Source organism: Dyella sp. (assembly GCF_036568765.1).
In the GTDB taxonomy this organism is placed as follows: domain Bacteria; phylum Pseudomonadota; class Gammaproteobacteria; order Xanthomonadales; family Rhodanobacteraceae; genus GSA-30.
The window spans coordinates 1-42,283 of sequence record NZ_DATCRY010000029.1 but is presented as its reverse complement, the minus strand read 5'-3'; the positions used below and the strand labels follow the sequence as shown (position 1 = coordinate 42,283).

Here is a 42,283-nt window from a genome sequence, read left to right as displayed (position 1 = left end):
CCGCCTGCAGCGATGATCGGCACGAGATTGGCCCCTTGGAGCGGAGCGGCGGGATGCGTCTTGGACAGGTTACGGCGCGCGCGTTCGATCTGGGCGGTATCCGCTCCGGCGATACCCAACAGGGTCGGCAGGATATCGATGTGACTGGTGAGCGCATCGATCGGTACGGGCGCTTCCCGGTTGGCGTTGTAGTTCTTCGAACTTACCAGGAACGGTACATGCAGCGCCTCTTGATACGCACCGTGCCACTTCTCGATCAGCATGCCGTGCGATGCGCCATATTCGCCGTGGTCTGAGGCGAACACAACGACGGTGTCGTCGCGCAGTCCCACTTCTTCCAGTGTCTGCAACACTCGCAGAATATGCCGGTCGACCATGGCGATCATATAGGCGTAGTACTGCAGGAAACCGGTTGCCGCTCCATCGGCATCCTCCTGCAATTGGAAGGGGATGGGAATGGCAAGTGTCGCCTTGATGGCGTTTTCCAACTGGGTCGCGGCATCCCCGCCCTGGGATTGGGCGACGCTCAGACCCGTCTTCGCCGCCAAGCCCAGGGCTACTTTGTAGGAATAGTCGTATTGGGCGCGCGGTTTGTTGTTGGTCAGCAGGTTTTCATTCTGCGTGGGCGAAGCAGTGGCGCACTCTTGCGGCAGGCCGTGCGGGTTCATCGGAATGCGAAACGTACCATCCTTGGGTGCCGCGCTGAAGGTGCCGGGCAATGGAATCGGCACCGACATGCCGGGACCGAACATCGGTTGTTCCAGATTTTCCTCGGGCGGAAACTGTGGATCCAGGGCGCGCGGCAAGGTTGGGTAAGTAGCAATGTCATGCGGGTTGGTGAACGAGCACACCGCAAAGAAGGGCTTGGGTGTGGGCACAGTCGGGCTATCGGGCGCCTTTGCGTTCACCGTGCCGCTGTTGCGCGCATACGGCACGCCGAGCGCACGATTGCGCAGAAAGGCGCAGGCCAGATCGGCGAACTGATAGTCGCGATAAGCCCCCATGTTATTGGTCAGTGAGCCATGCGGCTCGGGCCAGGACAGTTCCCAGTCTCCGAAGCCGAACCCCTCGAGCGTGTGCTCCGGCGGATCGCTCACATGCCACTTGCCGAAATAGTGCGTGCTGTAGCCGATTTCCCGGAAATAATCGCCTACCGTTGGAGCGCCATGGGCCTTGAGCCAGGGGAAGTTTTGCGCGTCGCCGCTTTTGAATAAGCCATCGGTCTGCGTTACGCCAGTGCGCGGGCCGTACTGGCCGGTCATGATGCTGGCGCGACTCGGAATACAGGCCGATTCGGCGATGGTGTGATCGGTAAAGACCGTCGCGTATTCACGCAGTTTACAAAAGCCAGGGTAGTACTTGGCCCATTCATTGGCCGTCGGATCGATATTGCCGATAAAGTTTAGCACTTGCTTGATCCCATCTGCAAAACCCGCCGAGCCATAACCGGCGCTCGGGTAGTAAAGCTGATCGACCATGATCATCAGGATATTCGGACGCGATTTCCGCTCGCTTGAAATCTGCTGCCATGGTCCCTGGCTTGTGCTTGTCTCGCCTTGCATGTCCCTTCCTTTATCGTTGATCTGGAAATCCAGGGTGGCTGGTCTTTAGAGAACCTCAGATCTTTATGTGCAGCCGTCCCGGCGCACGCGCGGACTCAGTGCCTTGGCTCGCGTAAAGGCACTGGGTCCCGGCTTTCGCTGGGACGATGGAAAGGAGGGCTATTGGAGGTTCCTTCCCATGGTTACTCCTGCTTGCGAACGCACTTTGGCTGCCTATGTGAAAAGTGAACCCAAGTTAGGCAGGCATGCCGGTATTTGGCGCCGTTTGGGCTTGGGGCATGTCGACGCCCGCCGTTGGATCGGTGGCCACTACGGTGTGCTCAATATCCTTGCAATCGACGCCATGTCCCGCTGCCCAGCGGACGAGATTCTTCGGGCGATACGACGGCATCTTGCGCCATCGCTCGAAGACCGACGCGTCGATCGTTTCATTGATCGTGGTTGTCACTTTGCCTTCCTTTTCGGAAGGCGCGGCGCCGATCGTGCGGTAGTAAGGAATGAAGAAGTGGAAGAGCCGGTACAGGCCGAAGGCCATTTCCTTGAACGAGTTGTGGATCGGCGATTGGATTTCTTCGCTGTCGAGCAGAATGCTGCCCTTGAAGGTCAGTCCGTGCTTCGCGGCCTTCTGCATCAGCCAGTTCAATGGAAGCTGGGCCAACATGCCGTTCTCGTAGCCGCCGCCGACGTCGGCATGCGCGCCGACAAACCAGCGCTGCTCCACTTGATCCAGCGGTCGGGGCGGCGGTGTATCGTCGGCGTGATTTTTTTCGACGGTTTTCGTCCATAAAGTGGGCGCGAAGGCCTTGCGGTGCTCGTCGATCGCGATGGCATGGAAGGCGCGTGTATTGTTGATGCGCAGGTCCGTTTCCAGGAAGCCATAGTTGGAGCGGCTGATGATGGGGATATTGCCGAAAGGCACACCCAACGCACCGACGGTATCCCAGACACCCTGGAACCAGATCGGAATGGCCATGGAATACTTTTTAACCAGCTTGTCTTCCTGGCTGAGCGAGGCATCGGGCAGGTTGGCGAGTTTCCGAATGGTGTGCGCCCGATCGCCGCGCTTGTAGCGCGCGTACAGTTGTGTGATGGAAACGGGCGAGCCGGGTTTCAGCAGGCCGCATTTGGAGATCAGGCCGGCAAGGCTACGGGCCGTAAATGCGCCGCGGCTGAAACCGAAGATGAAGATGCGATCGCCCTGGTCGTAGTGTTCCATGAGCCACATGTAGGCGCGAATGACTTCGTCGTCCAGGCCGTACCCGAACATGCCGCCCCTGATACGTTCACCGAACTTGGTGCCTACGCCTTGGCTGTAGTACGAGATTTGCTCGTCACTGGTATCGCAGAGCGATTTCATGCGCCAGACATTGGTATTGCTTCTTACTGTATTCCAGGTGCCATCCAGGAACAACGCAATGCGCTTCATAGATCCTCCCCCCGAGGATGTTTGCCAGGCGTGCCGAAGCAACGGCGGTCGGTGTGCGGCGCGCCGGATAAGGTGGCAATAATGCCCGAGGGTGTCAATATTAATTTGACTGAAATGTGCTATTAAATGGAAATGCCATTTAATTCAATGAATTAATCATATTTTGTTAGTGACTGCGATTTTCTGGTGATTTTCACTCAACCAAGTTGTTCGAATGCGCCGATACTTATCTCGGCGCTCGCCAAGCCCTCGAGCTGCCGATCCAGGGCATCGTATTCGGTGGCAAAATTCCGCTTGAATGCCTGAAATGCGGCCAGGGATGTCCAGTGGTCGACGGTCAGATAGCGGCCGTCCTGGTCATGGCAGCGCATCAGTTCGATGCCAAGAAAGTCGACTGAAGCATGCTCGAATAGCTGTGCCCAGGGCCCCGTAGGGCTATACGCGGCTTCGAATTCACGTTGGCGTGTTGTGGCAACGTGGAACTCCCAGATAATACTGCAACTCACGGGAAGTACCTCCTCAGTAACTAAGAGAAGTCATGCGCACGGTGTTATTACCCTTACAGTGCGTCCAGGGGCAGCTTCAGATACCGCGTGCCGTTGTCCTCCGGCTCGGGCAGGCGCCCGCCACGCATATTGACCTGCACCGAGGGAAACAGCAGGCGCGGTGCTGGTAGTGTGGCGTCGCGTGCCTGGCGCATGGCGACAAAGTCGGCTTCGGCGATACCTTCGCGCACGTGAATATTGCCATATCGTTCGGCACCGATGGTGGTTTCCCAGGCATAGCTCTCACGGCTGGGGGTCTTGTAGTCGTGGCAAAGGAAGACCCGGGTCGCGTCGGGGAGGGCAAACAGGCGTTGGATGGAGCGGTAAAGTGCTGCAGCGTCGCCACCGGGGAAGTCGCAGCGCGCGGTGCCATAGTCGGGCATAAACAGCGTATCGCCGACGAATACGGCATCGCCGATCACGTAAGCCATACAGGCCGGCGTGTGCCCGGGGACATACAGCGCTATCGCGGGCAAGGCACCGATGCGGAAGCCATCTCCATCGCCGAACAAGCGGTCGAACTGGCTGCCGTCACGGGCGAAGTGCGTATCGGCATTGAAGATGCGACCGAAACTTTCTTGAACGCGTGTCACCTCCCGCCCAATGGCGGTCTATCCGCCAAGTTGCCGTTGCAACCATGGCGCGGCAGTGAGGTGATCGGCATGAACATGTGTTTCAAGCACCCACATTACTTGCAGCCCATGCGCATTCACATAGTGGGCAAGCCGCTCCGCCGAAGCGTGGCCGATGCGGCCGCTGGGCATGTCGAAATCCAGCACGCTATCGATGATGGCGCATGCGTTGCCGCCAGGTGCACGGACGATATGGCTGACCGTGGAGGTTGCGTCATCGAAGAAGCTGACGATGTCGGGCCGAAGGGCATGGTCGCGCAGGCCGCTTTCCACCTGGGAGATGGCAGAGGCCAGGGCCGTGTCGGCGCTCGTATCGATGGTCATGACAGGCCTCGGCAGGTAATTTTCCTCATTTATGTACCAGAAGCGGAGGTAAGAGGGGGCGCTTTTCCTGAGCGGCAGGGCTCGCGACTTTTTCCCCGCTGCGGCAAACTGTCTGGTGGGGCTCGTGTGCCTGCTCAGCCTGGTGGCGTTGGTGCCGATGGTGGTGCGTTTCGCCCTGACCAACCCGTCCAGGCACGAGGCCTTCCTGGTCTACTCGCTGGCGTTTGCCGTGCTTTATGTCGGCATGGCCGTGCTGTGGGCTTACGTTGCCTTTGTCGCCAAGCTGGTGCATGACGTATCGACTGTCGAAGCCAGGAAGTTCCTGTTCGAGCTCTGCTTCGTTGTGGCGGTGTTTGCGGCGGCGGTGTTGTGGCAGTCGGGCTCGATGGTGGCCGCGATCGCCTGTGTCGTGTTGGCTTTGCCGTTGCGTTGGATTGCATGGCGTTAGTGGCGGTACGGCGCAACAAGCAAGAGCCCTCTCACCGCAGCCTCTCTCCCCCAGGCGAAGGCAGGCCCCCGATCCTCCCCCTGTAAACAAGGGAGAGGGAAGGTTGCGCAAGTGCGAAACACTGAAGCTCGCCGCAATCGGCTCCCTCTCTCCTGGCTTCGCCGGGGCCGGGGTGAGGGGGGGCTTGCTCTACCGCGCGGTATGCGCAAGCGGCAAGGCAACTTGCGTTTCAATATCCAGCGCGACAAACAACCGATGCGCTTCTTCGGCCGAACAATGCTCGTCCGCCGGCCAATGCATCAATAGTTCGGGCATCGCCTCGTTGCCGAGCAGCGGGATATCCGTCGCATCGAAACCTATCTTGGCCAAGCCTCGTTGCGACGATGCATTGCTTACATAGACCTTGGCGTAGCAAGCGCGCACGCCCCAATGCTCGCGCGCGAAATTCAGCAGCACCCGACCTGCACGCGGGCCAAAGCCATAGCCGCGAAACTCGTTGCCCAACCAATAGTGAAAAAAGCCAAGATCCTCGTAGACGCCCAGGCCCACACAGCCAATAAATCCCCATTGCCGATGCCAGATACCCAGCAGTGCCTGGTCGCCGCCGCCCCATGTTTCGTCGAGCCAGGCATGCCATTGTTCGGTATCGGCGAATGACGGCAGATTGCACAACATAGCGATGTCGGGATCGACGTATTGCCAGCGGAAGTCGTCGACGTGATGATGGCCCAACGGCTGCAGGCGGAGCTCTTCGTCGCAAGGCATCGCGCCGCCTAGCGGAGGGGCATGGCACCACTGGGACCAATCTTGATGAAGGTGCCGGGCTTCGGGCTGCTCCGGGGCACTAAGCAATATGTGCCGCAGGAGGTCGCCGGCAAATTCGTGTTCGCCCATACGCCATAAGGCGCGTGCGGTATCGAGGCGCACGGTGGTATCGGCTTCGCCGAGCGCATGCATGGCCCAGCCTAGTTGTGCGACGACGGGCAAGTCGGCATACGCGCATGCGTGTTCGAACAACTGGTGACGCCACGACTTGCGATCGGGCAAATCCAAAAGTGCGTCGCCACCGTCGGCCAGTGTTTCGCGCAGCCATACCATGGCGTCGATGCGCAGATAGGGAGCGCCATCGGTACCTTCGGAAACTGCGTCCTGCGCGGTCATGTCCCTTTTCCCCCTGTGTGTCCAGGGACAGTGTGCCTCCGGCACCTTGTGAACGCGAGAGGTTCTTACCGGGAGGGTTGGTAGCATGAGGTGAGGCCTGGACGCGCCGGGCAGGCCACCGCTGCGAAGCCTCCGTTCTCACGGACGTCGAGGCTCAGACTGTCGCCTGCGGCCAGCTCCCGCGTGCTGTGCACCACGTCCGTCCGGTTCTCGCCAGGACCGTCCTGCAGAATATCCACCAGCCAGCGTTGGCCGCCGAGCGCAGCTAGCGGCACGGTAAACCGATGTGCCGGGCCGGCGGCGATGGCGCCGATAAACCAGAGGTTGCCACTGCGGCGAGCGATGGCGATGTCCTGACCCGGTGTGCCGGCCAGCCAGCGCGTATCGTCCCAGACGGTGGGAATGCGATCCAGCAGAGCCAGGGCTTGCGGCCGCTTTTCGTAGGCTTGCGGCGAGTCGGCAAAACTGGTCCAGGCCGATTCGAAGACGATCGGCAGCGCTGTCTCGTGTGCGATGCTCGCTTGCTTCGGGCCGTCGTCGAAGGCGACCGGGGTGAAATCCATGGAACCGACGACATTGCGTGTATATGGCTGGATGGTATTGCCGGCAACAGGCGGATCGTTTTCGGTGCCGCGAACGCCTTCCATGCTCATGATGTGTGGCCAAGTGCGCGCCAGTCCATGCGGAATCGTCGAGCCATGCAGGTCGATCATCAGGTGCAGGCGCGCGGTATCGGCCAGGATCGCGTCGTACCAGCGGTAACGCGCCTGACTGTCGGAGTTCATGAAGTCGACCTTGATGCCCTTGACGCCCCAGGCCTTGACTTGGGCGAGCTTCTCGTCGCGCTTGGCCTGGGTATCGAGATCTTGCCATTTGAACCATAGCAGCAGGTCCACACGATGCTGTCGTGCATACGCGGCGACGGCGGGCAGCCATTCGGCCTTCCAGCCTTCGTCGATAAGCACGTAGGGCCAACCGTGCCGTGAGGCGAAATCGATGAAGGCTTTCTGCCGGTCCGGGTCGCCCGGGCTGTCGCGGTCGCTCAGCCATGACCATGCCACTTTGCCGGGACGTATCCAGGAGGTGTCGGTGAAACGCGCCGGGTCAGCCAGATCGTCGACCAGGGTCGATCCGGTGACAGTGGCGAGATTGCCGATGAAGAGCGTACGCCATGGCGTAGTCCCGTCGGTTTCCACGCGTGGATCGGCGAGGCGCAAGTCGTAAGTGGACGAGCCGGATTTGTGCTGGAGATGGCTGCCATCGTAGCGGCCATCGGCATTAGCTTCGGTGATCAGCACATACGTTTCGCCGATACGGAACAGCGACGGATAACCATAGTCGCCGTCGGCGGCCTGCGTAGAGGTGGTCTGTTCGCGTGGCTTTTCGTACCAGGGGTTATAAGGCAGCAGCCAGGCCGGCGCATCTGCGGGCAGCGCAAAGGCGGAAGCTTCGCCAGTCATTATCGGGTGCGCGCTGCCAGGCACTTCGTAGCGAAAAGCGATGCCGTCGGAGGCGACGCGCACCACGACAGCCAGTTGCCGCCCGTCACGGGTGGCAAGCAAATAACGGGTCTCATGCTGGCGGTAGTGACGATCGAGTCGCTTGCCCGTGGTCATGCGATAGCGCTCGTCGATGGTGCGCTGTGTGCGGGAAAGCATGTGCAGGTCCTGCACAAAGTCGCCCTCGGTCGTGCGAAGGCCGAGCGTGACATCCAGCAGGTGCTGTCCTTGTTTGTCTTGTATCGATAGTTTTGGCGTTCCTGTCGCCGGGTCGACCTGCAGCGTCGCTTGCGGAGTCGGTGCGTTGCTTGCCGTGGCGTGAGATGCCGCGGCAAAAGCTATCGCGCACAACAGCGAGCGCAATGTCGTACGGGGATTGGGCACGGACATGACATTCCCAAGGGCGGCCGGCGAATCGGTCCATCCTTTAGGATCGATCTAAATTAGTCAATTCCTACCTTTGGCACATCGTGTTCACGACGAGCCGGGTCGAGCGAAGGCTCAAAATCTGCTACGTTCCCGAATGGACACCATGGAAAGGAGGTCCTATGTCTGCCAACTTGTTTGAGAATTACCTGCCGGCAGTCGGCAATGCGCAGGGCGAAACCTTCGAAGACCTTTTAGGCCGCCCGGATGTGCGCATCGAGCGCATTGTTTCGACCGGTCAGGCCAGCCCCCCCGACTTCTGGTATTGCCAGCCGCAGGGAGAGTGGGTGGTGGTGTTGAGAGGTTCCGCGGGCCTCTGGATCGAGGGTGAAGAGGCTCCGCGCGTATTGCACCCGGGAGATTTTGTCGATCTTCCGCCGCAATGTCGCCATCGTGTCGAATGGACCGATCCTGACATGCCTACCGTATGGCTTGCTGTGCACTATGGGATGCTGGATCCCGCTCGATGAATACGTGCATGGCGCGCTCTCCGTAGACGGTCTTGCTGCACGTATAGCCGAGCGCTTGCATGTCGATACCGCTGAATAGATGTTCGCCCTCGCCCAGGAGCACGGGGCGAACAGCCAGATGCATATCGTCGATCAGGCCCGCGCGTAGATATTGCCGGACCGTATCGACGCCGCCGCCGATGCGGATGTTGCGTCCGCCAGCGGCTTCTTTGGCCTGCGCCAAGGCAGATTCGATGCCATCGGTAATGAAGTGGAAGACGGTGCCCCCGGCCATGTGCAGCGGTGCGCGTGGATGATGGGTCAGCACGAACACATCGGCGCGATACGGCGGCTCCTCGCCCCACCAGCCTTTCCAGTTGTCGTCCGGCCAGGGGCCGCGTACGGGGCCGAACATGTTGCGGCCAAGGATCCATGGGCCGATGTTGTCGAAGCCGAGCTTGGCAATATCGTTGTCGATCCCGGTTTCGCCGCCTTCCTGACCATGCATGCTGCGCCAGCTTTGGGTGTGAAAAAACCATTCCATCAGGGGCAAGGCGCGCATGCCGAGCGGGTTTTCCAGGCTCTGGTGAAGGCCGGCGCTGAAGCCGTCGAGGGAAAGAGCGAAGCTTCGGACGACGACTTTCGACATGGGAAATTCCTTGAGTTGGCGAGGACAATAGGGGGGAGTATCGCAGGTGTTCGCTGCCTCCTGGTCTCCTTTGCAAGCGGGGGAGAAGAAAGCATCGGCTGATCGACCACTCCCGCAGCTTGAAGGGAAGGTTGGGAAAAGAGAGCGTTGCCTCAGGCCACCTGTTCAAAACTTATGCATATGCATCTACAACTAACGTCAGTCACCCCTGAGTCCCCTGGCTTCGATGCCCTCCTCCAGGAGGCTGGCGACCAAGGCTTCCCATTTCTCGACCGTCTCCATACCGAGTGGCTGGATGGCACAAATCGCTTCGATCGTCCTGGGGAAGCGCTGCTTGGTGTTTACGAGGACGGTGTGCTTGTCGGTGTGGGCGGTATCAACCGCGACCCTTATGCTCAAACGGATGACATCGGTCGCCTGCGGCATGTCTACATATTGCGGCGAGCTCGCCGCCGTGGCGCAGCCACCGTCCTGGTCGAGCGCCTGCTTGCCGATGCGCGCGGTCGTTTTCTTGTCGTCCGCTTGCGGACCGACACCCTGGAAGCGGCACGCTTCTACAGCACGATCGGTTTCGTGCCGGTAACAGAGGAAAGCGCGACGCATGTCCGCCGCCTTGCTTGAATGTGGCTGTCACGCCCGATGCATATAGATGGACTTGTTTTTTTCATAGCCCGGTCATCGCTGCGGCAGTACAACAGCGCACGTGATCCGACTCGGACAGCGTCGAAAGGTACTTCGGCCGGGGTAGGGAGGCGGTAAGGAGGAAGATAAGGAAGCCTTCCTCCTGTCCGTGGCGTCATCAATGCAGATGGGTTTGACCGACTTTTGTCCGCTGCCGATGCGCGGCCTGTTTGGCGCGGTTGCCGCATTGGGCCATGCTGCACCAGCGGCGCACGTGGCCACGCGTATGGTCGGCGAATAGCAACGTGCAAGCCGGTCCCTCGCAGGCCTTCACGTGCGAGAAATCTTCCTCGCAAACCAATCGTGCCATCGCATCCACCACAGGAAGCAACAAAGCCTCCGGTGTGCTCCAGCGCCGCGATCGTTGCAGGATGAACTGTGGAGACGAGCCTTGCTCGTCGGCGACGATGCGATCGAACCCCTCGTCGCGTTCCAGCCATTGATTCAGCGGCTCCAACGCCGCCAGGTCGGCTTGTTGCAGTGGCCGTCCCTTGTGCTCGCGCACGAATCCCCGGAACCACTCGCGCAGATTGCGCGCCTTGGCGGCGACGAGGTCGACCTCATCAGGCATGGCACGCGCGCGCATCGCAGCGAGTACGTCCGAGGGCACTAGCCGCGCCTGCTCCAGCCAGCCCAGGAAGCCTTCGCCATCTTCGAGCCAGTCGACGGGTGTGTCGATCGGTGTGGCAACGGAATTGAGGAAATCCAGACCGAGCGAGTCGGCAAGAAAAAAAGCGGGCGCGGATTGGGACATGTGTGACCTCCTATAGGTGGACAGTAACCGTCTAAATGCCTATTGACAAGTTACTTTCCGTTGAATAACCTCTCCATGCATATCGGGGCGGTTACGTTGTATCTCAAGCCGAGGCCGCCGGGATCCTACGAGCAGACACAGCTAAAGAGAGGCTTTTATGGCAAGTCAGACGACGAATGTAGTGCTGGTCCATGGCGCGTGGGCGGATGAGTCCGGTTGGGAGAAGGTGGCTCGTCAGCTCCGGAGTAATGGGCTTAATGTGGTTACGGCGTCCCTGCCGCTTTCCTCCTTGGCCGATGACACAGCGGCGCTGGACAGGCAATTGGAAGATTTGAGCGGCCCTGTCGTGTTGGCAGGGCATGCCTATGCCGGCGCGGTGATCGGCACGATCCGCCATCCGCGCGTGCGTGCGCTGGTCTATATCGCCGGCTTGGCGCCTGCCGAGGGTGAAACGGTGGCCGACGTGTTTTATCGATATGAGCAGGACCCGCGTGCGCCGAGGCTGGCACCGGGTGCCGACGGCCTGATTCGCCTGCCTCCGGAAGCGATCGCCACCGCATTCACGCAGGACGCCACACCGGAGGAGCAGGCTGTGCTCGCGGCTGGCCAGGCACCTATTTCGCCGCTGTGCATCACCGTGCCGGTCGGTCGCCCGCGGTGGCTCGACGTGCCGGCGTGGTACCTGCTGGCCGAGCAAGACCGGATGATTCCGGCGAAGACGCAGCGCTTTATGGCCGAACGGATGCAGGCGCATATCCGCGCATTGCCTGTCGATCACTTGCCCAACGTTACCGCCCCCGCGGCGGTCACGGCACTGATTCTCGATGCCGTAGCGCAGACCGGCGGTTGACGCAGCGGCTTGCCATTCATGAATCCGGGCGGGAGAAGTGTCATGCGTGAGCGAAAGGTGACGGCAGACAGGTTGGCGGCGTTCTCGGATGCAGTGATCGCGGTGATCATCACGATCATGGTGCTGGAACTCAAGGCGCCGGAGTCGGCCAGTTTTGCGGCGTTACTGCCGTTGTGGCCCACGGCGATCGGTTATGCGGTGAGCTATTTGTTCATCGCCATTGTCTGGGTCAATCACCATCATCTGTTCGGATTCATAGATCGCGTAACCGCTCGGCTGATCTGGATCAATTTCGCGCACCTGTTCTTCGTGGCGTTAGTGCCGTTTGCTACTTCCTGGATGGCGCGCACACAACTGGCATCTGCGCCGGTAACGGTTTATGCCGCGATTTTCGTATGCGTGAACCTGGCTTACCGGTTCTTCGAGGGCGAGGTCATCGCTCAAGCGGACGATGCGGTGCTCTGCCTTCGGATGCGCCGCATGGCGCGCCGTCGTTCCTTGACGACCCTGCTCATGTTTATCGGCGCGATGATCGTTGCCTTGGTCGCCCCCTGGGTGGGATTCGCGACGATCTGCGCGGCTCTATTTCTTTACCTGCGCCCTGAAGTACCGGGTGCGCGCGCCTGACGCACCTTCTTTGCGGCATTCCTGCCGCCACCTGACCGATCTCAATAGGAGTACATATCATGTCCCATGTTCATTACCATGCTGTCGATGTCGATGGTTTCAAGGTGTTTTATCGCGAAGCGGGGCGTGTCGACGCGCCAGTGCTGCTGCTGTTGCACGGCTTCCCGACCTCGAGCCACATGTTCCGCGATCTGATTCCGCTGCTGAGCGGCCGTTTTCGCCTGATTGCGCCCGATCTGCCGGGCTTCGGCCAATCCGATATGCCGCCACGCGAGAAGTTCGAGTACAGCTTCGAGCGGATGACGGATGTGATCGATCGCTTTACCGAGGTGCTTGGGCTGGATCGTTTCGCACTGTATGTATTCGATTATGGCGCACCGACAGGCTTCCGCATCGCTACGCGGCATCCGGAACGCATTACGGCGATCGTTTCGCAAAATGGCAACGCTTATGAGGAAGGCTTGAGCGACGGTTGGAATCCGATTCGGGCGTACTGGAAGGATCCGTCGAAGGCCAATCGCGAAGCATTGCGTAGCATGCTGGCGCCTGAGACGACTTACTTCCAGTACACGCATGGCGTCGTCGACCCATCGAGCGTTTCTCCTGACGGTTACACGCTGGACGATCACTATCTGGCGCGCCCGGGTGCTGACGAGATCCAGTTGGATCTGTTTGGCGACTACAAGAGCAATATCGCGCTCTATCCGGAATTCCAGGCGTACTTCCGTACGCATCGCCCGCGCTTCCTGGCGATCTGGGGCAAGAACGATCCGTTCTTCCTGCCGCCGGGCGCTGAGGCGTTCAAGCGCGATATGCCGGATGCGCAGGTGCGTTTCGTCGACAGTGGCCACTTCGCGTTGGAAACACATGCGAAGGAAATTGCCGAAGCTATTGCCGCGTTTCTAGCCGACTGATCGGGAGAGCGATATGACTAAGTCGGTTGCGATAGTGACGGGTGCGAGCCAGGGAATCGGTCGTGCTGCCGCGGTGCGTTTGGCCAAGGACTTTTCATCGATCGTTCTCGTCGCGCGCAATCGCGACAAGCTCATGGAGACAGCTGCCAAGGTCAAGGAGCTCGGGGCCGAGCCGTTGATCGTAGATCTGGACTTGGCTGAGGCAGCATCGGCCCGGATCGTGGTGGAACGGACGCTGGCGGCGTTCGGCCGGGTCGATGCGTTGCTTAATATCGCCGGTGCCGTGCCGCAGATCGATTTGTTCGAGATGACGGACAAGCAGTGGGACGACGGCATGGCGCTCAAGCTACATGGTGCGCGTCGCCTGACCATCGAAGCATGGCAGGCATTGAAGGCGGCAGGCGGTGCGGTGGTGCTGACCTCGGGCAACTCGGCGATTTTCCCCAAGGCGCCGTATGCGGCAGTCGGTACGATCAATGCCGCGATCGTCGCATTGGCCAAGGCGTTCGCGGATCGGGGCATTGCCGACGGTGTGCAGGTCAATAGCGTCTTGCCGGGGCCGGTGATGACCGGCCGGCGGCGTTCGTACCTGGAACATTGGGCGCCGTTGCACCAGACAACGGTGGAGGAGGCGATGGAGCAATTTCCAAAGGACGTAGGAATTGCACGATATGGCGAGCCCGAAGAGATCGCGGAGTTGCTGGCATTCCTCGTGTCGCCGGCGGCGAGATGGATGACCGGCTCGATGTTGCGGATGGATGGCGGTGAGGTAAAGTCGATTTGACGACGGCTGGCGGATTTCGTGGCGAAGCCCCTCAACCCGGTCCTCTCCTCTGGCAGAGCCAGGGGAGAGGGCGCGTTGAAGCGAGTTTCAATCTCTTGCACTTATGCATGCCGCTGAAATCGCTCCCGCAGAATCATTTTGGCGTCCGTGCTTTGGCATCGCGTATCTGGTTGTAGACCTTGCGCGCTCCCTGAATCATGTCGAATGACGGCGATGTCAATGGTGCTCCGCTTGTACGGCTGCCAAAGACCAGGCCGCCATAGGTTGGCTTTCCCGGGCCGAAAACAATCGTGCCGCTCTGATTGCTGCGCTCGGACAGTGTGATGTTGTCCAGGTCTCCCAGATCCAGGCTGGTGACCTGTCGATTGAACAGGCCGGAGACGATCACGACTCGCTTGGTCGTCACGCCATAGTAAGTCTTGCTGCGTTGCAGACTCTCCACGAAGAATCGCCCGAAGAGCAGATGAATCGCCACCAGAAGGAACGGTGCGAACCAAAGCAGTTCGTGGAGCGAATCGCCGCGGGCATACGATCGATATCCGATGACGGCGATTATGCTGGTCCATACCAGACCGAAGGGGATGGCCGCGGCATCGGATGCGTGCAAGACAGGTCCTTGTCGTGGTGTGCCAGACCAGATCAATTGTTCGTTAGGGTCAAGTTCCATGCGGATGACTTGCGATGCTTCCATGTGCTGCTTGTCTCCTCTGACAGCGAATTATTTACCGGTTGGTACGAAAACGACTTTTTTCCCCGCATAGAGCGTGGTGACCAGGGTTTGACTCCGCGGCAGGAAGATCAATTCGCGCGGAAAGCCATCGAGCGGTATGGAAAAGCGTTTGGCGGAAGCGCTACTGCCGATCTCCCATCCAGCCAATCCAGCCTGCTCGCCGGCTTTCTGGAAACGATTCGAATCGGTTACCCAGACTTGTTGCCCGTCGCCACGGATAGCTAGGCCTACCGGGCTGGGACCTGCCGCATAACGATTCCAGTGACGATCCGTGCGACCGGGCTGCATATCCGCGGTGCTCAGACGCAACAAGGCGTTTTCGCCTCGCGCGGTGACCCAGACATCGCTGCCGTCGGGCGATACCGCCACCCGCACGGGATTGCAGCCTGCGCTGGCGAAGGCGATGGCGGCTTTGGCGGGATCGGTGGCAGCCTTGGCGGTGTCGATGCGGATGAGTAACCCGGGCGAGTGCTGACGTTGTTGTGCGCTTTCCGCGTCGCAACTGGCCGGTAGTTTCAATGCGGGTGGCGTGACTTCGCTCACCGAATAAAGCGCGTTGCCGTCCGGCGAAAACGCAAGGCCGACAGGCCCAAGGCCGGTAGGGACATGACCGATCAATGCATCGCCCTTGAAGTCATGTTCGCGGGCCTTGGCGAGATCGAACACGCCAAGGCGACGATTGCTCTCTTCGCTGACGAACAGAAGATGGCCATCGGCGGTGACTGCCGTTTCGATATAACCGGCGTCCCCGCCGTCGCTGAGCGTGCCGAGCAATGCGGTGCCGTCGCCACTTTCCAAACGCGCGGCATCCAGCACGCTCACGCCTGCCTCCGTGGCTACGGCAAGCAGTTTGCCATCGCTGCTGAGGCTTTCGCCGAAGGCTGCCGCATCGAGCGCCTGGACACGGACAAGTTTGAATGCACCGTTCTCGTTATGCAGCACGGCGATGCCGCCATGGCCTTTGTCGTAAGCGAGCGAAACGAATATCCAACAGGCATCGGCGGTGCTGGCCATGCCGAATGGCGCTGCGGGCATATCGACGGTGGCGGTGGTCGCTGGCTCTTTGCAGGGCGTCGCTTGAGCAAAAGCGGCGGGAGCCGACAACGGCAGCGCGATCAAGCAAAGCAAGGCGACCAGACGTGACATAGTGAAGCTTGAGATTGGCATCGTGTCTTCATCCTTGTAAATCAAGCGCAAGATCTTGCCGCCGTGCTCGCTATGCTCGGCGCACGAGAGTCTGTCAACGATAGCGGGGCATGCGGTTGACAGCTATAGGGTGGTTTGGTCTGTTTGGTGCTTGAAGGGGGCGGTACGGCATGCATACTTGGACAGGGGCATCGCGGTGAGCGATGGCGAGTGCCGGGCAAACCGGTGTCGGGTTATAGGTCATGGCATGGCGGCAACAGCTGACGATGCGACAAGTGGCAGTTATGTATTGCGCTATCGCTCATCGAGGGCGGAAGTCTGGCGCTGGTATTGGCGTAGCTGGAAAAGAAAATTCTGGAAACTGCATGCGTTATGGGCAGTCGTTATGGTATGGCCGCTGAGCCGTATGCTGTTTCCCATCGCTTCGCCAGCGCCCATGCTGCTGAGTCTTTTGATATCGATGACGCTGGTCGTATGCGTGATGGCTTGTGTGCCACAGGTGCTGTTCAAGCGCGGGGAGCGATTGCTGAAAGTCGACGCCCATGGCTGGTATTCGGAGATCGGCAATGCATCGGGCTCACGCTCATGGAGGGAGGTCGCGTCGATTCAAGGAAGCGGCGGTACAGTAGCCATTGTCGGTACAAATGGCCATGCGATGATCGTACCCCGTCGTGCCTTTAGCGATGCGGTGCATCAGGAACGATTTTTGAGCCATGTCCTTGCCTGGCATGCAGCAGCGGGAGTGAAGGTATTACCCGACGGCTTGATTTCTGCCAATAAGGTCGACTGAATATTCGTTTGTGGGTATGGGCAGCAACGCCATCGCCGAGTCTGACATCCCTGGACGCTACTCGGCGTCGTGGATCGTGCTCGACGCGAGTGGCTTCAGAGTTTCCCGAAGAACGAGGAAATATCGTAATAAATCGTCTTCTTCTCGCCGGAGGGCAGTTGATAGTCGATGGAGTCGTACCAGCGGCCATGGCCTTTGAGCAAGGCTTGCGATTTCTTCAGCGCGCCAGGCAAATGTGCCTTGGCCCAAGTCCCCTCGGCATTGACGCCCTCGGGTTCATTGACTGCCGTTATTACGACAGCGCGGTCCATGCTCGAACCATCGTCGCTGCTCCACGATGGGGCCGGTATGGCGCGTTCGGGCGTTGTCTGGCAGGCGGCAAGCAGCAGGGAGGCAAAGGCTGTAAGCGCAAGGCGACGAATCATGGCTTCCCCTTAAGCGTGAGGTTCGTTCGAGGCTTATCGCGGCAGCCTATCACGGCCGGGCAGCAAATCCCTTGAATTTACGCGATCCGTGCAGGCCTCGGGGTTTCGGTGCGGTGGTCGATCGCCAATAATAGGATCTTTGCCGCTCCCCCGATCTCCATGACATCTACCCGAGTACGCCTGTTCGCGGTTTTCGCGGCGGGCTATTTTGTTTCCTTCCTGTTTCGCGGGGTGAACCTGGGGTTTGCGCCGTTCCTGACGCGTGAACTCGGGTTTTCAGCCAGCGATCTGGGCACATTGACCAGCATGTATTTCCTGGGGTTTGCCGGCGCGCAGATTCCAGCGGGTGTACTGCTGGACCACTATGGCCCCCGCCGTGTCACGGCTTGCGTCATGCTGCTTGCAGCCGTCGGGATCTTCGTATTCGGCAGCGCCAGCACCTTGCCGATGATGATGGCTGGCCGACTATTGATCGGCGTCGGCGTTTCAGTGTGCCTTGGCGGTGCGTTCAAGGCTACGGCACAGTATTTCCCGGTGACCCAGCTGACCTTGGTCAATGGCTTGGTGATGGCTGTCGGAGGCCTGGGCGGCGTGGCAGTGGGTACGCCATTGACGTGGCTTCTATCGATGACGGACTGGCGCTCGATCTGCACGGCGCTGGCGATCTTGACTGCGATAGTGGCCGCGTCGATCTGGCTGTTCGCGCCGGTGGCGCGCGATGCACACAAGCAGCCGAGTGTACTGGAGCAGTTCAAAGGCACCTGGCATATCCTGAGCAGCCGTGGCTTCTGGAAGCTGGCGGCCTTTTCAGGTTTAAATCAAGGCGTGTTTTACGCGATGCAGTCGCTCTGGGTGGGCGCGTTCCTGCACGATGTATTGCCTCAAACGCCAGATACTTCGGCACGCGTTGCCACATTGGTGTCGGTGCTGGGGGCGGCGTTTATCGTGGGTAATATCGCCTTCGGTGCCTTGGCGCGCAGCCTGGAAAAGCGCGGCATTTCGGTTTACCTGTTTTCCGGCATCACCATGATGTTGTTCGTGGCGGTGCAAGCGGCCATTGCATGGGGCGTCCCATTACCGGAAGCGTTGCTGTGGTCGGCCTATGGTGCTCTGGGAGGTACGGGTATCCTCACGTATGCCGTGCTGGCGCATTACTTCCCGGTACACTTGATTGGCCGGGTCAATACGACGTTTACCCTGGTGATCTTCCTGGCTATCTTCCTGCTGCAGATCGGCATCGGGCGTGCCTTGGGGCATTGGCCAGCCGTCGATGGGCACTATCCGCTGGTGGCGCACCGTAGCGTCTGGCTCGTCTTGGTCGTGGCGCAGTTGGTAGCTGCGGTTTGGTATTTCATGCCGGGACTGCGCCATGCCCGGAAAGCGGTGGATTGATGGAACTTGCGATGACTGCCGAACTTTCTCTGGATTATTTTCCTGGTCGCGACGGCGCCCGGTTGGCTTACCGGGCGTTGGGGCAGGGGCGGCCGCTGGTGTTGATCCACGGCTATTTTTCCAACGCGATGGTCAATTGGGTGCGCTACGGCCACGCCGCGAAGCTGGCAGCGATAGGTTATCGCGTGATCATGCCTGACCTGCGCGCGCACGGCGACAGTGCCAAGCCGCACGACGTGGCGGCCTATCCGCCGGACGTGCTGGCCGACGATGGCTTTGCGTTGTTGGAGCATTTGCAATTGGACGACTATGACCTGGGCGGCTATTCGCTCGGTGCTCGTACGACCATGCGCATGCTCGCCCGTGGCGCGAGGCCGGCACGGGCGGTCTTGTCGGGCATGGGCCTCGAAGGGTTGGTGGCTACAGCCGGCCGCAGCGGCTTTTTCCAGCGTGTTCTGACCGAGCCGGGAACTTTCGAACGTGGCTCGCCGGAGTTCATGGCCGAGGCTTTTCTGAAGACGACAGGCGGCGATCCTGTGGCTTTATTGCGTGTGCTCGATACGTTTGTGGATACGCCGCTGGAGGCGATTCGCCGGATCGCGACGCCGACCCTGGTGCTGATCGGCAGCGAAGATCGCGATAACGGCTCGGCACGTGCCCTTGCCGATGCCATGCCACAGGCGCGCTATACCGAGATGCCGGGTACGCATATGAGCGCTGTCACGTTGCCGGCGCTTGGGGCTGCGATGGCAGAGTATCTGGGGTCAGCCAACGAGGCCTGATGTCTTCCAGACCTCTCACGCAGAGGCAGCGAGTGGAGAGGGATGAGCAGATGGAGAAAGCCGGTACAGATACCGGCTTTGCTCTTACTTCTCAACGGTTCACCCGCTTTTTAGTCCAGCTGAGACGCGGTACTAATGTAAGGGATCGGGAGCCACGCCTTCGTTGGTGATCTTCACCGGCACAATATGCCCTTGCGTATCGAAGCTCATCCGGTCGATGGCGACGACGCGATGGTTCGCCGCCGTTTCGCCCAGTGGGCGGCGGTGATAGACGATGTACCAGCGGTCGCCCTTTTCGACGTGAAAAACCGAATGATGGCCGGCACCGGTCGCTACGGCCGGATCCTGCTGCAGAATCTTGCCAATGCGCTTGAACGGACCCAGCGGCGAATCGGCGATGGCATACGCCACAGAGTAGTCCGGCCCGGTCCAGCCGCCTTCGGACCACATCAGGTAATACTTGCCGTCGCGCTTGAACATGCACGGCCCTTCGACATAGTTCTGCGGCGTGATTTCCTTGTATTGGCTTCCATCGGGCAGGGTGGCTACGCCGCTGAAGTCGTCCTTTAACCGGGCAATGTTTGCATGGCCCCAGCCGCCATAGATGATGTAGTAGGCGCCGTCGCTATCCTTGAACACGAACTGGTCGATCGGCTGGGCGCCATTGTGGAAAGCTCCGATCAGTGGCTTGCCCAGGAGATCGCGATACGGACCCTGTGGCTTGTCGGCCACGGCTACGCCGATGCCGCCCACTTCCTTGTCGTTCTGGATGTCGTTAGCCGCGAAGAAAAAGTAGTACTTGCCGTCTTTGGCCACGAGCGCTGGCGCCCACATGGCCTTTTTCGCCCACTGCACGTCCTTGGCGTCGAGCACATCGCGATGACGCGTCCAATGCACCAGGTCGGGCGAGGAGAACGCGTCGAAGTAGGTCTGCTCGGCATAGGCGGCCGATGTGGTGGGAAATATCCAGTACTGCCCTTCGAAAATGGCCGCTTCCGGATCGGCATACCAGCCGGAAAATACGGGATTGCCTGCCTGGGCCACGGTTGAGCCAGCCATCAAACCCGCCGCCAGAAGCCATTTGCCTATGTTACGCATGCCGTGCTCCGCCTTGCCCATAAACGTGGCACTGTGCCACGTTGCGGCGCTGCCGTCAGCGCATGGCGGTACCTGACGGATGGCGCTGCCCCAGACCGGGCGGCTTCCACCCGCTGCGCTTGAGCTGCTCTTCGTAGTTAGCCAGACGACAAGCGGGAAGCTGCTCGAACCCATTCACCTGCGTGGCCGTACCTTGATGACAGGCTGCGATCACGTGCTTGCGCAGGCTATCGTCGTAATAGAGATTCAGCGGATCGTAGCGTGCCGTGCGCAGGGCATCGGATTTGGACGAACAGCCCAGGATGCCAAGCGTGATGGCCACCGCCAGCATGCCCATTTCTATGGCAGACGGCGCGCGCAGGCGCAATCTTTGCCCGTCTTGGGCCATGGAGCGTTTCCCCCTGTAAGCTGGACGAACCATTCGGTACATTGATGCTACGCAATATCGCACGATGCCGGCGTATCCGCATGGCAGTCACCTTGCAGGGTTGAGAACTGGCTGGCAATCGACCTTGTGGCCGAGTCGCCGCGGGCATCAATGAAGTGGCAAACGCTCGATGCTATCGATACGGTCAGGATAGAACGCCAGATGATCCTTGATGGCGGCAACCGCCGGGTAGGGCGATTCATAGGTCCATACCGCGTCGATACCGCGCTCGCCGGCAGCCTGGATGCTGTAGTACGAGCAGTCACCTTTATAGGGGCAGTAGGTGGCGTGCTTGCTGCGACTCAATTGGGCCATGTCGACGTCTTTGCGGGGGATGTAAAGCACGGCCGGGTAGTGCGCTTCCTTGAGCGAAAGGGCCTCGCGAGTATCGGCAATGGCCTTGCCGCCGGCGCGCACCACTATGCGTTCGCCACTCGGGACGATGCCGATGGGATGATCGGGGCCGGGTGTAAGGATCGGGCGGGCTGCCATGGGAGGTCTCCGGACGAGGATATGCTTAAGGTGTGTGGTCGCGATCCGGTGTCATCAATGCCCGGATTTGCTCTCAAGCATTATGAGACGCTATAGCTTCGGAATATGGATGCGGCTGATCATCAATGAACCGGAGAGCACAAACATCAGTACCAGCGGGTGCAGGGTGAAACTGTTCACATAGAACGTGCCCAGCCAGAGATTGTCGCCGATTGCACCGCTTCTGGCCGCGATGAACAGTACTGCGACCAGAAGCAACGACGTGGGGATCGGAGTCCCTTCGAAATATTTCACCTTGTCGCCGCCGTCGGACAACGCTTCGGCGGTGACGTTGTAGCGCGCCAGGCGCGACACGCCACAGGCGACGAAGAACACCAGAGCGGCCTTGTCCGGGCCGCTTTGCATGCCGCAGCCATAGGCGATAGCCGCCGGCAACACGCCGAAGGAGATCACATCGGCGAGCGAGTCGAGCTCACGGCCCATCGCCGAGGATTTCTGGCGCCAGCGCGCGATGCGACCGTCGAGCACATCGAATACCAGGGCGACCACGGCCAAGGCGCAGGCCTGGTACATCCAATAAAGATTGCCGTCATCCAGATAAGACATGACGGAAAACAAGGCGCTCACGCCGCAAACGGCGTTGCCCAAGGTGAACCAGTCGGCGAGGTGAAACTCGCGGATCATCGAGAAGGGGGTTTTGGTCGCCATAGACTGGAGAGTAGCGCAAGGGTGGCGAGCGGCCCAAGAGTCGCTCGCCACGGAGGATCCCTGGCTCAGGGGCGTTGCCTTGAACCCGGTGGAAAGAGGAAAACGACGTTGTCCGCCTCGATGGTCTGTTCTTCCATCGGTGCGAACTCATCGCTTTCATAGCGCGGTGTCGTGGGCGCGAGTTGATCCTCGGCCTCAAGCTTGCCGATCAATTCGGTCAGGTAGACATCGGCTTCCTGCTCGGTGGCGAAGCTCTCGGCCGGTTCGACCGAGGTCCAGAACGGCAGGCGCCACTTGCGGTAGTGGGTCTTGCGCCAGATCGAAGCGACATACATGCCGTCGCTGCGGCGAAACAAGTAGGCAATGAGATCGGCCGCCGGCAGGTGACGTGCAAAGATGAGCGTGTCGCCGTAGTCGACATCCACCGACCAGATACCGCCGTGTTTCTCTTCCCAAAGCATCAAGCACTCGCCTTGTCGTGATGGGACGCGAATAGTAGGGGATTGGGCCTGCTCGATCCTAAACCGCCCGGCAATTCTAATCCGCGCCGCCTCTTGCAGTTTGCTCCATCGGAGGCAGGCATGGACCTTGCTTCCTCGGTTGGGAGCGGGGCTCCACCTCGCCGCCACAGGGGAAAATATGCTGTTGCCACAAGCGTTACGGGACGCTGGCGCGGTCCTGGCCGAGATTTGGCTCGAGCCGGCTCGGAACGGGCCGCGCCGGGTGCCCATTTTGGGCAAGAATGCCTGCCGAGTGTCATCTGGCTGTCTTGTGCCGTCCACCGACATCGATCGGCCGGCACACCCGTACGGTTCCGAGGTTCGCGATGTCCTTGCTTGAGACCAACCTGGCCGAAGACCCGGCCGTGTACAAGACATTGCTGGAATCGACCCGGGCGATCCCCTGGAAGATCGATTGGGCCACCATGCGCTTCGCCTACATTGGCCCCCAGATCGGCGAGTTGTTGGGCTGGGAACCCTCCAGTTGGGTGACCGTGGAGGACTGGGCCTCGCGTATCCACGAGGAGGATCGCCAGCGCGTGGTGGATTTCTGCGTTTCGCAATCGATCGCCGGTATCGACCATGAGGCCGATTATCGCGCATTGTCGCGTAGCGGCGAGTATGTCTGGATACGCGATGTGGTTCACGTGGTGCGCAACGAGGATGGCACTGTCGATTCGTTGATCGGCTTCATGTTCGACATCAGCGAGCGCAAGAAGACTGAAGAAGAGCTGGTGTTGTTGCAGAAGGAACTGGAGGAAATGTCCTTCAAGGACGGCCTGACTGGCGTAGCCAATCGGCGCCGCTTCGATTTCGTCATGGAGCTGGAATGGACCAACGCACGGCGTAACCGGCAACCCCTGTCGCTGATCATGCTCGATATCGATTATTTCAAGCAGTACAACGATCATTATGGTCACCTTCGCGGCGACCAGTGCCTGAAGGAAGTAGCTGCGATCCTGCTGCAGTCGGCCAGGCGTGCGCGCGATTTCCTGGCGCGATTCGGCGGCGAGGAGTTTGTGCTGATCCTGCCCGAGACCGATGGCAAGGCCGCGACCAAGGTCGCCGAGCGTTGTCGCGAGATGCTGGCGAACGCGCAGATTCCGCATGAGGAGTCGCTCATAGACCAGGTGCTGACGGCGAGCATTGGAGTCAGCACCGTCGTGCCGTGCCTCGGCGATGACATGCGGGCGTTCATTGAGACGGTCGATCGGCGTTTGTACAAAGCCAAGCAGAAAGGACGGGATCGGATCGTTGCCGGCGATTAAAGCAGCGTGCGAAAAAACCGGCTCTTCTACGAGTGACGTCGCGCAACTGGGTATTGGGCTAAACTTCGAGCTCGTTTCTCAGATGGATTGGATCATGCCGCAGCGCCCTTTCAAGCAGGTCGATGTCTTTACCCGCACGCCGTTCAAAGGCAATCCGCTGGCGGTAGTGCTGGATGGCGAGGGCTTGAGTGCGGAAGCCATGCAGGGCATCGCGCGCTGGACCAATCTTTCCGAGACCGCTTTTGTGTTTCCGTCGGCTGTGCCGGAGGCAGATTATTCGGTACGCATTTTTGCGACTGACAAAGAGTTCATGTTCGCCGGCCATCCGACCTTGGGCACCGCTCATGCTTTGCTTGAGGCGGGGTTGCAACCACGCACACCGGGGCGCCTGGTACAGCATTGCGGAGTGGGCCTTGTGACCATCGAGATCGGCGAAGACGGTTCGCTGGCTTTTCAGGCGCCCCCGGTGAATATCGATGCCTTTGACGAGTCCCTGCGACCGTTGCTGGCCAAGGCACTGCGCAGCGAGGCCTGGCATGTGCAGCTATTGCCGGCACAGGTGGAGATGGGCAATCGCTGGCTGGTCGTCGGCTTGACCGATGCGCAGGCATGCCTGGATGTGGTGCCTGATGCGGGTGCCATGCAGGAACTGCTCGAGCGAAGCTCGCTGCATGGCGTGGCGGTGTTTGGCTTCTATCGAGAGACTGGACCTGCGGATATCGAAGTGCGTACGTTTCTGGTCGAGCAGGGCGCCTTGGTGGAGGATCCTGTCACTGGCAGCGCGAACGGCTGCATCGCGTGGTTGCTGGAAGCACAAGGCATGATGGGCGAGGCTGTCGGTCGTGCGCGTTACATAGCGAGGCAAGGGACCCGGCTGCAGCGTCATGGTTTGTTGATGGTGACTTATCGCGGCCAGACTCCGTGGGTCGGTGGGCATAGCACGACGCTGATTCAGGGAGTGATTGCTGCGGATCGGCATTGAAGAGCCCCTCATCCGTGCCCTCTCCCCGGCGAAGCCAGGGTAGGGGAGAGGAAGCTTTCAGCGCGAAGTGCTCCGCTTCCGCGCCGCTTTCTTGCCCGGCGCCCGTTTGTTGCGAGCCCTTTGCCTGGTCGCAGCCTTTTTCGCGGGCGTACGCCGCTTGGATTTCAAGCTCTGCTGCAGCAACGCCATGAAGTCGACCACGTTGGTCGCGGCATTCTCATCGGCGGTGGACTCTTCCTCGACAGCCGGCGTCACCGCACCCTTGGCCTTGAGTCGCTTCTCGATGACTTTCTGCAGCTTAGAACGAAACTCATCCTTGTAGTCGTCCGCATTCCATTCGGCAGACATCGATTCGATCAGCGTTTCGGCCATGTCCATCTCCTTGGCCGAAATACGAAACTTTGACAGTTGCCCGGCGGGTAGGCGGTATTCGTCGATATCGACCAGCTCCTGCGGGTAACGCATCAACAACAAAAGCAGCGCATCGTCTTTGGGTTGCACCGCGCACAAGTATTGGCGCGTTCGAATAACGACCTTGGCAATGCCGATCTTGCCCGTGCGCTTGAGTATCTCGCGCAACAGCACATAGCCTTTTTCGGCCTTCTTGCCTGGCACGAGTATGTAAGGCTTTTCGAAGTATTCAGGTCCGATGGCCGTGGCATCGACGAAGGCTTCCACCTCGACCGACTCATGGCTTTCCGGTGCCGCCGAAGCGATGTCTTCCGGCTTCAGGACGACGTAACTGCCTTTTTTGTACTCGAAGGCTTTGACCACGTCTTTCCATGGCACCTCCTCGCCGGTCTCGGCATTGATGCGCTCATAACGCACCGGTGACTTGTTGCGGCTGTCGAGCATGCGGAAATGAAGATCTACCGCGCGCTGCCCGGGCATCAAGGCAACCGGTACGTTGAGCAAGCCGAACGACAGCGTGCCGGACCAGATGGGACGGGCCATGACAATACTCCATGCAGGAGACAGCGCGGGTAGCAAGCAAATCCTCCCGGCGGTGAAACATGCGTGACTGTGGCGAGAAAATGCCGCTAGTTGCACGCGGATGTCACAGGGGCATGCTTAGGCTTTTCGACAACACCGCAACGAATCGGCACGACTCATGAGCCTTCGAGACTATCGGCGGAAGCGCGATTTTGCGCAGACGCGCGAGCCGCGCGGGCAGCGGGCGCGGGCCAGCGAACAGGCCATGTTCGTCGTACAGCTGCATCACGCGCGGCGGCGCCATTTTGATTTTCGTCTACAAGTCGGCGGGGTACTCAAGAGCTGGGCCGTGCCGAAAGGGCCCAGCTTCGATCCCAAGGTCAAGCGCCTCGCGGTAGAGGTCGAGGACCATCCATTGGACTATGCGGGATTCGAGGGCGATATTCCTGAGGGGCATTATGGGGCAGGTCATGTCGATCGCTTCGATCATGGCCGATGGCAGCCGGATGGCAATCCCTCTGCACAGCTGAAAAAGGGCCACCTGAGCTTTCAGTTGTTCGGCCGCCGTCTCAAGGGGCACTGGCATTTGGTGCGTAGCCATCGGCAGGAACGCCAGCCCGCATGGTTTCTGATCAAGGGCGACGATGAGTTCGCCGGAAAGCTTGAAGCCGATGATTTGCTCAACGAACGTATGAAGGCATCGACGGCCAAAGCGGCAAAAAAGAGTACGAGCAAAAAGGCCGCGGCGCCGAAACGCGCTGTAGTCGATAAAGGACTGAAACCTTCGTCGAAGCGGCCGGTCAGGCCGAAGAGGCTCGATGCCGCCGCTTGGAACAAACGTGCGGCCGATTTAGACGGGGCGCGGAAGCAGTCTATCGATGGAAAGTTCTTCGCGCCACAGTTGACGCGGCTAGCGGAAAAGCCGCCGCAAGGCGATCAATGGCTTCATGAGATCAAGTGGGACGGCTATCGGCTGCTGACGGCAGTGGCATCGGGCAAGGTGAATCTGTGGTCGAGGAACGCTATCGAATGGAACGACCGTGTGCCTGAACTTCACGCGGCGCTCGCCGCTCTGGGGCTGCATTCGGTGCGTTTCGACGGCGAGTTGATCGCCCTGGACGAGCAGGGTCGCAGCGACTTTGGGTTGCTGCAGAAGACTTTGGCGGGCGAAGAGAGCGCCGATCTTCGCTATGTTTTATTCGATCTTCTTCACTTGGAAGGCTACGATCTCAGCCGAGTTCCTCTGGTCAAACGCAAGGAAGTGCTAGAAGCCCTGATCAAGGCGGCACACAGCGATCGCCTCTTGTATAGCACGCATGCGGCGGGCGATGGCGATGCGGTCTTCGCTATGGCTGTGCAGCGGAATCTGGAAGGCATCATTTCCAAACGCGCAGACGGCATGCATCATGCCGGTCGCAGCGATGATTGGAAAAAGATCAAGCGCCTATCCAGCGATGAGTTTGCCGTGGTCGGTTATACGGCAGCCCGTGGCAGCCGTGTCGGATTCGGCTCTTTGCTGCTGGCACGGCCGGCTGCCGATGGCGGTTGGAATTTCGCCGGGCGAGTCGGTACTGGTTTCAGCGATAGCCAGTTGCAGTCCCTGACGGAGTCTTTGAAAAAGCATCCTGCAAAGACCCCACCGGTGCACAAACAGACGATCGACCCCTTGTTGCGCGGCGCACATTGGGTGAGACCGCGAGCGGTCGCAGAAGTGTATTTCCGCGGCATTGGCAACCAAGGGTTGCTCAGGCAACCATCGTTGAAAGCTTTGCGGTTGGACAAGTTGCCCGAAGATCTGCGCAACGGCGACAACACGCTGCGTCGCCGAGGAGATAAAGCTATGGCAAAGACATCGGCGACGCCGCGAAAACGGGGCGTGCGTGGCACGGCGTCCGAGGCGGTCGAAGTGGCGGGAATCGCCATCACGCATCCGGATCGCGAGGTATATCCGGGCGAAGGTATCACCAAGCAGGACGTGGCCGATTACTACTATGCCGTGATGGCGCATTTCCTGCCAAACGTGAAGGGGCGTCCCGTGTCGGTCATTCGCTGCCCGGGCGGAATCGCCAAGCAATGTTTTTTCCAGAAGCATGCCATCGATGGCCTCAAACACACCCCGAGCGCGCGACTGAAAGAAGAGTCGGGCGGCACAGGCGATTATCTTTATCCGGATGCGGCCGAAGCGGTGATCGAGCTGGTGCAATTCGGGGCGATCGAATTCCATCCCTGGGGATCGACTGTAGACGACCCGGATCGTGCGACATCGATGATTTTCGACCTGGACCCTGGCCCTGAAGTGAGCTGGCCGGATGTGGTTCGAGGTGCGCGTTGCGTGCGCGATCTGCTAAGCAAAGTCGGTCTGACATCTTTTGTTCGTGTTACAGGAGGAAAAGGCCTGCATGTCGTCGTACCGTTGAAGCCGGCTTGCGACTGGGAAACAGTCAGACATGTTGCACGCAGTTTTGCCCAGACCGTGGCCCGAACTTATCCGGATCGCTTTATCGCCGTAGCAAGCAAAAACAAACGGCAGGGACTGATTTTCATCGATTACCTGCGCAACGGTCGCGGTGCGACTGCCGTAGCGTCCTATTCGCTGCGCGCTCGTCCCGGTGCACCCGTCGCAGTGCCTCTGCGTTGGGACGAACTCGGTAAGCTCAAGGGCGCGGCATCTTTCGATATACGCACAGTGCCCAAGCGATTGACGCGGCAGCGCAGCGACCCATGGGATGGTTTTACCAAGCTTCGGCAGGATCTGTCGAAACTTTCCTTGCCGGAGGACGACGAATGAAAACGCGCCACGTTTACAGCACGCCGAATATCGCGATCGCGCATGCAGCCATGGCGGCTGCTCGCAGGGTCGGCATCGAAGACAATGATATTTCCCTGATCGCACGTTCGGACATCGAGCTTGAGGCTGTGCCCGACGATCGCCGTGTAGTCGATGGTGACTTTTACCCCGCCGCAGTGCGCGGCGTCACACTCGGTGGTGCAGCCGGACTGCTTGCAGGGCTGCTTGCCGTAGTAGTGACCCCCATCGGACTGACGCTCGCTGGCGTTGCCGCGACAACGATTGCGGGTGCCGCCGTCGGCACCTGGGCCAGTGCACTGGCCGGATCGGCTGTACCCGATCCCGTGCGGCGTAAATTCGAAGGTGAGATCGAACAAGGACACATCCTGGTTGTGCTCGATGGTGAAAAGGACGTGTTGAATTTAGCCGACGGTCCGGTACGTGAATCGGGCGCAACAGCTCTGCCGTTTGACACCCCCACCGTGATGAGCTGAACGCACAACTTGGACACACCATTGACGACAGAAGCTGCAAGGTGAGGCTGCATCGAAGCAGTCCTTAACTCATCCCCAAAAGGAGACGCTGATGTCGCTCATTCTTCTGATCGTGCTGGTGGTCTTGCTCATCGGTGCCGTACCTGCCTGGCCGTACAGCCGTGGCTGGGGCTATTACCCGAGCGGTGGCCTTGGCTTGATTCTCATCATCGTTATTGTATTGCTGCTGCTGGGCATCATTTGATGATGGGTGTGTCCGGGTCGCCCGAGCGTTTGCAGACCGTCGCGATACTGGCTGCATCGGTTAACGATGCGGACATCATCGAAATGAGCCTGCGGACTGCCGGCATGCGTAACCCCATCGTCAGGCATGCAACGGTCGACGGCTTGATCGATGCACTCGCCCGAGTGGATGGGGCGGATACCATAGCAGTGGCGATCGTCGAAAGTGGCGCATGGACGCGCCTGCAAGCTTGGCGGGAGAGTCAACAGCAGACGTCGCTGGTGCCCGTGGCGATTGTTTTCGATGAGGCGAGCGATCTGGCTGCGTTTGCCGGCGATGGTCCAAAAGAAGCGGTGGGAATTTTGCGGCCATTCGCAGCCAAGTCGTTCATCCGCGTATTGGAACGGTTGAGTTGTCGTTGGCTGCTGACCGGTTCGATGGGCGAGTCTGCGGTGTAAGGCCCTTGGTTCATCAGGGCAGTTCGGTTTGCGCGTGTTCCACCGTCAACCGATTTTCGACCCCGGTGATGAGGCCATGGACACTCGCGCGCACAATGGCCTCGATGTCGTCCTTGCATTGCTGGTTATCGACAGTTCCAGTGAGCAGGACGACGCCATGGTCGACCACGATGTCGATGTCGCGTCCGCGCGATGCGGACGCGACATCGAGGCGTTCGCGAATCGTCTGTAACCAACGAGCAAGATCGCTATCGGTCGGCATGGTGCAAAGCTCGTGGCACCGGATCGCCGATGGGTGGCGGCTCGCCTTGACCAGGTAATGGCGGCACGGACGGCGGCGGTGCTTCCGGCGGAAGATCTGGCGGAATCTCCGGAGGAAGCTCAGGCTGCGGCGGTGCAGGAGCCGGACCCGGCTCGGGCGGCTGCGGCATAGGCGGTGCCGGTGGGTTCGGAGGCGGTATTTCGTTCGGGAGATGAGCAATCATGGCCCATCCTTGCTCACAATCTGTTGTGCCACTGTGCAGAAGGTGTGGAGTCGCAGCAATGATTATTTTCCCTTCACTCGCATGCGCGCAACCTCGGTCGGGAACGATGAGGACAAAACGATGAGCGACCACGACCGCAAAGATTCGCATCATGATCATGACAAGCATCCTCCTGGTAAGGAAACACCCGAAGAGCGCGAAGCGCGCAAACGCCGGGAAAGCAGCAATCAGGATCAGTCGCTGGAAGAGACCTTTCCGGCTAGCGATCCGGTGTCGCCGTTCATCCCGGCCAAACCGCGCGAGTAGTCAAAGCTCGTTTCAGCGGCTGCCAGCGATTGCCTTGGCGAGCATTAGCTGGTGCTGCAGCATCGGTAATCGGTTCTGTGCGAACTGCTTCACATCGGGGTCGAGACTGTCGCGTGCGGCCGCGCCGAATGCTGCCAATGCACGCTGGCGCGAATCGATGACATCGTCCACGTAGCCGCGGTCGAATGCCGGCCCATGCAAGCCTTGCAGTTGCGTGCGTTTCTGATTTGCTGCAGGCGGCGGCATGGCCGGTTGTGCATCCTGCTTGAGATTGGTGAGCCGGACCAGTTCGCGATCGATCTGCATGTGGTCGTCCAGAAGTTGCTGTGCCAGCTGGCGTACCGACGGCGAGCTGGCCTGTTTGAGTGCAACTTGCGCCAATAGCACTTCGGCAGCCCCCTCGTTGGCCGCCTGCTGGAGGAACGCGCGGTCACGGGCATGAACGCCGTGGGCCGGCATGTCAGAAGCGTGGTTCAATTGGGGGTGGGCCACCAGGGCCATGGGCCATGCGGTGGCCAGCGCGATCGCTAGCAAGGTCTTGGACAACGCAGCGCCTTGGCGCATGGCCACCTCCGTTGGAAGATGTTATTCGGGTCTTGAATGCGGCTCTTCCGGTGTGCGCTTGCGCCGGCCCCTACCGCCCTTGCGGCCGATTTCTGCCATATGTTCACGATTGGCGCTGACGGCCTCGCCGCCCTTATGCCCTGCAATACGTGCTTCGTGCGTGTCGAATTCGTGGGCGTGACCGCTCGCATGGGCCGCCAGACCGCCCCGGCGGGCGATCTGGGCGCGTTGCTCGGCGTTCAGCCGGGCGAAACCGCGTAAGGGCTTGCTGGAGATTTCTTCACGTTCATTCATTAGTTCGACTCCGTCGTTTTGGCTTTTTGAGACGTTTTGCGACAACGTTGCACGGCAACGTTAGACTGCGTCGATGACTACATCTGCCATCGTCTGGTTTCGCCGTGACCTTCGCCTGACCGATCATCCGGCCTTGCACGCGGCTGCGGCGTCGTACGCATCGGTGTTGCCGTTGTTTATCCACGCGCCGGATGAAGATGGGGACTGGGCGGCGGGAGCAGCCGGCCGCTGGTGGCTGCATCAATCGCTTGCATCGTTGCAGGCGGCCTTGCGGCGGCAACACGTTGACCTGCATATCGGTCGCGGCGAATCGCTTTCGGTCTTGCGTGAAATAATTCGCCGCACGGGCGCAACCGCGGTTTACTGGAACCGTTTATATGAACCGGCGTCGATTGCACGTGACTCGTACATCAAGAAAGCCTTGCGCGCCGATGGCATCGAGGTGCACAGCTTCAATGCGGCGTTGTGGTGGGAGCCTTGGGAGATTGCGACGCGCCAGGAACAGCCGTATCGCGTGTTTACGCCGTTCTGGCGCCAGGCAAGGACGTTGCTGCATCCGGAGAAGCCGCTAGAGGCGCCCGCATCGCTGCATACGGTACGGCTCGAAGGCAGCCTGGGGCTGCAGCAATTGGAGCTGTTGCCGCGCGTGGCTTGGGATTCAGGATTGCGTGAGGCTTGGACGCCGGGAGAGGCCGGTGCGCAGGCGATGCTGGAGCTGTTTTCCGACGATGCGCTGAATGGCTACGCCGAGGGCCGCGATCTGCCGGCACGCCACGGCACGTCGCGCTTGTCGCCGCATCTGCATTTCGGCGAAATTTCGCCGCGCCAGATCTATGCCAGCTTGCATGCGCAGGCGCAGCGTCGCGATACCCGGCGCCGTCCCGATCTGGAGCCTTTCTTGCGTGAGCTGGGCTGGCGCGAATTCGCCCACCATTTGCTGTATCACTTTCCGCGCACGCCGAAGGTCAATTTCAACCCGGCCTTCGACCGCTTCACTTGGGCCCGGCGCAGCCCGACGCAGTTGCGCCGCTGGCAGCAAGGACGTACCGGGATTCCACTGGTCGACGCGGGTATGCGCGAGCTATGGCATACGGGCTGGATGCACAACCGCGTGCGCATGATCGTAGCCAGCTTCCTGACCAAAAATCTTCGCCAGCACTGGCACCACGGCGCGCGCTGGTTCTGGGACACACTGGTGGACGCCGATCTGGCCAACAACACCCTGGGATGGCAATGGGTGGCCGGCTGCGGCGCGGATGCCGCGCCGTATTTCCGTGTGTTCAATCCAGTCAGCCAGGCCCGCAAATTCGACCCCGAAGGGCGCTATCTGCGCCGCTGGTTGCCGGAATTGGCCGCTGTTTCGGACGAAGCCTTGTTCGAGCCGTGGAAGGAGCCGGGATTGCTCAAGCGCACTGGCTATCCCGCGCCTATGGTGGACCTGGGCGCTTCGCGAGAGGCGGCATTGGGGGCATATCGGGCGATGCGGTGAAGCGGCGCCCGGTGCGCCGTTGATTCAGCCTTCCGGCAAGCCCGCTTTTTCCTGGCGCTTCAGCAACACCGCCAACACTGGCGGCGTGACCATCGCCGTCAACAGCGACATCGCCACGATGATGGCGTAGGTGCGGTCGTTGAACACCCCGGCGGCCAAGCCCAGGCTGGCGATGACCACGCCCACCTCGCCGCGCGGCACCATGCCGAAACCGACGATGGCCGCGCCGCGCTGCCCTAGCGACAACGCGCCGAGGTAGCCGCCCAGTAGTTTGGAGACGATCGCGATCGCGGTAACCACGGCAAGCATCCACAGTGCTTCGCCGCTGGCGAGCTGTTGCAGGTCGATCTTGCTGCCGGTGATGACGAAGAAGAACGGCGTAAGCAGGGCGAGCAGGGGCTGGGTCTGTTTTTCCAGGGTGTGTTGCTGGCGGGTTTCCGAGGCGATCATGCCGGCCAGGAACGCACCGATGATGGCGGCCAGGCCGAATAGCGTCGACACATAGGCCAGCCCCAGGCAGAGCGCCAGCACGATGAGCAGCGGCGATTGGGGGTTGCTCGGTCGGTCGAGCCAGGACGAGTTCCAGCGCATGATGCGCGCGCCACCGAAGCCGATGACCGCGATAAAACCGATCGCACCGGCCAGCACCATCAGCAGGTGCATGGGGTTGAAGCCGTCGCCGCCTTGCAGCGAGGTCACCACGCCAAGCAGCAGCATGGCCAGGATATCGTCGATAACCGCGGCGCCCAGGATCACTTTGCTCTCCGTGCGCTGGAGGACACCGAGCTCCTGCAGGACGCGCGCGGTAATGCCAGCGGAAGTGGCAACGAAGGCGGCGGCGACGAACAGCGACTTGCTCCAGTCGAAACCCGAGCCATGCGCCCACAGGCTGCCCATGCCGAACGGGACGATCACGCCGAGCAGGCCCACCAGAAAGGCCGACTTGCCCACGCGTTTCAAGTCTTCCAGCCGGGTTTCCAGGCCGACCGAGAACAGCAGAAGGACGACACCGATCTCGGCAAGTACGTCCAATGGGGTGCCGGGAAGGATTTCTTCGGGCTTGAGCCAGCCAAGTACGGATGGCCCGATGATGGCACCGGCGGCGATTTCGCCGACTACGCCGGGCAGTTTCAGCCGTTGAGCGATCTCGCCGCCGATCTGCGCGGCCAGAAAGACAATAAAGAGAGTCAGAAGGATGTCGGCTGCGTGCATCGCTTGTTCTTCGGTTCAGTCCATGAACCCACATCCTACCCGTTCTTGCTATGCCCTGCCTGCCGCGGCCGTGCCCCGGTCCTTCTTCAGGCGGGCGAAGATCAGGCTGCCGACGGCTGTCACTAACGCCATCAGGATCACCGTCCAGCGGAAGGCCGCGATGTAGGCCTCATGCGCGTGGCCGCCCAGGAAAGCGGCCATCAACAGCGATGCAAGCGCGATACCGAAGCTCATCGACAGGTATTGTGCGGTGGAGGCCATGGAGGAAGCCATCGAGGCGAATTTTACGTCCAGGTCCTGGTACACAAGAGTGTTCATGGCGGTGTACTGCAGGCCCATGAAGCCGCCGTAGAGGAACATCATCAGCGCGATCAGCCACATCGGCGATTCGCGGCCGAGCAGGGCGAAGGACGCCAGCAGCACCGCAACGATAAGGGTGTTCGATAGCAGCAGGCGGCGGTAGCCCAGGGCCATCAACAGCCGGTTGACAGCCCACTTGGCGCTGATCGAGCCCAGCGCTTGCGGGACCATCATCAGGCCGGCCAGCACCGGCGGCCAGCCGCAGCCCACCTGCAGGAACAGCACGACCAGCAGGAACATGCCAGACACACCCAGCCGGGTGAACAAATTACCGGCCAGCGCTACCCAGACGTTACGGATGCGCAGCAGTTTCAGGTCCTGTACCGGATACTCGGTACGCCGGCTGTGCCACACATAGGCATAGCCAAACAGCGCCGCCAGCACCGCGCTGAGGGCAATCAGCCGCCACTCTCCGGGTGTGCCGGTCAGTTCCGATGCGGTCAGGAGCATGGCCGAGGCGAGCGCGAACAGGAAGAAACCGAGCAGGTCGAAGCGGTGCGCATGGTCCAGGCGGTAATCGGGCATGAACTGGCGATTCATCCACCAGCCGATTGCGCCGACCGGCACGTTGATCAGGAAAATCATGCGCCAGGAGGCATATTGCGCCAATGCCCCGCCGAGTAAAGGGCCAAGCACGGAACCCAGCAGGCCTACTGTGGCGACCGTGCTCATGGCGCGCACGAAATCGCGTTTGTCGATGCTGCGCACGAGCACATAGCGACCGACCGGCATCAATGCCGCACCGCCGAGCCCTTGCAGCACGCGTGCGGCGACTAGTTGGGGCAAGCTCTGCGCGATGCCGCAAAGCAGGGAGCCGAATGTGAAGATCGCAATAGCCGAGGCGAAAACCTTGCGCGTGCCAAAGCGGTCGCATAACCAGGGACTGGCGGGAATGAAGATTGCCAGGGTCAGTACATAGCTGGTCAGGGCGGTGCGCATACCCAGCGGCGTGACATTCAGCGCCTCCGCCATCGCTGGCACCGCCGTGTTGACGATGGTCGAATCCAGCGCCTGCATGAAAAACGCGGCAGCAACCAGACCGATCAGGCCTTGCTGGCTGGCACTGGATGCTCGGCCCGGTGGAGTGGGAGACAGATGGGGCGGGGTACTGGCAGCAACCGCGGCGGGCGCGGACGCGGGGAGTTCCGCTGGGGCGGCGGTAGGCTCTGGCATGATTTGTCTATAATACCTGCTATGGCAGTTTGATTTTTTGCGAAAGCGCGCCCAAAGTCAGGCGTTTTTCATCTATCGCCAGCTTCCACCAAGGACGTGGAAGCGGATTGCCTCTGTGCTCTCTTCTTTAAAGGATTAAGAAACCATGACCACGTCCAAGCCGCCGATTGTGCTCTCCAGTCTCGATGTGAAGCGACTGGAAGCCATGCTCGACCATATGTCACCGGCCGAAGCCGAGCGCTACGAGGCGCTGGCGGCCGAACTGGCTCGCGCCGACGTGGTAGAACCGGCCGATATGCCGCCCGGCATCGTGACAATGAATTCGACGGTGCGTTTTGAAGATGAAAGCACCGGCGAATCGAGCACGGTCACGCTGGTTTACCCCGCGCATGCCGGAGCGCCTGGCACGGTATCGATCCTCGCGCCGGTCGGCAGCGCATTGCTTGGCCTGTCCAGGGGACAGCAGATCGACTGGCCGACGCCGGACGGCCGCAAACGCCGACTGCGCGTGCTGGATATTGAATACCAGCCCGAAGCGTCGGGGCACCTGCATCGCTGAGCTATCGGGCTGACTCTCAAAGACGTGAGCGAATAGGAGTGAGCTAGAGCAGAAGGACCACTTCTCTCCGCTCATTCCTTGGGCGGTCGTGCTGAAGCTCCCCAGGCTGCGCCAGGTTGCATTTTTCCGTCCCCCGCATGTGCCGAAGAACGCCAAGTCGCTACACTTTGGCGATATGAGGACGATTGCATGAGCCCCACCCAGCCCAAGACCCGCGCCGCCGAGCTGCGCACCCAGATCGAGCACGCCAATTATCGCTACCACGTGTTGGACGATCCGGAGATTCCGGATGCCGAATACGACGCATTGATGCGCGAACTGGAGGCGCTGGAAGAAGCCCATCCCGAACTGGCCACCCCCGATTCGCCCAGCCGGCGCGTCGGCGCCAGGGCGCAGGGCGGTTTCGCCGAAGTGCGCCACGCTATCCCCATGCTTTCCTTGAGCAACGCGTTCGAGCAGGAAGGCGGTACGCCACGCGAGCGTTTTCATGAAGTGGCGGAGTTCGAGCGGCGCATCGAGCAGGCGCTGGACCGGCGCCTGCCGGTGTTTTCAGTAGAGCCCAAGCTCGACGGTCTGGCCATCAGTCTGCGCTATGAAGATGGCATCTTTGTCCAGGGTGCGACCCGTGGCGATGGCGAAACTGGCGAGGACGTGACCGCCAACCTGCGCACCGTGCGCGCGATCCCCTTGCGCCTACGTGGCAAGGATTGGCCGCGTGTGCTCGAAGTGCGCGGCGAAGTGATCATGCTGCGCAGGGATTTCGAAGCGTTTAACGAGCGCGCTCGCAAGACGGGAGAAAAGCCGCTGGCCAATCCGCGCAATGGCGCCGCCGGTTCGCTGCGCCAGCACGATCCGGCCATCACGGCGCGGCGCAAACTGAGCTTCTTTGCCTATGCGGTGGGGCAAGTAGAGGGGTTCGACTTGCCCGAGACACATTCGCAAACGCTCAAGATGTTGCGTGACTGGGGTTTCCCGGTCTCGCCCGAAGTTGGCACCGCCAAAGGCTTCGAGGGGCTGATTGCATATTTCGAACGCATCGGTGCGAAGCGCGAAGCGTTGCCTTACGACATCGATGGTGTGGTTTACAAGCTGGACGACTACGCTGGCCAACGCGCGATGGGCTTTGTTTCGCGCGCACCGCGTTGGGCGATCGCGCACAAGTTCCCCGCGCAGGAGCAGAGCACCGAAGTCGTTTCGATCGATATCAATATCGGTCGCACTGGCGCGGCGACACCCACTGCGCATCTGGCGCCGGTGTATGTCGGTGGCGTGACCGTCACCAATGCCACCTTGCACAACGCCGACCAGGTGGCGCGGCTGGATGTGCGCGTCGGTGACACTGTGATCGTCCGTCGCGCCGGCGACGTGATTCCGGAAGTGGTGCGGGTGATTCTCGATCGACGTCCGGCGCACACCGTGCCGTGGCAGATGCCTTCGCATTGTCCGATTTGCGGGTCGGCGCTGGTACGCGAGGAGGGCGCCGCAGTGTGGCGTTGCTCCGGCGGTCTGGTGTGTCCGGCACAGCGCAAGGAGGCGATCATCCATTTTGCCGGGCGACGTGCGATGGATGTCGAAGGCCTGGGCGAGCGCTTTGCCGAGGCGCTAGTCGATTTCGACTATGTGCGCACGCCGGCGGATCTGTACAAACTCACGCTCGACGATTTCCTGGAGATGAAGCGTCGCGCGGATGAGCGCGATGGCACTACCCCAGAGACCGTCAAGGCCGGCAAGGTGGCCACCAAGTGGGCCGAAAACCTGATCGAAGGAATCGAGGCGAGCAAGCACACCACCTTGCCGCGGTTCCTCTTCGCGCTCGGCATCATGCATATCGGGGAGAGCACAGCCAAGACGTTGGCTGCCTGGCTGGGGCGGCTGGAGATTATCCGGGCCATGCCCGAGCCCATCCTTCGCGTGTTGCCGGATGTCGGCGGCGAAGTGGCCAAGTCGATCGCGGCGTTTTTCGCGCAGGAAGGCAACCAGGAAGTGGTCGACGCGCTACTGGCTGCGGGTATCGTCTTCAGCGACGAAAGCACGCCCTCGCCCAAACTGCGTCAGCAACTGAGCTTGTCGGTACTATTGGATAACGCCAAGATTGCCAAGCTCGGCCCCAAGAGCACTCGCCTCCTGGCAGAGCATTACTCCACGCTGGACAAGTTGATTGCCGCCGGTCCACCGCAATGGATCGTGGCCGGCTTGCCGCAGGCGGCGTCATTGGGGCTGGAAGCCTATCTGGCCAGTGCCGAGGCATTAGCCGAGCTTCGTGGCGCCGAAGCGGCCATGCACCGCCTGCTCGAGGCGATCCCGAAGCAGGCCGCAACTGCCAGTGCGCCGCTGGATGGTCAGACCGTGGTGTTGACCGGCACCTTATCCTCGCTCGGTCGTGACGAAGCCAAGGAGCGGCTGGAAGCGCTGGGTGCCAAGGTGGCCGGTTCGGTTTCCAAGAAAACCAGTTTCGTCGTGGCAGGAGAGTCGGCAGGCTCCAAGCTGGATAAAGCGCAGGAACTTGGCGTGCCCGTGTGGGACGAAGCTGCGCTCCTGGCATTGTTGAAGCAGCACGAGTAGGGACACGGTCTGTGCGCGGCGGCTCTTAAAAACCGCTGCGCATCCGGCGATACTTTCAACCATGCCCGCCCCCATCCCACACCCCTCGACGACTACTTATGCCTTGCGCCTGCGCGCCAAGGTGTATGCCTTGATCCGCCAGTTCTTCGCCGAGCGCGGCGTCCTCGAAGTAGAAACGCCGATCCTCTCGGCGGCGGGCAATACCGATCCGAACATCGAAAGCTTTCACACAACCTTCCATGGTCACGTGGATGCCGGTGCGCGCGAGCGTTGGCTGCGCACGTCGCCGGAATACCCGCTCAAGCGTCTGCTTGCCGCCGGTGTCGGCGATTGCTACGAACTGGGCCGGGTATTCCGCAACGCCGAGGCAGGCGGACGCCACAATCCCGAATTTACGATGCTGGAGTGGTATCGCGTCGGTTGGGATCATCGCCGTTTGATGGAAGAAACCGTCGCCTTGGTCGAGGCCGCACTGGCGATGGTCGGGCGCCGTTGCGAAGTGGTCGTCGAGAGCTACCGGCAATGGTTTATCGACGAATTGCTGCTCGATCCGGTGCATGCGCCCATAGACGCCTTGCGCGAACCGCTGGCGGCGTTTGGCATCGAACCGGCGGGGCTGACGCGCGACGATTGGCTGGACCTGTTGATCACACATATCCTGCAGCCGGCGTTCCCTGACGATCGCATCACCTTGATCCACGATTACCCGGCCAGCCAGTGCGCGTTGGCGAAAATTCGCCCGGGCGATCCACCGATGGCCGAACGCTTCGAGCTTTATCTGGGACGCTACGAACTGGCCAATGGCTATCATGAACTCAACGATGCGGCCGAGCAGCGCATACGTTTCGAGCGCGATAATGCCGTGCGGCGCCAGCGCGAGCAACGTGAAGTACCTATCGACGAGAATCTGCTTGCCGTGCTCGATCGCATGCCGGACTGTGCCGGAGTCGCGCTCGGCGTGGAGCGATTGCTGATGTGTCTGAGCGGCAGCGATGCTATTGCCGATGTATTGGCGTTTCCGTTCAGCGAGGCATGACTGCCGTGCTCAAAGCCATCCATCATGTTGCGTTGATCTGTTCCGACTACGCGCGTTCGCGTGCCTTCTACCACGAGGTGCTGGGGCTAGCGATCGTTCGCGAGGTATATCGCGAGGCGCGGGAGTCGTGGAAATGCGATCTGGAAGTAAGTCCCGGCGTAAGCCTGGAGCTGTTTTCGTTTCCCTCGTCGCCACCGCGTCCATCCTATCCCGAGGCACAAGGACTTCGGCATCTGGCTTTTGCCGTCGACGATATCGATGCGGCCATCCGGCGATTGTCGTCGCATGGTGTGACGTGTGAACCGGTGCGTGTGGATGAATACACGGGAAAGCGTTTTACGTTCTTTGCCGATCCGGACAAGCTGCCGATCGAGCTTTACGAACGTTGAAGCTCGAAGTATTCCAGGCAATCTCCAATAACCCTTCCTATTGTCGTCCCAGCGGACGCCGGGACCCAGAGCCTTTCACGTATCGGAGCTTAAGACGCTGGGTCCCAGCTTTCGCTGGGACGACGAGCAGGGATGCCGCGTGAAGAACAAAGTTGCCTTAAGGCTTCTTATCCTCAAGCAACCCGCGATAGATCAACCCGCCGACCGCGCCGCCGATCAGTGGCACCACCCAGAACAGCCACAACTGTCCGAGCGCCCATCCGCCCTGAAACACCGCCACACCCGTACTGCGTGCAGGATTGACCGAGGTATTGGTGACGGGGATGCTGATCAGGTGGATCAGAGTGAGAGCCAGACCGATGGCCAGCGGTGCGAAGCCGGTCGGCGCCAGACGGTGCGTGCTGCCGCAGATGACGATCAGGAAAAACGCGGTCAGCACAAATTCGGCCACAATGGCCGCGCCCATCGAGTAACCGCCCGGGGAGTGTTCGCCGTAACCGTTGGAAGCGAAACCGCTGGCTGCCGCATCGAAACCCGGTTTGCCGCTGGCGATGGCGTAGAGCACGGCGCCTGCGGCGATGCCACCGATGACCTGAGCGATGATGTATGGAATGACATCCTTGGCCGGCAGGCGTCCACAGGCAGCCACACCCACGGTTACGGCGGGATTGAAGTGCGCACCGGAAATATGGCCCACCGCATAGGCCATGGTGACGACAGTCAGACCGAAGGCCAGTGCGACACCGGCGAAACCGATACCCAGTTCCGGAAAGGCCGCAGCTAATACTGCGCTACCGCATCCGCCGAATACCAGCCAGAACGTGCCGAAGAATTCGGCGGTCAAGCGTTTACCCAGGCTCATTATTCCTCTCCTCGCCATAACACAGTGGAAAATCCAGCTTGCGTATGCCCCCAGGAAGTCCCCCAGTCCCGGGTGACGGGCGCTAGGCTAGCAAAAGCAGGGCGAATGTGAAGACGTTTGTGCGCGCTGGTGGTATATGTGGCGCCCCTGTCATTCGCGCTGGACGTTTCATGCAAGCTGCAAGTCCCTTGTCGCCGGTACCTTCTCAAGCTTTGAGCCGCGGCGATATCAAAACGCTTTTCCTGGCCGCGCTCGGTGGTGCGCTGGAGTTCTACGATTTCGTCGTATTTCTTTTCGTGGCCGCGCCGCTAAGCCATTTGTTCTTTCCACCGGGCACGGCACCCTGGCTGGCCAAGCTGCAGGTATACGGCATTTTCGCCGCGGGTTATCTGGCCCGCCCGTTGGGCGGCATCGTGATGGCCCATTTTGGCGATCGTTCCGGTCGCAAGAAAATGTTCACCTTGAGCGTGTTCCTGATGGCGCTACCGACACTCGTGATCGGCTTGCTGCCCGTGCACGCGCAGATCGGCCTGGCCGCCCCGCTTTTGCTGTTATTGCTGCGTATTACTCAGGGCGTGGCGATCGGCGGCGAAGTGCCCGGTGCCTGGGTATTCGTGGCCGAACATGCTCCTCCTGGCCGTGTGGGCTTTGCTGTGGGTAGCCTGACCTCGGGTCTGACGGTCGGCATCCTGTTGGGTTCTTTGCTGGCGGCCTGGTTGCATCACGAACTGACACCTGCACAGATGCTCGACTGGGGGTGGCGCGTGCCGTTCCTTATCGGCGGGGTGTTCGGTTTCGTCGCCGTCTGGTTGCGGCGCTGGTTAAGCGAAACACCCGTGTTCGCCGCCATGCGCGAGCGCAAGGAATTGAGCCGCGAATTGCCGCTGCGTAGCGTGCTGCGCGGTCATCTTGGCGGTGTGGCGCTTTCGATGCTGACCACATGGATGCTGACAGCAGCGATCCTGGTGCTGATCCTGATGTTGCCCAGCCTGGTGCAGAAACCATTCAACCTGGCACAGGACGATGTCTCGCTGGGCAACAGCCTGTCCGCGCTTTGCCTTGCGATCGGTTGTGTGTTCTTCGGCTGGCTGGTCGATCGTATCGGCGCTGCCTGGGCGCTGATCGTCGGTTCGTTGGGACTGATTCTTGGCACTTACGGCCTTTACGACGATCTGGCCGCCGGTGGCGCGCATTTCCTCGTACTGTATCCGGCGGTGGGCTTCCTGGTCGGTTCGGTTGCCGTGGTGCCATGCCTGATGGTTGCGGCATTTCCGCCGGCGATCCGCTATTCGGGTTTGTCGTTCGCCTACAACGTGGCGTATGCGGTGTTCGGTGCGAGCACCGCTGCGTTGATTGGATTGATGGCCGAGCGGGTAGGGCAAACGGCACCGGCGCACTACGTCGTCATCACCGCGGCAGTGTCATTGCTGGTGGGCGTCTATGTGTTGGTACGACGTAAGAAGGTTTCGTACTGAAGAGCGTTACCCCCTCACCCCAGCCCCTGAGGTATCCCCACGTTTTTCACGTAGAGATGCCGGTGTACACCCAAGTCAGAGGACCGCTGGAGATGGCTCGGATGAATTGCCGTAGTTGGTTTTTGGGAGGCCACCAGAGGTGGCGTTTGA

The 42,283-nt window shown here is 60.6% G+C and carries 45 protein-coding genes and 1 pseudogene; 23 read left to right on the top strand and 23 right to left on the bottom strand.

All coding sequences use genetic code 11. The features are described from left to right. The 4 genes and pseudogenes from VIM98_RS02890 to VIM98_RS02875 form a co-directional block, all read right to left on the bottom strand. Positions 1-1,562, bottom strand: a 1,562-nt coding sequence (locus VIM98_RS02890; protein WP_331991589.1) for a sulfatase-like hydrolase/transferase, incomplete at its 3' end; no start/stop codon positions are given. A 235-nt stretch (positions 1,563-1,797) separates the two neighbouring features. Continuing rightward, positions 1,798-2,988, bottom strand: coding sequence for a DUF2235 domain-containing protein (locus VIM98_RS02885; RefSeq protein ID WP_331991588.1), 1,191 nt, complete (start codon positions 2,986-2,988; stop codon positions 1,798-1,800). 197 nt (positions 2,989-3,185) lie between these two features. Next, entirely contained in the window at positions 3,186-3,494 is a 309-nt protein-coding gene (locus VIM98_RS02880; protein WP_331991587.1) for an antibiotic biosynthesis monooxygenase family protein, read from the bottom strand. Between the two features lie 53 nt (positions 3,495-3,547). Then, positions 3,548-4,489: pseudogene (locus tag VIM98_RS02875) on the bottom strand (MBL fold metallo-hydrolase). Between the two features lie 124 nt (positions 4,490-4,613). Between VIM98_RS02875 and VIM98_RS02870 the strand changes: the two are divergent. Then, the gene (locus tag VIM98_RS02870; protein ID WP_331991586.1) at positions 4,614-4,937 is read left to right on the top strand and encodes a hypothetical protein; all 324 of its coding nucleotides are present in this window, start codon (positions 4,614-4,616) and stop codon (positions 4,935-4,937) included. A 189-nt stretch (positions 4,938-5,126) separates the two neighbouring features. On the opposite strand, the gene VIM98_RS02865 is transcribed toward VIM98_RS02870, so the two are convergent. Both VIM98_RS02865 and VIM98_RS02860 read right to left on the bottom strand, forming a co-directional pair. Next, a complete protein-coding gene (locus VIM98_RS02865) occupies positions 5,127-6,098 on the bottom strand; it encodes a GNAT family N-acetyltransferase (protein WP_331991585.1) in 972 nt (323 codons plus the stop codon). 65 nt (positions 6,099-6,163) lie between these two features. Further along, positions 6,164-7,987: a glycoside hydrolase family 97 protein gene (locus VIM98_RS02860; RefSeq protein ID WP_331991584.1), complete on the bottom strand. Its 1,824-nt coding sequence runs from the start codon at positions 7,985-7,987 to the stop codon at positions 6,164-6,166. A gap of 158 nt (positions 7,988-8,145) precedes the next feature. On the opposite strand from VIM98_RS02860, the gene VIM98_RS02855 reads away from it, so the two are divergent. After that, entirely contained in the window at positions 8,146-8,493 is a 348-nt protein-coding gene (locus VIM98_RS02855) for a cupin domain-containing protein (RefSeq protein ID WP_331991583.1), read from the top strand. Here VIM98_RS02855 and VIM98_RS02850 read toward each other — a convergent pair. Beyond that, positions 8,444-9,121 carry a dihydrofolate reductase family protein gene (locus tag VIM98_RS02850; RefSeq protein WP_331991582.1) on the bottom strand — a complete coding sequence of 226 codons (678 nt, stop codon included), beginning with the start codon at positions 9,119-9,121 and terminating at the stop codon, positions 8,444-8,446. The genes VIM98_RS02855 and VIM98_RS02850 overlap by 50 nt on opposite strands. Positions 9,122-9,295: 174 nt before the next feature. Between VIM98_RS02850 and VIM98_RS20635 the strand changes: the two genes are divergently transcribed. Further along, positions 9,296-9,742: a GNAT family N-acetyltransferase gene (locus VIM98_RS20635; protein WP_414650179.1), complete on the top strand. Its 447-nt coding sequence runs from the start codon at positions 9,296-9,298 to the stop codon at positions 9,740-9,742. 178 nt (positions 9,743-9,920) lie between these two features. Here VIM98_RS20635 and VIM98_RS02840 read toward each other — a convergent pair whose 3' ends face one another. After that, positions 9,921-10,556, bottom strand: a complete 636-nt coding sequence (locus VIM98_RS02840) for a CGNR zinc finger domain-containing protein (protein WP_331991580.1) — start codon at positions 10,554-10,556, stop codon at positions 9,921-9,923. 157 nt (positions 10,557-10,713) lie between these two features. Here VIM98_RS02840 and VIM98_RS02835 point away from each other — a divergent pair, with 157 nt between their 5' ends. Genes VIM98_RS02835 through VIM98_RS02820 form a run of 4 tightly spaced genes read left to right on the top strand, consistent with a single transcriptional unit; the run spans position 10,714 to position 13,731 of the window. Beyond that, positions 10,714-11,406 carry an alpha/beta hydrolase gene (locus tag VIM98_RS02835; RefSeq protein WP_331991579.1) on the top strand — a complete coding sequence of 231 codons (693 nt, stop codon included), beginning with the start codon at positions 10,714-10,716 and terminating at the stop codon, positions 11,404-11,406. A gap of 42 nt (positions 11,407-11,448) precedes the next feature. Beyond that, positions 11,449-12,033 (top strand): TMEM175 family protein, encoded by a 585-nt coding sequence (locus VIM98_RS02830; protein WP_331991578.1) that lies wholly within the window; start codon positions 11,449-11,451, stop codon positions 12,031-12,033. A gap of 59 nt (positions 12,034-12,092) precedes the next feature. Next, a complete protein-coding gene (locus VIM98_RS02825) occupies positions 12,093-12,947 on the top strand; it encodes an alpha/beta hydrolase (RefSeq protein WP_331991577.1) in 855 nt (284 codons plus the stop codon). 13 nt (positions 12,948-12,960) lie between these two features. Continuing rightward, positions 12,961-13,731 (top strand): SDR family oxidoreductase, encoded by a 771-nt coding sequence (locus VIM98_RS02820; RefSeq protein WP_331991576.1) that lies wholly within the window; start codon positions 12,961-12,963, stop codon positions 13,729-13,731. Between the two features lie 133 nt (positions 13,732-13,864). Here VIM98_RS02820 and VIM98_RS02815 read toward each other — a convergent pair whose 3' ends face one another. Then, positions 13,865-14,422, bottom strand: a complete 558-nt coding sequence (locus VIM98_RS02815; RefSeq protein ID WP_331991575.1) for a hypothetical protein — start codon at positions 14,420-14,422, stop codon at positions 13,865-13,867. 27 nt (positions 14,423-14,449) lie between these two features. Further along, positions 14,450-15,628 carry a hypothetical protein gene (locus tag VIM98_RS02810; RefSeq protein WP_331991574.1) on the bottom strand — a complete coding sequence of 393 codons (1,179 nt, stop codon included), beginning with the start codon at positions 15,626-15,628 and terminating at the stop codon, positions 14,450-14,452. 175 nt (positions 15,629-15,803) lie between these two features. On the opposite strand from VIM98_RS02810, the gene VIM98_RS02805 reads away from it, so the two are divergent. Continuing rightward, positions 15,804-16,397, top strand: coding sequence for a hypothetical protein (locus VIM98_RS02805; protein WP_331991573.1), 594 nt, complete (start codon positions 15,804-15,806; stop codon positions 16,395-16,397). Between the two features lie 95 nt (positions 16,398-16,492). Here VIM98_RS02805 and VIM98_RS02800 read toward each other — a convergent pair whose 3' ends face one another. Further along, positions 16,493-16,822, bottom strand: a complete 330-nt coding sequence (locus VIM98_RS02800) for a hypothetical protein (protein ID WP_331991572.1) — start codon at positions 16,820-16,822, stop codon at positions 16,493-16,495. Between the two features lie 159 nt (positions 16,823-16,981). On the opposite strand from VIM98_RS02800, the gene VIM98_RS02795 reads away from it, so the two are divergent. Next, a complete protein-coding gene (locus VIM98_RS02795; protein ID WP_331991571.1) occupies positions 16,982-18,214 on the top strand; it encodes an MFS transporter in 1,233 nt (410 codons plus the stop codon). Between the two features lie 11 nt (positions 18,215-18,225). Further along, complete coding sequence (locus VIM98_RS02790; protein WP_331991570.1) at positions 18,226-18,996, top strand: alpha/beta fold hydrolase; 771 nt, start codon at positions 18,226-18,228, stop codon at positions 18,994-18,996. Positions 18,997-19,128: 132 nt separating this feature from the next. Here the strand turns inward: VIM98_RS02790 and VIM98_RS02785 are convergent, their stop codons facing one another. The 5 genes from VIM98_RS02785 to VIM98_RS02765 form a co-directional block, all read right to left on the bottom strand. Beyond that, positions 19,129-20,094 (bottom strand): glycoside hydrolase family 43 protein, encoded by a 966-nt coding sequence (locus VIM98_RS02785; RefSeq protein ID WP_331991569.1) that lies wholly within the window; start codon positions 20,092-20,094, stop codon positions 19,129-19,131. 55 nt (positions 20,095-20,149) lie between these two features. After that, positions 20,150-20,482, bottom strand: coding sequence for a hypothetical protein (locus VIM98_RS02780; protein ID WP_331991568.1), 333 nt, complete (start codon positions 20,480-20,482; stop codon positions 20,150-20,152). Positions 20,483-20,629: 147 nt separating this feature from the next. Continuing rightward, positions 20,630-21,013, bottom strand: a complete 384-nt coding sequence (locus VIM98_RS02775) for a DUF427 domain-containing protein (protein ID WP_331991567.1) — start codon at positions 21,011-21,013, stop codon at positions 20,630-20,632. Between the two features lie 90 nt (positions 21,014-21,103). Then, complete coding sequence (pssA, locus tag VIM98_RS02770; protein ID WP_331991566.1) at positions 21,104-21,721, bottom strand: CDP-diacylglycerol--serine O-phosphatidyltransferase; 618 nt, start codon at positions 21,719-21,721, stop codon at positions 21,104-21,106. Between the two features lie 65 nt (positions 21,722-21,786). Continuing rightward, a complete protein-coding gene (locus tag VIM98_RS02765) occupies positions 21,787-22,182 on the bottom strand; it encodes a hypothetical protein (protein ID WP_331991565.1) in 396 nt (131 codons plus the stop codon). 365 nt (positions 22,183-22,547) lie between these two features. Between VIM98_RS02765 and VIM98_RS02760 the strand changes: the two genes are divergently transcribed. Both VIM98_RS02760 and VIM98_RS02755 read left to right on the top strand, forming a co-directional pair. Continuing rightward, the gene (locus tag VIM98_RS02760; RefSeq protein WP_331991564.1) at positions 22,548-23,489 is read left to right on the top strand and encodes a sensor domain-containing diguanylate cyclase; all 942 of its coding nucleotides are present in this window, start codon (positions 22,548-22,550) and stop codon (positions 23,487-23,489) included. A 94-nt stretch (positions 23,490-23,583) separates the two neighbouring features. Next, complete coding sequence (locus VIM98_RS02755; protein WP_331991563.1) at positions 23,584-24,471, top strand: PhzF family phenazine biosynthesis protein; 888 nt, start codon at positions 23,584-23,586, stop codon at positions 24,469-24,471. Between the two features lie 57 nt (positions 24,472-24,528). Here VIM98_RS02755 and VIM98_RS02750 read toward each other — a convergent pair whose 3' ends face one another. Continuing rightward, entirely contained in the window at positions 24,529-25,425 is an 897-nt protein-coding gene (locus tag VIM98_RS02750; protein ID WP_331991562.1) for a Ku protein, read from the bottom strand. Positions 25,426-25,582: 157 nt separating this feature from the next. Between VIM98_RS02750 and ligD the strand changes: the two genes are divergently transcribed. The 4 genes from ligD (at position 25,583) to VIM98_RS02730 (ending at position 29,367) form a co-directional block, all read left to right on the top strand. Next, complete coding sequence (gene ligD, locus VIM98_RS02745; protein WP_331991561.1) at positions 25,583-28,192, top strand: DNA ligase D; 2,610 nt, start codon at positions 25,583-25,585, stop codon at positions 28,190-28,192. After that, entirely contained in the window at positions 28,189-28,686 is a 498-nt protein-coding gene (locus tag VIM98_RS02740) for a hypothetical protein (RefSeq protein ID WP_331991560.1), read from the top strand. Before ligD ends, VIM98_RS02740 begins: the two co-directional genes overlap by 4 nt. Positions 28,687-28,777: 91 nt before the next feature. Beyond that, the gene (locus VIM98_RS02735; RefSeq protein WP_331991559.1) at positions 28,778-28,930 is read left to right on the top strand and encodes a DUF3309 family protein; all 153 of its coding nucleotides are present in this window, start codon (positions 28,778-28,780) and stop codon (positions 28,928-28,930) included. Then, on the top strand, positions 28,930-29,367 hold the full coding sequence (locus VIM98_RS02730; RefSeq protein ID WP_331991558.1) for a hypothetical protein: 438 nt from the start codon (positions 28,930-28,932) through the stop codon (positions 29,365-29,367). Before VIM98_RS02735 ends, VIM98_RS02730 begins: the two co-directional genes overlap by 1 nt. 13 nt (positions 29,368-29,380) lie before the next feature. Here the strand turns inward: VIM98_RS02730 and VIM98_RS02725 are convergent, their stop codons facing one another. Beyond that, positions 29,381-29,629: a BON domain-containing protein gene (locus VIM98_RS02725; RefSeq protein ID WP_331991557.1), complete on the bottom strand. Its 249-nt coding sequence runs from the start codon at positions 29,627-29,629 to the stop codon at positions 29,381-29,383. 343 nt (positions 29,630-29,972) lie between these two features. Here VIM98_RS02725 and VIM98_RS02720 point away from each other — a divergent pair, with 343 nt between their 5' ends. Beyond that, positions 29,973-30,158: a hypothetical protein gene (locus VIM98_RS02720; protein WP_331991556.1), complete on the top strand. Its 186-nt coding sequence runs from the start codon at positions 29,973-29,975 to the stop codon at positions 30,156-30,158. 12 nt (positions 30,159-30,170) lie between these two features. On the opposite strand, the gene VIM98_RS02715 is transcribed toward VIM98_RS02720, so the two are convergent. Next, positions 30,171-30,722, bottom strand: a complete 552-nt coding sequence (locus VIM98_RS02715) for a DUF4142 domain-containing protein (protein WP_331991555.1) — start codon at positions 30,720-30,722, stop codon at positions 30,171-30,173. Positions 30,723-30,743: 21 nt separating this feature from the next. Then, positions 30,744-31,016, bottom strand: a complete 273-nt coding sequence (locus VIM98_RS02710) for a stress-induced protein (protein ID WP_331991554.1) — start codon at positions 31,014-31,016, stop codon at positions 30,744-30,746. A 73-nt stretch (positions 31,017-31,089) separates the two neighbouring features. Between VIM98_RS02710 and VIM98_RS02705 the strand changes: the two genes are divergently transcribed. Further along, a complete protein-coding gene (locus tag VIM98_RS02705) occupies positions 31,090-32,505 on the top strand; it encodes a deoxyribodipyrimidine photo-lyase (RefSeq protein WP_331991553.1) in 1,416 nt (471 codons plus the stop codon). 24 nt (positions 32,506-32,529) lie between these two features. On the opposite strand, the gene VIM98_RS02700 is transcribed toward VIM98_RS02705, so the two are convergent. Further along, positions 32,530-33,717 carry a cation:proton antiporter gene (locus VIM98_RS02700; RefSeq protein WP_331991552.1) on the bottom strand — a complete coding sequence of 396 codons (1,188 nt, stop codon included), beginning with the start codon at positions 33,715-33,717 and terminating at the stop codon, positions 32,530-32,532. 48 nt (positions 33,718-33,765) lie between these two features. Continuing rightward, positions 33,766-35,250 carry an MFS transporter gene (locus VIM98_RS02695; protein ID WP_331991551.1) on the bottom strand — a complete coding sequence of 495 codons (1,485 nt, stop codon included), beginning with the start codon at positions 35,248-35,250 and terminating at the stop codon, positions 33,766-33,768. Positions 35,251-35,395: 145 nt separating this feature from the next. Between VIM98_RS02695 and rnk the strand changes: the two genes are divergently transcribed. From rnk to VIM98_RS02675, 4 genes are all read left to right on the top strand, one after another. Next, the gene (gene rnk, locus VIM98_RS02690) at positions 35,396-35,809 is read left to right on the top strand and encodes a nucleoside diphosphate kinase regulator (RefSeq protein WP_331991550.1); all 414 of its coding nucleotides are present in this window, start codon (positions 35,396-35,398) and stop codon (positions 35,807-35,809) included. A 189-nt stretch (positions 35,810-35,998) separates the two neighbouring features. Continuing rightward, complete coding sequence (gene ligA / locus VIM98_RS02685; protein ID WP_331991549.1) at positions 35,999-38,371, top strand: NAD-dependent DNA ligase LigA; 2,373 nt, start codon at positions 35,999-36,001, stop codon at positions 38,369-38,371. 61 nt (positions 38,372-38,432) lie between these two features. Next, positions 38,433-39,407: an EF-P lysine aminoacylase EpmA gene (gene epmA / locus VIM98_RS02680; RefSeq protein ID WP_331991548.1), complete on the top strand. Its 975-nt coding sequence runs from the start codon at positions 38,433-38,435 to the stop codon at positions 39,405-39,407. Continuing rightward, entirely contained in the window at positions 39,404-39,796 is a 393-nt protein-coding gene (locus tag VIM98_RS02675; RefSeq protein ID WP_331991547.1) for a VOC family protein, read from the top strand. The genes epmA and VIM98_RS02675 overlap by 4 nt, the downstream gene beginning before the upstream one ends. Before the next feature lie 157 nt (positions 39,797-39,953). Here the strand turns inward: VIM98_RS02675 and aqpZ are convergent, their stop codons facing one another. Next, positions 39,954-40,658 carry an aquaporin Z gene (gene aqpZ / locus VIM98_RS02670; protein WP_331991546.1) on the bottom strand — a complete coding sequence of 235 codons (705 nt, stop codon included), beginning with the start codon at positions 40,656-40,658 and terminating at the stop codon, positions 39,954-39,956. A 170-nt stretch (positions 40,659-40,828) separates the two neighbouring features. On the opposite strand from aqpZ, the gene VIM98_RS02665 reads away from it, so the two are divergent. Next, a complete protein-coding gene (locus tag VIM98_RS02665; RefSeq protein WP_331991545.1) occupies positions 40,829-42,133 on the top strand; it encodes an MFS transporter in 1,305 nt (434 codons plus the stop codon). Positions 42,134-42,283: the final 150 nt, after the last annotated feature.

Excerpts from the sequence above, each read along its gene's own strand:
- rnk (WP_331991550.1), top strand. The coding sequence starts at position 35,396 with ATGACCACGTCCAAGCCGCCGATTGTGCTCTCCAGTCTCGATGTGAAG.
- VIM98_RS02705 (WP_331991553.1), top strand. The coding sequence starts at position 31,090 with ATGACTACATCTGCCATCGTCTGGTTTCGCCGTGACCTTCGCCTGACC.
- VIM98_RS02800 (WP_331991572.1), bottom strand. The coding sequence starts at position 16,822 with ATGATTCGTCGCCTTGCGCTTACAGCCTTTGCCTCCCTGCTGCTTGCC.
- pssA (WP_331991566.1), bottom strand. The coding sequence starts at position 21,721 with ATGGCGACCAAAACCCCCTTCTCGATGATCCGCGAGTTTCACCTCGCC.
- VIM98_RS02720 (WP_331991556.1), top strand. The coding sequence starts at position 29,973 with ATGAGCGACCACGACCGCAAAGATTCGCATCATGATCATGACAAGCAT.
- VIM98_RS02700 (WP_331991552.1), bottom strand. The coding sequence starts at position 33,717 with ATGCACGCAGCCGACATCCTTCTGACTCTCTTTATTGTCTTTCTGGCC.
- VIM98_RS02780 (WP_331991568.1), bottom strand. The coding sequence starts at position 20,482 with ATGGCCCAAGACGGGCAAAGATTGCGCCTGCGCGCGCCGTCTGCCATA.
- VIM98_RS02760 (WP_331991564.1), top strand. The coding sequence starts at position 22,548 with ATGTCCTTGCTTGAGACCAACCTGGCCGAAGACCCGGCCGTGTACAAG.
- VIM98_RS02665 (WP_331991545.1), top strand. The coding sequence starts at position 40,829 with ATGCAAGCTGCAAGTCCCTTGTCGCCGGTACCTTCTCAAGCTTTGAGC.
- aqpZ (WP_331991546.1), bottom strand. The coding sequence starts at position 40,658 with ATGAGCCTGGGTAAACGCTTGACCGCCGAATTCTTCGGCACGTTCTGG.
- VIM98_RS02810 (WP_331991574.1), bottom strand. The coding sequence starts at position 15,628 with ATGCCAATCTCAAGCTTCACTATGTCACGTCTGGTCGCCTTGCTTTGC.
- VIM98_RS02735 (WP_331991559.1), top strand. The coding sequence starts at position 28,778 with ATGTCGCTCATTCTTCTGATCGTGCTGGTGGTCTTGCTCATCGGTGCC.
- VIM98_RS02855 (WP_331991583.1), top strand. The coding sequence starts at position 8,146 with ATGTCTGCCAACTTGTTTGAGAATTACCTGCCGGCAGTCGGCAATGCG.
- VIM98_RS02725 (WP_331991557.1), bottom strand. The coding sequence starts at position 29,629 with ATGCCGACCGATAGCGATCTTGCTCGTTGGTTACAGACGATTCGCGAA.
- VIM98_RS02885 (WP_331991588.1), bottom strand. The coding sequence starts at position 2,988 with ATGAAGCGCATTGCGTTGTTCCTGGATGGCACCTGGAATACAGTAAGA.
- VIM98_RS02785 (WP_331991569.1), bottom strand. The coding sequence starts at position 20,094 with ATGCGTAACATAGGCAAATGGCTTCTGGCGGCGGGTTTGATGGCTGGC.
- ligA (WP_331991549.1), top strand. The coding sequence starts at position 35,999 with ATGAGCCCCACCCAGCCCAAGACCCGCGCCGCCGAGCTGCGCACCCAG.
- VIM98_RS02850 (WP_331991582.1), bottom strand. The coding sequence starts at position 9,121 with ATGTCGAAAGTCGTCGTCCGAAGCTTCGCTCTTTCCCTCGACGGCTTC.
- VIM98_RS02815 (WP_331991575.1), bottom strand. The coding sequence starts at position 14,422 with ATGGAAGCATCGCAAGTCATCCGCATGGAACTTGACCCTAACGAACAA.
- VIM98_RS02765 (WP_331991565.1), bottom strand. The coding sequence starts at position 22,182 with ATGCTTTGGGAAGAGAAACACGGCGGTATCTGGTCGGTGGATGTCGAC.
- VIM98_RS02860 (WP_331991584.1), bottom strand. The coding sequence starts at position 7,987 with ATGTCCGTGCCCAATCCCCGTACGACATTGCGCTCGCTGTTGTGCGCG.
- VIM98_RS02730 (WP_331991558.1), top strand. The coding sequence starts at position 28,930 with ATGATGGGTGTGTCCGGGTCGCCCGAGCGTTTGCAGACCGTCGCGATA.
- epmA (WP_331991548.1), top strand. The coding sequence starts at position 38,433 with ATGCCCGCCCCCATCCCACACCCCTCGACGACTACTTATGCCTTGCGC.
- VIM98_RS02715 (WP_331991555.1), bottom strand. The coding sequence starts at position 30,722 with ATGCGCCAAGGCGCTGCGTTGTCCAAGACCTTGCTAGCGATCGCGCTG.
- VIM98_RS02775 (WP_331991567.1), bottom strand. The coding sequence starts at position 21,013 with ATGGCAGCCCGCCCGATCCTTACACCCGGCCCCGATCATCCCATCGGC.
- VIM98_RS02790 (WP_331991570.1), top strand. The coding sequence starts at position 18,226 with ATGACTGCCGAACTTTCTCTGGATTATTTTCCTGGTCGCGACGGCGCC.
- VIM98_RS02835 (WP_331991579.1), top strand. The coding sequence starts at position 10,714 with ATGGCAAGTCAGACGACGAATGTAGTGCTGGTCCATGGCGCGTGGGCG.
- VIM98_RS02750 (WP_331991562.1), bottom strand. The coding sequence starts at position 25,425 with ATGGCCCGTCCCATCTGGTCCGGCACGCTGTCGTTCGGCTTGCTCAAC.
- VIM98_RS02710 (WP_331991554.1), bottom strand. The coding sequence starts at position 31,016 with ATGAATGAACGTGAAGAAATCTCCAGCAAGCCCTTACGCGGTTTCGCC.
- VIM98_RS02840 (WP_331991580.1), bottom strand. The coding sequence starts at position 10,556 with ATGTCCCAATCCGCGCCCGCTTTTTTTCTTGCCGACTCGCTCGGTCTG.
- VIM98_RS02795 (WP_331991571.1), top strand. The coding sequence starts at position 16,982 with ATGACATCTACCCGAGTACGCCTGTTCGCGGTTTTCGCGGCGGGCTAT.
- VIM98_RS02820 (WP_331991576.1), top strand. The coding sequence starts at position 12,961 with ATGACTAAGTCGGTTGCGATAGTGACGGGTGCGAGCCAGGGAATCGGT.
- VIM98_RS02830 (WP_331991578.1), top strand. The coding sequence starts at position 11,449 with ATGCGTGAGCGAAAGGTGACGGCAGACAGGTTGGCGGCGTTCTCGGAT.
- VIM98_RS02825 (WP_331991577.1), top strand. The coding sequence starts at position 12,093 with ATGTCCCATGTTCATTACCATGCTGTCGATGTCGATGGTTTCAAGGTG.
- VIM98_RS02865 (WP_331991585.1), bottom strand. The coding sequence starts at position 6,098 with ATGACCGCGCAGGACGCAGTTTCCGAAGGTACCGATGGCGCTCCCTAT.
- VIM98_RS02675 (WP_331991547.1), top strand. The coding sequence starts at position 39,404 with ATGACTGCCGTGCTCAAAGCCATCCATCATGTTGCGTTGATCTGTTCC.
- VIM98_RS02755 (WP_331991563.1), top strand. The coding sequence starts at position 23,584 with ATGCCGCAGCGCCCTTTCAAGCAGGTCGATGTCTTTACCCGCACGCCG.
- ligD (WP_331991561.1), top strand. The coding sequence starts at position 25,583 with ATGAGCCTTCGAGACTATCGGCGGAAGCGCGATTTTGCGCAGACGCGC.
- VIM98_RS20635 (WP_414650179.1), top strand. The coding sequence starts at position 9,296 with ATGCATATGCATCTACAACTAACGTCAGTCACCCCTGAGTCCCCTGGC.
- VIM98_RS02740 (WP_331991560.1), top strand. The coding sequence starts at position 28,189 with ATGAAAACGCGCCACGTTTACAGCACGCCGAATATCGCGATCGCGCAT.
- VIM98_RS02695 (WP_331991551.1), bottom strand. The coding sequence starts at position 35,250 with ATGCCAGAGCCTACCGCCGCCCCAGCGGAACTCCCCGCGTCCGCGCCC.